A 57,671-nucleotide genomic window follows, 5' to 3' on the forward strand; every position below is an offset into this window, starting at 1 on the left:
GTTCATGACCGGGATACGAATGCAAGTATCAATATTCTGAAAAAAGGACTGCAGATGCAGTCTGCATAAAGATAAAAACTGTACCGTAGGGTATACGGGAACAGTATAAATATAGCTTGTGGACACTGTGTAAGACATTGCAGTACCGTAAGGCGTTTGCCAATGCAGTAGTGGGAGAAGCAAGAATCCCCCTGCTTTAGCTGCGGGGAGTGTCAAGGAATGAGAAGTAAGAAGAGAATTCAGGATGGGATCAAATATGGTCTGATCTATACAATTGTATTAATGATTCTGGGAATTGCAATCACAGAGATTTTCCCTAGGGCATTTGCAACGCTGTTTAATGCGGGACAGTCGAGAGAATATTTTATCGGAGCAATGAGAGTGATCTCTATAAGTTTCCTGTTCGCAGGAATCAATGTTGCTTATGTATAAGGATTGCCAGTAATCAATCTGGCAGATAACTGATAAAAATAGAATATTGTGAGCGAAGTAAGGCGTGAGTCATAAAATATGGCTTGCGTCTTTTTCTTTGTCTGAAAGGAAGTGATAAGTTTGAACAAGAAGTTTTTGAAGCATTATATGGAAACCAATCCAGAAGGGATAGCACAGACCTATATCTTTCTGGTGGACAATCAGGATATAGCGTTAAATATTGTAATGTCAGGTTATCAGGCACTTTGTCTGGTGCAGGAAGATGACGGGTATTATTTCAGTGCAGATTCTTTTATAGAGGAAATGAGAGCTATTCAGTTTACTGGCAGCTGTCAGTGCGCCTACTACCGACAAGTGGAAGCTGCTTGCGAAGAAGCAGGCAGAAACGCTGGAGAAAGTGACGGTGGAGAGGGACGAATTACAGGTGAGAAATCAGAAGATGAACGAGTTTATCCAGAAATTTCAGGAAAGGACACACAAGCTGAAAATGGAAAAACAGAAGCTATTCTTCGAGAATCACGAAATGCAAGACGAAATTCGGAAGTTAAACGACGAAATTCATCATTTGACAACCGAACTGTCCGAAACGCAGAAGCTGAATCAATCGCTTCAGAAGAACAACGACGATTTGAGGAACAGAAACGGATTGAAGAGCAGGAGAGAGCAAGAGCAGCTCGAAGAAGAAATAAAAGACGTTCAGGACCAGAACTCTAAATTGCAGATACAGGTGAATAAATCATCTGTGCAAGCTGTTGATGAGGCATATAGAAAACAAAAAGAAGCAGAAAAACAATTACGGTCATTAAAGCATCAGGCGGAACAGAATAGAAAGATAGCTGAGAAGGAAGTGCAAAAACTGAAAAAAAGAATAAAATTGCAATCAGAGAAAATAAACGAGATAAAATTTTTCTGTGGAATTGGATATATAGTGGCATTTGTACTTTCAGCTTGTCTTGTTAAGATGTGTTTCTTGTGATTTTAAATGCGATATTTCAGAATTGAATTATGATTTTTGATGGATTAGATTGTTTGAAACGCATTTCTATGATATGATGATAAATACCATGTGAACAGGTATTTCAAGCAAATAAGATTGAGGTGAAAAAATGGCAGTTAGTTACAAGAAATTGTGGAAATTGTTAATTGATAAAGAAATGATGAAGAAAGATTTGCGTGCAATGACAGGAGTTAGTACAACAACGATGTCTCGATTATCAAAAGATGAAAATGTAAGTACAGAGATTCTGTCAAAGATATGTTCTGCTTTGAATTGTGATGTGGGAGACATCATGGAATTTGTTCCTGATAAAAAAGAGGATCAGTAAGGAGGTACGGGAACATGGAGCATTCTTATCCTTATATTGCATCTTTAACCAGAGAGCCGTTCCTTTTCTACGAAATGCGTTCTACCGCAAAGCTAATAGTAGAAGGAATTTCCGATGATGCGATTGTAAAAGAAATTGTAGAGCAGAATCTCTTCCAGTACCCAACGGAAAAATCTATCACACGCATGGCGAAAGCCTGCATCAAACGGCTTCATGCACTGGAAGATGATTCACTGGTTGCTGCGATTGCGTCACAGCCAACGGATGTAGCAAAACAGATTTGTCTTTATGCCTTGATGAAGCAGAGCCGACTGGTTTGGGAATTTATGCTGACAGTCATTGGTGAGAAGTACAGATTAAGGGACATGTCTTTTGGTAAGCTTGATTTGAATACATTTTTTATGCGCTTGCAGGAGCAGAATGATACCGTGGCTTCCTGGAGCGATACTACAATAACAAAGTTAAAACAGATTATTGCCAGAGTGCTTGTTGAAACAGAATATCTCGACAACCGGGGGGCAGATCATTTGAATCCAGTATGGCTGCATCCTATTTTGGAGAATGCCATCAGAAGCAATGGCGACACGGCGGTACTGCCGGCGTTTAATTGCTTTGTGTAGGAGGTAACCAGATGAGTGAAATAAAAGAGCGCCTGGACAAAGTTCGGGCATTGATTCAGGAACCAGAGTTCCTGGAAGGCAAGGGACTCAGCAATGAGGTGAATATCAGAATCTTCTGTTATGAACCAGAGAACGAAATGGTTGTCCGCCATTTTGTGAATCAGCTGGAAACCGATCAGTCCTTAGATTGCCATTTGATCGTTTGTAATTTATATAAAACATTTCTCTCTATCTGCGATGATATGGACATCACAGATGCGATTCCCGATATGGAAGAAGCTGACGGAAGTGTTTATCTTCTGGAGCAGCTTAACTCCGCAATCGGCAATGGAGAGTTCATTGATAAAATCCAGTATGAGCCACACGAACCGGGTGATGTGCTGATGCTGATGGGGGTAGGTGAGGTATTTCCATTTATGAGAATCCATACATTACTGGAAGCCTTGCAACCGTATTTTTCGGATGTTCCGATTTTGGTGATGTATCCGGGTGAATTTGATGGTCGTCATGTAAAACTGTTCAATCGTCTGACATCAAATGATTATTACCGGGCGTTCAATGTCATAGATTAAGGGGGTATAAAGCTATGATGATTCGAGATATGTTTGCGGATGACATCAACCGCAAAATCAATGGTGTTATTAAAGTTGATCAGGCTGCTGATGATGTAATCGAGCAGGAGTTAAATGAATATGTCATCACCAGAGAATTGAAGAAACATTTCATTACGTTCTTTAATTATTACGGTGATGCTTTCGACCGGCCTACTGCGGATATGGGCGTTTGGATTTCGGGATTCTTTGGAAGTGGTAAATCACACTTCCTGAAAATGCTTTCCTACCTTCTGGAAAATAAAGAGGTAAAAGGCATCCGCAGTGTAGAGCGTTTCCGTAAAAAGTTTGAGGACGATCCGGCAACCTTTATGCTGATCGACCGTGCTACAAAGGGAACAACGGAGACAATTCTGTTCAATATTGATATTGAGGGATTCAGTAATAAAGACAAGACAGCTGTACTTCGTGTTTTTGCAAAGATGTTCTATAATCATCTGGGATATTATGGAGAAAATCTGAAAGTTGCCATGCTGGAGCGTTATATCGACCAGCAGGGAAAAACTGAGGAGTTCTGCAGAGTTTTTGAAGAAAAGAAAGGCAAGTCCTGGTTGGAAATGCGCCGTGCCTTTGCTTTCAATGGCAAGTTCATCATCCCGACACTGATGGAAGTTCTTGATATGAGTGAGGACGATGCCAAAGCATGGTTTAATGATAAAACTGCAACAGAAATTTCTATCGCACAGCTTGTGGAAGATATGAAAACTTATGTAAATACAAAGCCTGCGAACTTCCGTCTGCTGTTTATGATTGATGAGGTTGGACAGTACGTTGGTACAGATACCGATATGCTTTTGAATCTTCAGTCTCTGACTGAGAAAATCGGAAGTGAGTGCGAAGGAAAGATTTGGGTGATCTGCACCGGACAGGAAGCCATTGATGAAATCATCAAAGTTCGTGCCGATGAGTTCTCCCGTATTCAGGCTCGTTTTAAAACAAGACTGAGTTTATCTTCTTCCTCTGTGGATGAAGTTATCCAAAAACGTATTCTGAAAAAGAAACCAGAAGCAGCCAAAGATCTGGAAGGTGTTTATGAGCAGAATGATTCTGTTCTTCGTAACCTGTTCAGTTTCAGCAGTTCCATTCTGGATATTAAAGGTTATTCCGGCCCGAGGGAATTTACCGAGAACTTTCCGTTCGTGCCGTATCAGTTTATCATCATGCAGAAGGTATTTGCTGGAATCCGCAAGCACGGAAATTCCGGCAAGCACCTGTCTGGTGGTGAGCGTTCTATGCTGTCCGGCTTCCAGGAAGCTGCACAGAAAATTCAGGAGAAGGACGAGTATGCACTTGTGCCGTTCTTCCACTTTTATGATACCGTACATACTTTCCTGGATGGTTCGATCCGCCGTGTAATTGAGCGTTGCCAGAAAGCTGCCGACAACGGTGACGGCATCGAACAGCAGGATGTAGATGTACTGAAACTTCTGTACTTAATTCGATATATTGATGATATTCCTTCTAATTTGGACAATATCGTTATCCTTATGGCAGACGATATTCGTGTGGATAAGATTATCATGCGTGAAGCTGTCCGTGGATGCCTTGACCGCCTGATGAGCCAGAATTATATTGGCAGAACCGGCGATACTTATAATTTTCTGACCGATGAAGAACAGGACATTCAGCGTGAAATAAGAGATACCAATGTAGATACAGCGTCTATTGTGGCACATATTGCCCAGCTGATTTATAGCGACATTTTTAAAACCAGTAAGTTTCGTTATGGAAAATATGATTTTGCATTTGATAAGATGGTAGATGGAATTTCAGTGGGTGCATCAACTGGAGGTATGTGTTTACGATTCCTGACAGTGGCAACCGATGCTATTGAAAAAACAGATTATCGTCTGATGGCAGAATCAAAAGGCAATGAAGCAATTGTAGTTCTGGCTGATACGCCTTACTATGAATCTTTGGAATCAGCTATGAAGATTCGTAAGTATGTATTACAAAGAAATGTAAACTCATTACCAGATACAGTAAAGAAAATTATTGAAAATAAGCAGAGTGAAGCCACAAAATATGAAGAGAGTGCCATGACCGAATTGCAAGATGCTATTGAAGGGGCGCAGTTCTATGTAGACGGTGAGCATCTGGAAATCAAAGCTGGAAATGCCAAGAGTAAGATTGACCAGTCTCTTGAATATCTGGTTGCTCATGTATATAGCAAGCTCGATTTGATTACAGATCATGCAGGCAGTGATGCAGATATTATTGCGATTCTGACAGGTGCGGTAACGGCACTTCCGGGCATGGAGCCAAACCGTGATGCTGCTTCTGCTATGGAAGAATATCTGGAAATGCAGGATGCGAAAAAACTGCCGACATCTATGGCAGACGTGCAAAGCAAATATAGTGCAATTCCATATGGATGGAAAGAAATTGATATTGCTGCGGTTGCGGCACAGCTGATTTATTCCCAGAAAGTAATCATCAAGTATGCAGGCAATACCATTCAGCCAGATGACCCGAAATTGCCAGATATGCTCCGAAAAAAGAGTGAGATCGGCAAGACTTCCATCAGCAAGCGTAAAACCATTTCTGCTACGATGATGCGTGATGTAAAAGCGATGCTCCGAGAGTATTTCGACATCATGGATGTACCGGACGATGAAGATGGGCTGATTCGCTTTGTGACTGAGAAATTTGGTGAACAGCGTGATTACTATACTTCTCTGGATTCCCGTTATGACGGACATAAATACCCAGACCGTGCATTAGTTCAGGAAGCCATTCATCTGATGGATGATGTACTTTCTCAGAAGAAAGACAATATTGCTCTGATTGAGCGTGTGCTGAAAAAAGAGGATGCTCTTTTCGACAATAAAGAAGCCATGAGCAACGGCATTGAAAACTTCTTCAAAACCCAGGTAACAGTATTCGACCAGGCAGTGCAGTTTGAAAAATCTCTGCATGATGATCTTGACTGTATCGCAGAAAATGAGGAAGCACACAAGGCACTGAATACCATTCGTTTGATTATCATGGTTCAGACCGGAAGTAAGTTCAACTATAACCGGATTCGAGAACTGAATCCGCTGATGGATACGGTTCGTACAGCTCATGACAAGATGTTGGAAGAAAAACGTGTTGAGATTCTGGAAACGGTTCGTCAGTGTATGGAAGCAACCCACACTGCCGCAAACGGCGATTCCAAGGTATCCCATCTGATTGAGAAATCAGATCGGTATTTCAGCCAATGCAAGGAGAAAATCGCAGAATTAAAGAGCCTTGCCCTTCTGGATGCCATGTTTCTGCCAATGTGTCAGTACAAGGATGATACAGTCAGCAATATTGAATCTGTTTTGGAACCGCCTGCACCGAAGCCACAGGTACAGCCGACACAGCAAGGAAAAGAGCAAGCAACTGCAAAGAAAAAGGTTGTCCGAGCCTATAACCGTCAGGTTGTATTCCAGGCAAAGACCTTACAGACGGATGCGGACATTGATGATTATGTAGAGAAGATTCGTTCTCAGCTGAAACAGTTGCTGAAGAATTGCGACGAAATTAAGCTGAATTAAGGAGACAGGTATATAATGTTTATTAGTATGTTAGTATTTCAATTGTCGGGGGCATTACTATTGCTTTTAAATTGTATAAAAAGTGGAAAAGAATCGGTGATTAAAAATTGTTTTCCAGGAAGTAATGTAGTTGAACGTGATGAGAATAATAATTGCAAAATACCAAAAGAAAAGCTACAAGAAAGTGCACACAAAATATATTTGAATATTGTAGCATTTGTAGATTTAGTTATAGGTTATTTATTTGCAGCTTTTAGTCCAACTGCAGATGTTCAAATTGAGTTGGTATTAGCGAAAGTAATTGTGGCTACAGTTATATTACTTGTGTTGGAATATTATTTTAGTTATTTCTGTGCAAAAAGAATTTATGCAAAAGATATTAGCGTTCCATTCGATGAGTTAGAAGGAGTAGATACTACGGTTACAAAGCAAGAAATTGAAGACTTGTTTAAAAATATTTAAGGATGAGAATATATGGATAAGAATGCGATTAAAAAATTTGCTGTCTGGGCAAGAACAGAGTTGATTGCCCGTGTTTCCTTAAAAGGTGTGGAATACGGTATCACAGAGGACAACATTGAGGATGCCAATGCGGATAGCGTTGGCGGCAAAGTCCTCACCGCTGATGAAAAGAAGCAGCGTCAGGCTCTCATTGCTGAGATTAACGATAAAGGATATAAACAGGTCATGGAGGAGGTTGCCTACACTTGGTTCAATCGTTTCTCTGCTCTGCGATTCATGGAAGTCAACGGCTATCTTCCTTCCCATGTGCGTGTATTCACGGACGAGGAAAACGATTTTAGGCCGCAGATTATAACCGAAGCCATTCATCTGGATTTGGATGGACTCAATATGGAAAAAGTCTATGAGCTGAAAGATGCGGAAAAGACCGAAGAACTGTATAAATATCTGTTGATTGTGCAGTGCAACGCCCTGAATAAGGTTCTGCCGGGAATGTTCCAGAAGATAGCAGATTACACTGAGCTTCTTCTGCCAGACAATCTGCTCCGTGAAGGCAGTGTCATTCAGCAGATGATTGAGCTGATACCAGAGGATGATTGGAAGGATGCTGTCCAGATCATCGGCTGGCTGTATCAGTATTATAACAGCGAGAAAAAAGACGATGTTTTCGCAGCTCTGAAAAAGAATGTAAAAATCACAAAAGAAAACATCCCTGCAGCAACCCAGCTTTTCACACCGGACTGGATTGTTCGCTACATGGTAGAGAACAGTCTTGGTCGCCTGTGGCTGGAGGGACACCCGGATGTGAAAGAACAGCTTTTGCCGACAGAGGAAGAACAGTCTGCCTATGTTGCCGGAAACCGTGACCCGGAAGATACCAAATGGCACTACTATCTGGAAGAAGCCGAGCAGGAGCCGGAAGTACAGACACAGCTTGCCGAGATTCGCAAGGAATATGCCGCACTGACACCGGATCAGCTGAAAGTGATTGACCCATGCTCAGGTTCCGGTCATATTCTTGCGTATATGTTTGATGTGCTGATGAAGATTTATGAATCATACGGCTATACTACTCGTGAAGCAGTGGCAAGCATTGTGGAGAATAATATTTACGGATTGGATATTGATGACCGTGCGGCACAGTTGGCTTATTTTGCGGTAATGATGAAAGCCCGTCAGTATGATCGCCGCTTTTTCAGCCGTGGCATTCAGCCCCATGTATATGCTATTGTGGAGAGCAATCATGTGGATCAGTTTGCATTGGAGTATTTTTGTAATGGCAATATGAAGCTCACAGTCGCTATGGATACCATTATCAGCGAATTGCATGACGCAAAGGAATACGGTTCTATTCTGACAGTCACTCAGCAGGATTGGGTTGCCCTGTATAATCGCTTTGTAGAGATTACGGAAGATATAAATATGTCCCGTGAGACGGCATTGAGAGAATTACTGCCGTTGGTACAGGTGGCGGAAACACTGGCACAGAAGTATGATGTGGTTGTAACAAATCCGCCGTATATGGGGGCATCGGGTATGAGCACAAAGCTGTCGAATTATGTAAAAAAGAATTACCCTGACAGCAAAAGCGACCTGTTTGCTGTGTTTATCGAAAAATGCGAACAGATGCCGAAGAAGAACGGCTATCAGGCAATGATTACCCAGCACGCATGGATGTTCCTGTCCAGCTTTGAAAAACTGCGTGGAAAATTGCTGCATACCGATATTGTCAATATGGCGCATCTGGGCGCAAGAGCCTTTGAAGAAATCGGCGGTGAGGTGGTGCAGACCACATCGTTTGTTATGCGGAAAAGCCATATCGCAGACTATAAAGGTGAGTATTGCCGGCTGATCGAGCCGACTACACAGCAAGGCAAAGAAGATATGTTTCTTGCAGATGAAAACAGGTATACTGCTGATCAATCTAATTACTCAAAAATTCCTGGTAGTCCTGTGGCGTATTGGGTTGCATCAGCTATTTTTGAATTAATGGTTGGAGAAAAACTTGAGGAGAAATTTTTATCTGCTGGAAGGTTTAAATCTTGTAATGATGAGTTATATTTGAGGTTTTGGTGGGAACCAATAAATGTGGCATCAAATTGGCATTGCTATTGTAAAGGTGGAGATGGACGAAAATATGTTGGAAATGAAGTAAGACTTATTAATTGGACAGAGGATAGCCAGAAATATTATAAGAATAATGGCGGAGTTGGTAATAAAGCATATTGGGAAAAAGAAGGTATTACGTGGGCAACTATAACAACTTCTAAACCATCGTTTCGTATAAAGCAACAGACATACTTTTGGAGTTCATCTGCACCGACCATTTTTCATAAGCAAGGGATGAATTTAACAATATACTTGGCTTATTTAAATTCAAAGCCAGTAGAATATATTCTTGGAATATTAAATCCTACTGCAAGCCTTACTGTGGCTGATGTTTTAAAATTACCATATAAAGAATGTTGGAATACATCAATAAATAATGATTTAGGAAGTTCTAATGAAATGATATGTCGTCAAGATTGGGATTCCTTTGAAACTTCATGGGATTTCCAACGTCATCCACTGCTTCGCAAGGTTCCTACCATTTCCGAAGCCTTTGACCAGTGGCAGGCTGAATGTGATGACCGCTTCAACCAGTTGAAAGCTAATGAGGAAGAACTGAACCGTATCTTCATTGACATTTATGGTTTGCAGGATGAGCTGACACCAGAGGTTGAGGATAAGGATGTTACTGTCCGCAAGGCTGACCTTGGTAGAGATATTCGCTTTTTCATTTCCTATGCGGTTGGTTGTATGTTTGGTCGTTACTCTCTGGATGTGGACGGGCTTGCCTATGTAGGTGGCGAATGGGACAACAGCAAGTACGCTTCTTTCGCTGCGGATAAGGATAATATTATCCCGATTTGCGACGATGAATACTTTGAGGATGATATTGTCGGTCTGTTCGTGGAGTTTGTGAAAACCGTTTACGGTGCAGAAACCTTAGACGAAAACCTGAAATTCATTGCCGATGTACTGGGTGGTAAAGGTCAGCCGAAGGATGTAATTCGGAATTATTTCCTGAATGATTTTTATAAAGATCATTGTAAGATTTATCAAAAACGCCCGATTTACTGGTTATTTGACAGTGGTAAGAAGAACGGCTTTAAGGCTCTGATCTATATGCACCGCTACCAACCGGATACCATTGCCCGTATTCGTACTGACTATGTGCATGAACAGCAGGCTCGTTATCGCACTGCCATTGCCGATCTGGAACAGCGGATTGCCAATGCTTCCACTGGTGAGCGTGTGAAGTTGAATAAAAAGCTGACCACCTTGCAGGCACAGGATACTGAGATCAGAACCTACGAGGAAAAGATTCATCACCTTGCCGACCAGATGATTTCCATTGATCTGGACGATGGCGTGAAAAAGAATTATGCAATTTTCCAGGATGTTTTGGCTAAAATAAAGTAAGGAGGGATTGCGTATGATGACTGCAAACCCGATTTTACTTCAGAAAAAATATGCCCGTGTCATTGAGTGCTTTGCCAAACAGCAGGGACTTTTACTGGATGAGGCATTGGGATTATTTTATCATTCCGAAGTCTATCGGCTAATGCGAGATGGTGCTTCTGATATGCACTGTATGAGTGATCTGTATCTTGCAGAGAAATTAAGACGGGAATATACAGAGAAGTTTCTGGAAAATCACCAATAACTGAAATGTAAGTTTGGTATTTATTCGTGATGAGGTGCTACAAAATGATTGATTTTAACAATCCGAACACGTTTCCAAAAGAATTGAAAAATTGGGGAACTGAATTTGAAAAGATGATTTTAAGAAGAGTAAATACGGATAATATTGAGGAATGGTGGCAAATTGAACATCAGTTGCAAGATATTAGAATCGATGAATCGAAGTTGGTTACTGATTTTGTTAAAGATAATATGGATACAGAAATTGCAGTATGTCACTGTACACGTATTTTAGATGAGAATGAATATTGGAAACATGGTCTTGTGACTGCGGGAGGGGAAAATAGTGCTGGCGAGAAACGATTACGAAAACTCCTTGTGGATATAGGTTTAGATGATGACAAAATAGAAGAAGTTTTTTCGCATGTGTATTATTTATGGAATCGAGATAAACAATCCAGAACAAAGTCGGTACATTTTTTTGCCGATAAAAGTCAAGTATATAAAGACGATCAGTTAAATCATTTTGCTATCAATTTAGGGGGAGAAATTTTACGATGGTCTTTGGAGGCAATTGATCGGGAACTGTATAAAAAAGAACCTTATAAGCGTTTATGGATTATGGGAACTCCATCTGTAATAACATTCAAGGTAAAATTAAGCGATATTCATGAGATATATCGTAATAGTTTAATTGCTGAAATAGTCAAGTACAACATAACGAATGATCTATTTGGTTTTAATTATGAATTTGAATTTACAGGAATGACAGTTGGAGATGTTCCGCCGCAAAGTATTTTAAGTATCGAAGAAATAAAAGATTACATACAAATGCAAGAAAAATATTCCGATTATAAGGGATTCTATGATGAATTGAAAAGTGACTTTAAATAATCAGGTGGTGAATGCTACCAAAGAGAGCGAGGTGTTACAATGACTATAGAAGAAATTCTTGCAGGAGAATCGAAGAATGTGGAGTTCAAAGAGACCCTGCCAGAGAAAAGCATCAAATATATGAAGTCTGTGGTTGCCTTTGCAAATGGAACCGGAGGAAAAATCATTTTCGGAATTGCCGATAAAACCAGAGAGGTTGTCGGTTTTGACAAGGAAGAGGTATTCAAGAAAATGGATGCCATTGCCAATGCCGTATCAGACAGCTGTGAACCGGCAATCATCCCGGATATTACTTTACAGACGGTTGATGGTAAGACTGTCATCGTGGTAGAGGTTTCTGAGGGTAGACAACGTCCATATTATATCAAAGCTCTTGGTAGAGATGGTGGTGTATATGTCCGTGTTGCCGGAACTACCCGCCTTGCCGATGAGTATATGGTAAAGGAGCTGCTGTTTGAGGGCAGTAACCGCTACTACGATCAGGCTTTATGTACTGGGTTAAATGTTACAGATGAAGATATTGATGTCCTTTGTAAAGCTATGAAAGAACAGGCTGTTAAAAATGCCCGTACAGAGGAACAGAAAGCAGCGATTAAAGATGTCGGTAGACAGCAGCTGCGTTCCTGGGGTATTTTGATTGAGCGTGATGGAAAAGATTATCCGTCCAATGCGTTTGCTATTTTGACAGGTAATGGTGGACTTCATGTTGCAACGCAATGTGGCGTGTTCAAAGGGACAACGAAAGCGGTATTTGTTGATCGTAGAGAATATACCGGACCGCTTTGGAAACAGATAGACGAAGCATTTCAGTTTGTCTTGAGAAATATTCATCTGGGTGCTACTATTGTGGGAATTTATCGCCAGGATGTTTATGAGATTCCACCGGATGCCATTCGTGAGTTGATTATCAATGCTATGGTACATCGTAGTTATCTGGATCATGGTACGATACAGGTAGCGGTATATGACAACCGATTGGAAATTACTTCTCCAGGAAAGTTGCCAATGGGACAAACGATGGAGCGTATGAAAGAAGGCTATTCTAAAATCAGAAATGAAGCTCTTGCTCATGCGTTTGCTTACATGAATCTGATCGAGCATTGGGGAAGCGGCATTCCGAGAATTATAGACAAAGTAAAAGCTGCCGGGCTGCAGGAGCCGGAGTTTATTGGTGGCGAAGTTGATTTGCGTATTAATATTTATCGAGGTCAGGTTGCTACCAATAACGCCATGATTAACGCCAATGGCACTAAAAATGGCGCTAATGGCGTTAAAAGTGGCGCTGATGATGGCACTAATAGCGCTGAAGTGCCGCTTAATAAGGAACAGACGCAGATAGAAAAATTGTTGCAGATTATAGAGAAGAATCCGTCTGCAACACAGGCCTATTATGCAGAAAAAATGGGTGTATCGAAAAGAACGATTTCTCGAATGTTCGCTTCTTTACAGGAAAAAGGTAGATTGGTACAGGGCGGAACAAAACGAAAAGCAAATTGGAAAATTATAAGGTAGGAGGACAGCATGGATACAGATAAAATAATACAAGATTTAAATCGCAGGTTTGCTGCACCTCTGCCTGAGTTTTATCAGCGTCGTATCATTTTCTGGTACGATGAAGATAAGGAATTTGAGGATAAATTGGATGAAGTGGTTTTGGAAAATGCAAAGGTGATTGCACTGACTGGAAATAATGCGTTTTCTGTAAAAAAACTGCTTTCAGTAGATGATTTGAGCACAAATTATCTGGTTTACAGTCCGTGTGTCTATAACCGCCCTGATGATAACTGGCTTCTGGATGTGGAGCTTTACAGCGAAGAGTTTCGGGCGGATCTGATTTCTATCTGGATGGATGAGATGGGACTTATATCAAATCCAGCAATGAGGAAACAAGTTAAGAATTATCGTGCTTATTTCAATGCGAAAGACCGTCGTTTGAAAGTTAGCACGCAGAATAAAGTTCCGGAAACACCGGCACAGTTACACATGGCTGTCATGGCGGCAATCTGTGGATTGAAAGATGCACAGCCTAATATGATTCTTCGTAGTGTGTTCCAGGCGGGACTGGATTTGAATAATAATACGGTTTATCAGGATTTTGTAAAATATCATGCAGACGCAGCTTTTTGGGCGATGGTTCGTCAGGGAAGTGGATTTGTGGAGGAAGAACCAGATCTTGGGCAGTTGGCAATTCATCTGCTTTTAACCGCGGCGACCCGTACCATGCGGCAGGAATATCTTGCCGGACTGGACAGTTTTATTTCCATACCACATCAGGCATATTGCTATGATTTTATTTCTGAATGGCTTCATAGTGACAACATTCCGCAATTATATGATGTGGCACGTTATGTTGAGGATGAAGCCCGTCTGCATCAGCGCTTTGAAAAGCTGACGGTAGAGGATTTGGTAGGAACAGAGTGCTTTCCGTGTATTAATGAAGTGATTCTGACAAAGCTAATGACAGAGATCAGTGACCATATCATTGATGTGGATACCATTACGAATACCGTTGAAAAACGTAGAACTTGTGTATGGTATGAGCCATTTGAAAATTTTTATGACGGTATCTTACAAGTGGCGAATATGCAAAGTTTCTTTAAGGAACATTCTGCCGGATTCCATACCGCAGAAGCGAAAAGTATCTGGAAAGAATATACTGAGAGCTACTATCAGATGGACACTTATTACCGTTTGTTCCATCTTAGTTTTCAAAAGAGTTTGGAGACTTCCAATATTCTGCTGGATGATTTGTTCAAGCATGTTGTCGATAAGGTGGAAGGACTTTATACGCACTGGTTCTTAGGTGAGTTGGGCAACAACTGGTCGGATGTATGTGCGGATGAACTGGCAACTTACGGTAAAGTTCTGGAAGTACCGCAACAGGAGGATTTTTACCGTTCCCGTATCCAAACCTCGGATACGAAAGTATTTGTAATTATCTCAGATGCCATGCGTTATGAAGTGGCGGCTACGATGGCAGATCAGCTTCAGCGAGAAACGCGAAGTAAGGTTTCTATCAGCAGTATGCAGAGTATCTTTCCTTCTACTACAAAGTTTGGTATGGCAGCTTTGTTGCCGCACAAAGAATTGACAGTAGAGGTTCGGAACGATATTTTGACGGTTTTGGCAGATGGACAGTCTACGGCAAGTACTTATAGGGACAAGGTTCTGAAAACAGAAGAGCCGGCAAGCGTGGCCTTAAAGTATAATGACATCATTGCTATGAAACGAGCGGAAAGAAGTGCTTTGGTAAAAGGTATGGATGTGGTCTATATTTACCACGATACCATTGATGAAGCCAGCCACACTTCGGATACTGCTGTTTTTGCTGCGTGTGACAAGGCAATTTCAGAATTGAAGAATCTTGTGCGTATCATTGTAAATGAATTTGGTGGAACGAATATTTTAATTACGGCAGATCATGGATTTCTTTATACATACAGTCCTTTGAAGGAAGAGGACAAAGTAGATAAAAGAGGATTTTTTGATGTGGATGTAACAAACTCTGACATTACAAAAAAAGAAAGTATCAAGCGATGTGTGGAGTATGGCAGAAGATATGCAATTATGCAGAAGGGTGTGCAACCAGATTACTTGATGCCTGTAAAATTTCTGGGAGGAAATACAGAATTTGATGGATTTGCGCCGAGAGAAAGTATTCGTATCAAAATGAATGGTGGCGGTATGAATTTTGTGCATGGTGGTATTAGTTTGCAGGAAATGGTTGTTCCGGTGATTGAGTATCATTATCTCCGCAATGATTCTATGGAATATAAGCGAAATAAGCAGAAATATGATACCAAGCCGGTAACAGTCAATTTACTGTCCGCAAACCGTAAAATCAGCAATATGATTTTTTCATTGAACTTCTATCAAAAAGATGCGGTCAGTACAAACCGTGAAGCAGCAATCTATCAGGTTTACTTTACAGATGAGGACGGCAAGCAGATTAGTGATATTCAGAAGATTATTGCAGATAAGACCAGCGATAATGGTGCAGAAAGAACTTTCCGTTGTCAGTTTAATTTGAAATCTCTGAAATACAGCAATACAGCTACTTATTATCTGGTAATTGCAGATGAACAGGGATTACAGATGCCACAGCGGGAGCCATTCCAGATTGACATCGCCTTTGCGGTGGACGAGTTTGATTTTTTTAGTTAATGCCGTAGGAGGAGAGAAAGATGGAGCAATTTGCAGAGAGTGAAAGTACCCGTGAAGAAATAAAGAACAAGCTCCGTCAGAACTTTGACGGTAAGATTGTTCGGAAAGACCTGACAAAGAAAATTAAAGAAGGGGCGAATGTCCCAGTGTATGTTCTTGAGTTCTTGTTGGGACAGTATTGCAGTTCAGATGATGAGACGGTTATAGAGAAAGGCGTACAGAATGTGAAGCGTATTCTTGCTGACAACTTTGTACGCCCGGATGAATCACAGAAAATTCTGTCTCAGTTGCGTAAAAAAGGCAGTCACACAATCATTGATATGGTGACTGTTCGACTGGATATGAAAAAGGATTGCTTTTTTGCAGAGTTTTCTAATTTGGGCATTGGTAATGTACCGATTGCCGATGAATATCCAGAAAAATTTGATCGCCTGCTCTGCGGCGGTATCTGGTGTATTGTTCAGCTGGATTATGAGGTTGAAGGTGACAATAATTTTGGTATTGAGGACATTGATGGAAATCCGCTTCGTTCCAAACAGAAAAAGCAGAAAGATATTTCACCAATCAGTATCCGTAAGCTGACACCGATCCAGATGCCGCACATTGATATTGATGAACTAAAGCAGGGGCGAAAGGCTTTTACGAAAGATGAATGGCTGGATATTCTTCTTCGTTCTATCGGCATGGAGCCAGATGAATTTACATATCGTGAGAAATGGTTACTTTTGACCCGTATGATTCCATTAGTTGAAAATAACTTTAATCTTTGTGAGTTGGGACCGAGAAGTACCGGTAAATCTCATCTTTACAAAGAGATTTCACCGAACAGTATTTTAATTTCCGGTGGACAGACGACGGTTGCAAACCTGTTTTACAATATGGGACGCAAAACGGTCGGACTGGTCGGCTTATGGGATTGTGTAGCCTTTGATGAAGTGGCAGGTATCAAGTTTAAAGATAAAGATGGCATTCAGATCATGAAGGATTATATGGCATCCGGATCTTTTGCCCGTGGCAAAGAAGAAAAAGCTGCTACTGCGTCTATGGTATTTGTGGGAAATATCAATCAGAGTGTGGATGTGCTGTTGAAAACCTCCAGTCTGTTTGCACCTTTCCCGCAGGAAATGGGAACAGATACAGCATTTCTTGATCGTATGCACTGCTATCTTCCTGGATGGGAGATACCGAAGTTCAGACCGGAGCATTTTACCGATGATTACGGTTTTATCAGTGACTATTTAGCAGAGTTCATCCGAGAGCTTCGCAAGGAGCAGTATGGAGATGCACTTGATCATTACTTCCGCTTGGGGAGAAATCTGAATCAGCGTGATACAATTGCGGTTCGTCGTATGATAGACGGTTATCTGAAGTTGATGTACCCAAATGGTGAGTTTACCAAAGAAGAACTGGAAGAAATTATTCAGATTGCATTGGAAATGCGTCGCCGTGTCAAGGAGCAATTGAAGAAACTGGGCGGTATGGAATTTTATGATGTAAACTTCTCTTATATAGATTTAGAAGATATGTCAGAATATTATGTTTCCGTACCAGAACAGGGTGGCGGTAAGCTGATACCGGATGGAATGTGTAATCCGGGACAGGTTTATACCGTATCCAGAGGAAAAAGTGGCATGATTGGTGTATTCCGTTTGGAAAGTCAGATGCTTCCAGGCAATGGCAAAATTGAACGGACTGGCTTAGGCAGTGATTCTAAATGCAAGGAAGCGGTGAACACGGCATTTAATTATCTGAAAGCCAACGGCAATCGGATCAGTGGCTCTATCAGCACATCGACCAAAGACTACATCATCAATTATCAGGATTTGCAGGGTATCGGCATGACAGATAAACTGGCACTTCCAACGTTGATTGCACTTTGTTCGATTGCCCTTGGAAAGCCTGTTGTCAGCAACTTGGCAGTGTTGGGAGATATATCAATTAGTGGCACAATGATAAAGGTGGATGAACTTGCAAACACGCTTCAAGTGTGCCTGGATAGCGGTGCAAAGAAGGTGCTGATTCCGAGTACATCATTTGTAGATTTCGCAAGTGTTCCGGCTGATCTGATGAGTGCATTTCAGCTGATTCCGTACCAGAGTGCGGAAGATGCGGTGTTTAAGGCATTGGGGGTAGAATGATTGAAGAAAGACTTAATTAAACTTATAGATTCACGAAAAGAAATAGAAAAGATGTTTCATCCGTTTGGTGGCGGTATGGGAACATCCTTTGAACGGATCAGTGATGTGCCTGAATTTCAAAATTGGCTTCAAGAGATAAAATTGGAATTACAGGGAATTTATGATCGAACTCATGACACTTTTGTATGGGAAACTATCAATTTGTGTGGCAAGCGTCTGGATGGTTTTACGGAGAAAAAGTATTTTATTGAGCTTGTCGGAAAACTTCAGGCTATTAGAAAAAATATTGATAAATATTATCAGGACGAGGAGAAAGAGTCAGGATTGTCACATTCACAAGGAGGTGCTTCTGGTATGAAAAAGAAACCGCTTATATTTATAAGTCATTCTTCTAAGAATAAGGATCAAGTTGCAAAAATTGCGGATTTACTTCGTTCAATCAATTTAAGTCCTCGCAGAGATATTTTTTGCAGCTCCCTCCCAGGATATGGAATACCAAATGGAGCCAATATTTTTGACTTTTTAAGGGAACGGTTCCTTAATTATGACTTGCATATTATTTTCGTACATTCGCCAGAATATTACGAAAGCCCAGTCAGCTTAAATGAAATGGGCGCAGCATGGGTACTAAGAGCCAATGCAACTTCACTTCTTCTTCCTGGTTTTGATTTTTCTGGAATGAAAGGTGTAATTGGAAGTGACTGCATTGCTATTAAGTTAGATGGTGATCGTTCAGAAGTAAAAGATCGCCTGAATCAGTTGAGACGGGAATTAGAATCAGAATTTGATATTTCAGATAATGAAGATATTATTTGGGAAGAAGCAAGGGACAAGTTCGTCAGTGAAATAAATGGCGATGTATCAATCAAAAATGAGAATATCAGTGCTATACCTGCCTTAATTACAGAGGAAATGAAGCAACTCCTTAAAAAAGTGGCAGATGCACCGGGAGGGCAGATTCTGATAACTTCAGATTTGGAATCAGGTACATATATTCAGATTGGCAGCGAAGTAGTTGCTAAGGAGTATCCAGATAGACGTGAATATGCTGTTTGGGAAGAGGCACTTAATGCTTGTTTGAAAGAAAAATATATTGAAAGAAAAAGCGAAGAGATTTGTGTAATCACAAATGCTGGTTATAAAGTAGTTGAGTGATGAAAAATACATATAGTAGAAGAGCATTAGATTAAAAAAAGAATAGTAGCTCCCCATTATTGGAATATTCCAGTTTTGGGGAGCATTGTATTTGCTATATTCGCCATTGTTTCTTAGGCTCATATTTTCCACATCCATCACAAGTCTGTGGCCAGTTGATTTTCCACTCAAAATACTCATCTCTGGTAATCACACCGGATTTTAGTTCATCCATTCGAACTACCCATTCTTTCAGAAAATCATTCAGAACTCCATAGTCAAACCACATACAGACAGGAGCATGGGCAGGCCAGCTATCGTTGTCATGGTAGTAAACGGAAGTGTCTGCTACTTCATTGCATTTTTCACCAGGAAATTTCCGAGGAAGAAACAGATGCAGGGCAGATGGATTAAATTCATCCAGCCAGAAAAGGAGTTCCATCATTTCGGAAGCGTCACGTCCAGCGGTATCATAGAGGGTATAAGGATTAACATCAAGAGCCTGTGCCATTTTATCGACCAGATCTTTTTTCGGAACACGAACGCCTTTTTCATATTGTACAATTCGGGCGAAATTCTTTACAAATAATTAGCACTCACCTCTTGACAGTGCTAATAAATGGTGTTATAGTTCTCCTAGAACAAGAAAAAAGCACAGCATTTCCGGTATGCGAATATTGGAAATGCTTTTCATAGAATAGGAGGAAAGCCTATGAATATCAGTAAATTTACACAGAAATCCGTACAGGCTGTCCAGGATCTTGAAAAGATTGCTTATGAATATGGCAATCAGGAGATCGAAGAGGAACACCTTCTGTATGCCTTGCTGACACAGGAGGACAGCCTGATCCTCAAGCTGATCGAGAAGATGGAAATCCAGAAGGAATATTTTGTTGACACAGTTAAGAAGGCACTGGATGCCAGAGTTAAGGTTTCCGGTGGAGAGCTTCGATTTGGTCAGTATCTGAACAAGGCGCTGGTCAGTGCAGAGGACGAAGCGAAGGCTATGGGAGATGAGTATGTATCGGTTGAGCATCTGTTTCTTTCCATGCTGAAGAATCCAAGCCCGAGCATGAAGAAGCTATTCAATGAATTCGGAATCACCAGAGAGCGTTTTCTTCAGGCATTATCTACAGTCAGGGGAAACCAGAGAGTTGTCAGTGACAACCCGGAGGCAACCTATGATACCCTGAATAAATACGGTGAGGATCTTGTGGAGAAGGCGAAGAACCAGAAGCTTGATCCGGTGATCGGTCGTGATATGGAGATCCGGAATATTATCCGTATCCTTTCCCGTAAGACCAAGAACAACCCGGTTCTCATCGGTGAGCCTGGCGTTGGTAAAACAGCAGCCATCGAGGGACTGGCACAGCGTATTGTGGCAGGAGATGTACCGGAAGGTCTTAAGAATAAGAAGATTTTTGCCCTGGATATGGGTGCGCTGGTTGCAGGTGCCAAGTATCGTGGTGAGTTTGAGGAACGTCTGAAAGCGGTACTTGAGGAAGTGAAGAAGAGCGAAGGACAGATCATTCTGTTTATCGATGAGCTTCATCTGATCGTGGGTGCAGGTAAGACAGACGGCGCCATGGATGCAGGAAACATGCTGAAGCCTATGCTTGCCAGAGGTGAGCTGCACTGTATCGGTGCAACAACTCTGGATGAGTACCGACAGTACATTGAGAAGGATGCTGCACTTGCCCGTCGTTTCCAGCCGGTTATGGTAAATGAGCCGACAGTGGAAGATACCATTTCCATTCTCCGTGGCCTGAAGGAACGATATGAGGTATTCCACGGTGTTAAGATCACAGACAGTGCTCTGGTTGCAGCTGCCACACTTTCACACAGATACATTACAGACCGTTTTCTCCCGGATAAGGCAATCGACCTTGTTGATGAAGCCTGTGCGCTGATCAAGACGGAGTTGGATTCCATGCCGACAGAGCTGGATGAGCAGAGACGTAAGATCATGCAGCTGGAGATTGAAGAGTCTGCCCTGAAAAAAGAAACTGACAACTTAAGTAAAGAGCGTCTGGCTGATCTGCAGAAAGAACTTGCAGAGCTGAGAGATACTTTTAATACCCAGAAAGCTCAGTGGGATAATGAGAAGCATTCCGTAGAGAAGCTTCAGAAATTACGTGAGCAGATCGAGGATATCAATAAACAGATCCAGAAAGCAAAACAGAATTACGATCTGGAGAAAGCAGCAGAGCTGCAGTACGGCGAGCTGCCGAAGCTTCAGCAGCAGCTGGAGGTTGAGGAGAAGCAGGTTAAAGAGAGTGACAGAAGCCTGGTACATGAGGCTGTCACAGATGATGAGATTGCTCGTATCATTTCCAGATGGACCGGTATTCCGGTAACCAAGCTGACAGAAGGTGAGAGAACCAAGCTGCTGGGCCTTGAGGATGAGCTGCACAAACGTGTAGTAGGACAGGATGAGGGTGTTCGTCTTGTAACAGATGCGATCCTTCGTTCCAAAGCCGGAATCAAGGATCCCACAAAGCCGATCGGTTCCTTCCTGTTCCTCGGACCAACCGGTGTTGGTAAAACAGAGCTTGCCAAGACTCTGGCTGCCACACTGTTTGACGATGAACAGAATATGGTCCGTATCGATATGAGTGAATACATGGAGAAATATTCCGTGTCCCGTCTGATCGGAGCGCCTCCAGGATATGTCGGATATGAGGAAGGCGGACAGCTGACAGAGGCCGTTCGAAGAAAACCGTACAGTGTTGTTCTTTTTGATGAGATCGAGAAGGCTCACCCGGATGTATTCAATGTACTTCTGCAGGTACTGGACGATGGACGTATCACGGATTCACAGGGACGTACGGTTGATTTTAAGAATACGATCCTGATCATGACTTCCAACATTGGTTCTCCGTACCTTCTTGACGGTATCGACGAGAAGGGAGATATCAAACCGGAGGCACAGGAACAGGTTATGAATGATCTTCGTGGTCACTTCCGTCCGGAATTTCTGAACCGTCTGGATGAGATCATCATGTTCAAGCCGCTGACCAAGGATAATGTAGGTAAGATCGTAGATCTTATGGTCAAAGAGCTCAGCGACCGTCTGGCTGACCAGGAGCTTTCTCTGGAGCTTACAGATGCTGCCAAACAGATGGTAGTGGATAACGGTTATGATCCTGTTTACGGTGCACGTCCTCTGAAGCGTTATCTCCAGAATTATGTGGAGACACTGACAGCCAAGAAGATCCTTTCCGGTGATGTACATGCGGGAGATACCATTGTGCTGGATGTGAAGGACGGAGCGTTTACCGTCAGCACGAAGTAAAAAATAACTCCATAAAGTTATGATAGATTGACAAGGAAAAGAACTGTCGGTTCTGATAGAAATCCATTTCAGGATGAAAATCGGAACCAGGCAGTTCTTTTTTGGGACAAGGAATGGAATATTTTTATCAGATACTGAAGAAATAAAAAATCCTGAAAAATTTTTTTACTGGCTCTTGACAAAAAATAAAATTGGTAAGATAGTAAATCTGATATTTCAGATCAGACAGCTATACAGCAGCATCTGGGATATTGGATAAATATCAGATAAAAGGATGGAAACAGATTATGATACCAAAGGACCCGGTAATGCTTTTAAGCTATGTGAACACGCAGCTGAGGGATTTTTACAGTTCCCTGAATGCTTTCTGCGAGGACAGAGGACTTGACAGGAAAGAACTGGAGGATAAGCTTGACATGATCGATTATGCTTATGATCCGGCTGTGAATCAGTTTGTATAAGAAAATCAGGAACAGAAAGAAGTACCCGTTTCGAATAAAAAAACGAAGCGGGTATTTTTTTGTGAAAAAATAGGAAAAACAGCAGAAAATAAATTAGTTTAACAAATTAATTAATAGATTTCAGGTGGAAATTAAAGAAGCTGTAAATCTTAAAAAAGTGTAAAATTCACAAAAATCGATTGCATTTTTTGTGCAGATGTATATTATATATAGTTAGCCGACTAATTAAAAAAGAAGATCACTGCTTCGTATATCATTAACAAAGAGCAGGTGTCTGATCGGATGAGAGAGGAGTGACAGCGTGTTTTGTAAGGAGGAAGATGAGAAAGAAAGGCAGAGCAGTTTTTTATCTCTGTTTATGAAGGTAGACCGTCATTTTATGATGAAATGCTTTGGTCAGATGCAGGAGCTGGGGATTTATCCGGGACAGATCCCGGTTCTGGGGCTCGTGTCCGGAAGGGATGGCCTGAGTCAGCGGGAAATTGCAAAGATCCTGCATATCAAGCCGCCTACGGTAAATGTATCGATACAGAGACTGGAGAAAGCAGGCTTTCTTTATAAGAAACCGGATGAAAAGGACCAGCGTGTGACCAGGATCTACATGACAGAAAAGGGAAAGGAAATCAAGGCAAAAGCACTGGAACGGATCCATAAAAATGAGGCCGTGATGATGGAAGGCTTCAGTGAGGCGGAACAGTGCCTGCTTCGGAGATTTCTGGAGCAGATCCTTGTAAATATCGAAAAGATCCAGCCGGAGGAAGCCATAGAAAAGCTTCATCCAGATGAAATGACAGAAAGGAAGGAACAGAAACGTGATTAAACTGATGAAATATCTGAAACGATCTGCAGGTTACATCGTACTCATCATTGCGCTTCTTTTTCTTCAGGCATACTGTGATCTGTCTCTGCCGAATTACACATCAAATATCATTAATGTGGGAATTCAGCAGAACGGTATTGAAGACAGTGTTCCTGAGAAGATCAGAAAGACGTCCATGGACGGTCTGAAGCTGTTTATGGAAGAGGATGATGTGAAAACTGTGGATGGATTTTATGAGGAAGAGGGAGATGATCTGGTATTAAAGGATAAAATCTCCAAAGAAGACAGAGAAGAACTCAACGATATCTTCGGCAAACCAATGGTGATCGTTTCTACTCTGACGTCCGACAGTGAGGAATCAAAGGCAGCTCTTGCAAAAATGGGAATCCCGGAAGGGACTGATCCACTGGCGGCTCTTTCTCAGATGCCTGCAGAGGCTCTGGCTGCTGTGAAGGAGCAGGTCGGAGAAAAGATCGACAAGATGCAGGAATCCATCATCACACAGGCAGGTGTTTCCTATGTTCGTGCAGAATATGAAGCTATGGGTGAAGATGTGGATGCCATACAGATGGATTACATGAAAGCAACAGGTATCCGCATGGTGCTGATGGCACTGGTCACCATGATGGCTGCAGTATGTGTGGTATTTCTTTCATCCAGAGTTGCTGCATCTATGGGACATGATCTCCGTGGGCTGGTTTATAACAAAGTCATAGGTTTTTCCAGCAGAGAGTATCATAAGTTTTCAACAGCATCCCTGATCACACGATGCACGAACGATATCCAGCAGATCCAGCAGGTAATGGCTATGATGTTCCGTATCGTGCTTTACGCGCCGATCCTTGGAATCGGTGGTGTGATCCGCGTGCTTCAGAGAGATTCCTCCATGACATGGATCCTTGGGGTAGCCATTGTACTGATCATGGCATTTATGGCAATGCTGTTCAGGATCGCAATGCCGAAATTTACAGCCCTGCAGACCATGGTAGATAAGCTGAACCTGGTAACAAGAGAAATCCTTACCGGTATTCCGGTTATCCGTGCATTCAGCCGGGAAAAACACGAGGAGGAGCGTTTTGAGGATGCAAATATCACTCTGACGAAGACAAACCTCTTTGTAAACCGTTGTATGACATTTATGATGCCGGTGATGATGCTGATCATGAACGCAGTTTCCGTACTGACCATCTACAGCGGTTCTTATGCGGTAGACAGCGGAAGCATGCAGGTTGGTGATGTTATGGCGTTTATCCAGTATGCAATGCAGATCATCATGTCATTTTTGATGATCACAGCAATGTCTATCATGCTGCCGAGAGCAAATGTATCTGCACGCCGTATCAACGAGGTACTTGAGACAGAAGTCAGTGTCCAGGATCCGGAGGATCCGGTACAGCCTTCCCAGGATGTGAAGGGTACTGTAGAATTTGATCATGTAAGCTTCGCATATCCGGAGGCAGGAGAGAATGTTATCACAGATATTTCCTTCAAGGCAGAAAAAGGTGAGACAGTAGCGATCATCGGAAGTACAGGAAGCGGTAAGAGTACACTGATCAATCTGATCCCGCGTTTCTATGATGCAACAGAAGGATCTGTGAAAGTGGATGGTGTGGATGTCCGGGAAATGACACAGAAGGATGTCCGTGACAGGATCGGTTACGTTCCGCAGAAGGGTATACTTTTCTCAGGAACCATTGATTCCAATATCCGTTACGGAAAGACAGAGATTTCGGAAGATGCAGTGAAAAAAGCAGCAGAGGTTGCACAGGCTACGGAGTTTATCGACACCAAGCCGGAGCAATATAAGACTCCGATCGCACAGGGAGGAAGCAATGTTTCCGGTGGACAGAAGCAGAGGCTTTCCATCGCCAGAGCTATCGCAAAAGATCCGGAGATCTTTATCTTTGATGACAGCTTTTCCGCACTGGATTTCAAAACAGACAGTACACTTCGGAAAGCTCTGAAAGAACATACAAAAGAAGCAACAACCATTATCGTGGCACAGCGTATCAGTACGATCTTAAATGCAGATAAGATCCTTGTACTGGACGATGGACATATGGCAGGGATCGGAAGCCATAAGGAGCTGATGAAATCCTGCGAGGTATATCGCCAGATTGCCATGAGTCAGTTATCAGAGGAGGAATTGGCATGAGTCAGCAGAGAAGAAGAGGCCCGATGGGCGGACACGGAATGCAGCCAACAGAGAAGGCCAAGGACTTCAAAGGCTCCATGAAAAAGCTCTTTGGCTATATGGGCAGATATAAATTCCGTTTTATCCTGATGTTTATCTTTGCAGTGGCAGGTACAGCGTTTAATATTGCAGGCCCGAAGATCCTTGGAAAAGCTACCACAGAGCTGTTCAATGGTCTGGTTGCCAAGGTAAACGGTACAGGCGGTATTGATTTCAGTAAGATCGGAATGATCCTTCTGTGGACTTTGGGACTGTATGTGGCAAGTGCATGCTTTTCCCTGATCCAGGGATTTGTCATGACGGGGATCTCCAATGATGTTACATACAATCTCCGAAAGGATATTTCAAAGAAGATCAACCGTCTGCCAATGAATTATTTCGAGAGCAGAACAAACGGTGAGATCCTTTCCAGGGTGACAAATGATGTGGATACCCTGCAGATGAGCATCAACCAGAGCATGACACAGCTGATCACATCCGTAACAACACTGATCGGTGTATTTATCATGATGCTTTCCATCAACGTGTGGATGACACTGGCAGCAGTGCTGATCCTGCCGGTTTCCATGCTTATCATTAATAAAGTAATGAAACACTCCCAGAAATATTTCCAGGCACAGCAGGAGTACCTGGGAAAAGTAAATGGTCAGGTTGAGGAAAATTTCGGCGGCCATGATGTGGTAAGAGTATTCAACAAAGAGCAGGATGTGCTGAAGGAATTTGAGCATGACAACCAGAAGCTTTATGAGTCTGCATGGAAGTCACAGTTCTTTTCCGGAATGATGATGCCGATCATGCAGTTTGTGGGAAATCTGGGATATGTGATGGTGGCACTTCTCGGAGGGCTTTTTGCCATCAAAGGAACTATCGAGGTTGGAGATATCCAGTCCTTCTTCCAGTATATCCGTAACTTTACACAGCCGATCCAGCAGATCGCCCAGGTTACAAACCTTCTGCAGTCCTCGGCGGCAGCTTCTGAGCGGGTATTTGAATTTCTTGAGGAGCCGGAGGAAGAGCTTCAGCCGGAGAACCCGGATTTCATTGAGGGACTGGAAGGAAATGTACAGTTTGAGCATGTGAAATTCGGTTATAATCCGGATAAGATCATTGTAAATGATTTTTCCGCAGATGTGCATGACGGTCAGAAGATCGCCATTGTAGGACCTACAGGTGCAGGAAAAACGACGATCGTAAAGCTGCTGATGCGTTTTTATGATGTAAATGGCGGAAGCATCAAGGTTGACGGACATGATATCCGGAACTTCAACCGCAGCAATCTCCGTGAGATGTTCGGAATGGTGCTGCAGGACACCTGGCTGTTTTCCGGAACCATTATGGAAAATATCCGCTACGGAAGACTGGACGCAACGGATGAAGAGGTGATCGCAGCAGCAAAAGCGGCCCATATCCACAACTTTATCATGCAGCAGCCCGGCGGCTATCAGATGGTCCTGGATGAGGAGACCAGTAATGTTTCTCAGGGGCAGAAGCAGCTGCTTACCATTGCAAGAGCGATCCTGGCAGACAATAAGATCCTGATCCTGGATGAGGCCACATCTTCCGTTGATACAAGAACAGAAATGCAGATCCAGAAGGCTATGGATAACCTGATGAAGGGAAGGACCAGCTTTGTTATCGCCCACAGACTTTCTACCATTAAGGATGCAGATCTGATTCTTGTCATGAAGGACGGAGATATCATTGAGCAGGGAGATCATGAAGAGCTGCTGGCACGGAAGGGCTTCTATGCGGATCTGTATAACAGTCAGTTCGAGAAAAAAGAGGCTCAGGCGTGAGACTGAGATCGATCGTTATTATTTAAAAGGTGCGAAGCGGATTTCGAATGTCCGCTTCGCTTTTTTACTCTATACATCTGTTCCGCTTTCGGGTATAATTCTGTAATAAACACTCCGGAGCATGTTTTCGGAAATAATCCTGGAGTGTCCATGAAAAATGACAGAAACGGGAGGATTTTACCATGATCATAACGACAACACCATCGGTAGAGGGAAGAGCAATCCGTGAATATAAAGGAATCGTATTTGGAGAGGTGATCTCAGGAGTAAATTTTATGAAAGATCTTGGCGCGGGTCTTCGGAATTTCTTTGGCGGCAGAAGTGCCGGTTATGAGGAAGAGCTTCAGAAGGCAAGGGAAGAGGCACTGAAAGAACTGGAACAGCGCGCAGGTGTAATGGGAGCTAATGCAGTGATCGGCGTGGATATTGATTACGAAGTGCTTGGCGCGGATAATGGCATGCTGATGGTTACAGCAAGCGGAACAGCGGTAGTGGTGGATTAAGGCGTATGGCAGCAGTAAAAAACGGACGGGAATATCTTGCACATATAACAGGAACTCTGCGGCACCGGATCACACAGCTGGATGATTCCATAGAGGCCGGTCAGAAAGAAATCGAAGGAATGCACGAGTATTACTGGGAAAACTACACAGAGATGGACCAGTATGGCTACGAAAATTTCGATAACCAGCAGGCACTTCTCCATGAGATCAATGCCAGCAATGAAAAGATCGAGCTGCGCCGCAGATTCCGTAAGATGATGGATTCACCATTCTTTGGCAGAGTGGATTTCTGCTATGAAGGTGATGATGAGCCGGAGATCTTTTATATAGGTATCGCAAACCTTGCGGAGGAAAACGGTGGTCTGCCTCTGATCTATGACTGGAGGGCACCGGTGTCCGGATTGTTCTATGATTTTGACAAAGGACCGGCCTCCTATCAGGCCCCGCTGGGTGAGATCCATGGAGATATTGCGGCAAAGTGGCAGTATAAGATCCGTGGCGGAAAAATGATCTACGAGTTCGAGAGCGATGTGAAAATTGATGATGAGATCCTGAAGGCAGAGCTTGGAAGCAACGGAGATGTACAGCTGAAAAACATTATCCGAACCATTCAGAAGGAGCAGAATGCTATTATCCGAAACACCTCGGACAGGATCATGGTGATCCAGGGGGCTGCAGGAAGCGGAAAGACTTCCATTGCCCTGCACAGGATCGCATATCTCCTTTATCATGACAGAAAGAATCTGAAATCCTCTTCTGTGCTGGTACTTTCGCCCAACGGAGTATTTTCGGATTATATTTCCCATATCCTGCCGGAGCTTGGTGAGGAGAACATCCGGGAGATGAGCTTTGATCTTTTTGCCTATAAGAGACTGAAAAATACAGTGTCTGACTGCGAGGACCGCTATGATCTGATAGAGCGGCAGATCGCAGGCTTATGTGATGAGGAGCTTCTGAAGGAAAAACAGTCCCGGGATTTTCTGGACCGTATGGAAGGGTATCTGGCAGAACTGGAAGACAGTCTTATGAATTTCCGGGATATAGAACATCGTGGCGTAGTAAAAAAAGAACAGGAAATTATTGAACTGTTTTATTTTAAATTTATGGATATCCCGCTGCTTTCCAGAATGGATGCAGTGGCAGAGTATTTCATTGATGAGGTGGAAACGCTGAAGGGTTTTGACCTTCCGGAGGAAGAAAGGGATGTTGTGAAGAGTCGTTTTTACCGGATGTATGAGACAAGAGATCTTTATGTGTTATACAATCGTTTCCTGAGGCAGGAGGGATTTCCGGCGCTTCCACAGGTACAGTACGAAAAAAGAAAGCTTCGTTATGAGGATGTGTATCCGGTTCTGTATCTGAAATACCGTCTGGAGACCCAGCAGGAAGACAGCGGTGTCCGTCACCTGATCGTGGATGAGATGCAGGATTATTCCATGATCCAGTATCTCATCATCCAGAGGCTTTTTAAATGCAAAATGACGATCCTGGGAGATCGGGAGCAGACCATGGATGGGGACCAGCAGGATGTGCTTACATTCCTTCCGAAGATCTTTGGCAAGGATATCAGAAGGATCGTGATGAATAAGAGTTACCGTAATACCATTGAGATTGCTTCCTATGCGAATAAGCTTGCGGGGATCACAGAGGTGGAGCTTTTTGAACGCCATGGAAAACCGGTGGAAGAGAAAGAATTTACGGGGCTTACCGAGGCACTGGAGCGTGTGGTAAAGGAACTGAGACTGGAGAAGCAGACAGTGGCGGAAGCCGACGAAGACATGCCGGAAAATGCGGCTTCGGAGACAGATGGGACTGAGACCGGGGAGGAGCTTTCTTACGAAACAGCAGCGGTGATCACCAGAACTGCAGATGAAGCGAGAGAGGCATATTATATTCTTCAGAAAAAACTGGAAGCAGAGGGCTTTGACACAAAGGAAAGGCTGTCACTGCTTCACAGGGACAGCACAAATTTCAAAAAAGGTCTTACTGTTACCACGTTTTATATGGCAAAGGGACTGGAATTTGATCAGGTATTTTCTGTATTTCCGGGGACTGACAGAAGTCCGATCGTGCAGAGAGCCAGATATATTGCGGCAACCAGGGCGCTTCATGAATTGTATATGTATGAAATAACAGAATAAATAACATTACAAAACGCTGTAAATGGAAATGTGAGCTGTCTCTTCATCTTACCGGCTATACCGGCAAAATGGAGAAACAGCAGTGATAAATTTCCTTTTACAGCGTTTTTTTGTCTATTTCATATTTTCGCAGAAGATTTCTTCCATGGATCCGGTAAGAGGAACGCCAAGCTTCTGCAGGGTTCCGTCCAGAGCATGGAAAACTTCACGTACATTGTAGAAAGTTGCATTATTTCCCATGTGACCGATGCGGATAACCTTTCCGGCAAGGACATCGAAGGAGCCTGCCAGCATGATGTTATAGTCTTTTCTGACTCCGTCCAGGATCGCAGCGGCAGTGGTGCCTTCCGGGACTTCAAAAACAGTTACCGTGTTGGAATAGCCGCTGTGGAGATACAGTTTAAGTCCGGCTCCTGTAATGGCCTTTCGGGAGGCTTCAGCGATTCTGGCATGGCGTGTAAGGATCCCGGGATCATCGGCAATGTTGTCAATAGCAGCCCGCAGGCCATAGATATCGCTGATCGGCATGGTATATGGAAACCATTTTTCTTCATAATAATGTGCAAAGGTTGTGAGATTTGCGTAGAAAGAAGCAATGGGTGTCTTTCTTTCAGTCATTGCCTTCTTTGCATCGCTGCTGACTACAACAAAGGTAAGTCCCGGAGGTGCAGATACCACCTTCTGTGATCCGCCGCACATGATATCGATCTGGCATGCATCAATGTTCAGAGGCTCGCCGAAGGAAGCGGAGACAGAATCTACAACGGTAAGGATCCCGTATTTTTTAAGAAGCGGGCAGATGGCAGCTACATCGTTAAGCATGCCACTTGGAGTATCGCCGTGTACTACGGTTGCATATTTGTAGTCATGGTTATCCGCAAGGAAGGCTTCCAGTTCCTTTACATCGAGAGTGTTCTGATAATCTCTGGTATAAAGCTCCGGTCTGCCTCCGTACATGGAAACAAAATCGGCAAAGCCTTTTCCGTAGATACCATTGTCCAGAACAAGAACCTTATCTCCGGGCTCAGTCATGGAAGCAATGGCAGCCTCCAGTCCAAGGATACCCTCACCGCTTAAGATGAGAGTTTCGTTGGAGGTATGGAGAAGAGCGCTGATCTTCTCGCAGGTTTCTTTATAAAATTCGACAAAATCTTCGTCCAGATCCGGATTTGTGCATTCCATGCTTCTTGCCAGACGGACATTTTCTGCGACCTGTGTAGGTCCCGGTGTCATGATCTTATACATAAGCTCACCTCTTGATCTTTATATTATTTCCGCAAATTACGGCAGCTGTTACAGCTATTTTTTTAATCCGGTTTTTCTTCCTGCAAGGTTTAATGGTGTGATCACTACGAGAACGATGACAGCTGCAACACCGATCTGGACCAGGTTTCCCGGGATGGAAGATACCGGTGCCAGTGGATTTCCATAGATGATAACCTCTGCAATGTAGTATCCTGCAACCTTGATCACGCAGGCTGCGGCAATGGCGATCACATACTATTTCATGTTCTGGTGCCGGGGATCCTCTGTGAGCTTACCTACTGTGAAGCCCATGATTCCTACAATAATAAGAGTAAATGGTGCCCACAGGGTCCAGCCGGAGAGAAGGTCAAAGAGACCCATTCCGATCCCACCGGCAATGGCTCCGGTTTTCTTTCCAAATAAAATGGCACCGATGAATAACGGCACATTTCCAAGGTGGATCAGTCCGCCGTTGGCAGCGATCGGAAGCTTAACATTAATAAATGCGGTGAAGATATAAGTCAGTGCAACAAATGCGGCTGTAATGGTGAGAAACTGAACAGATGAAAGCTCCTGGTCAGTTCTCTGAGATGTCTGAACTGCTTTTTCCATAGTGATAGATCCTTTCCCGAAAACATCAATGTATGGATGTCCCCTTTTCATATATTTTTGGTTGGGTATACTTTACAACATGAGTGTACATGAATAAAGACACAATTATAGAAAAAAAAGAGGGGACAGATTCAGGGAGATATTTGTCATTAAAACAGGAGGCTTACTTGGTGGGGAATAAATCAGAACTCTCGTAATGAAGGCGTAAAACGGGAAATACAGGATCAGCATAAGAAGAGAATAAGATAGGTATATCTGGGAAAATTATAATGTTAGAAAAATCCTGTACGGAGCAGGATATCTGCTTACAGGATATTCATAAAGTACAGGGAGAAATCAATTGACAAAGCTGTAATAAAATCGTAAACTATAGCAAAGAGTGTGTTCAGGAGTGAATATTCCGGACACACTTTGTGACTGATGACGATTATGAGGAGGATACTATGAAGAATAAAAAATTTATTGCACTTTTAGCTATGACTGTTGCTCTTTCTGGTGTCATGACGGCATGTAGTTTCGGAGGAGGAAAAGAGGACAGCGTGGTTGTGGAGTCTACTCCTACTCCGACACCGGCGAAAAAAGCGAAGGTTACACCGACTGTTGCAGCAGACGCACAGAATACAACCTATACATCCAAGGATAAATCCGTAGCGATCAAGCTTCCAGATGCAACCTGGGCCAACAAGTCCGATGAGACAGATATGGTAAGCTTCGAATCTCCGGACCAGGGCAGGATCCTGATCCTTCACGGCTCCGGTGCGGATCTGGAATCTGCAGTGATCCCGAACTCCCAGGATATGGCAGTTTCCATGACACAGGCAGAGAACATGGTAAATGGAACCGATTTTGAGATCCAGGATTACAAGGCAGATCAGAAAGACGGAATCAACATTTATTCCTATACTGTGAAATATAAGGATACGACCAAGAGTGACGGTTATGTATATGCTATCAATAAATACTTTGTAAATGACAGTGAGTATTACAGCCTTGTGGCATCTGTTAAAAAAGAGGATGCTCTGAAAAAGGTTCAGGAGTCTGTCGACAGCTTTGCAATCCTTGGTGATTCCACTCTGAAGAGTGCGGCAAATGGTTCCGCAGCCAAGACTGCCGGTAAAGATAATGCAGCAGCTTCCTCTGACGAAAGTGCATCTGCAGATGGTAATGCAGCAGCTTCTTCTGACGGAACAGCAGCAGATGGAACTACAGCTGCCGACGGAAGCACATCTACAGACGGAAGTGCAGCATCTGACGGAACATCTACAGACGGAAGCAGTACATCTGATGGTTCTTCCAATGGAACTGCATCCACTGACAGCAGCTCCTCCGGTGCTATCGTAAATGGCGGATTTACAGATGAGCAGCTTGGCAACACAGATGAGACAAGAACTATTTACAGAAACTCCGATGGTAAACCACGTGTTATCGTTCCGGACGGAAACGGTGCATGGATGGATAACGAAGGAAACCGTTTCACCTTCTCTTCTCAGTATGACTGTGATGTATATGAAGAGGATGGAACAAGCTTCTACTGGCACGGTGAGGCTGCAGACGTATACTATATGCCTGTACAGTAAAGCCTGGAGTAGCAGGAGATTCGGTTAGATAAGAATTCCGGGATCACAGCTTTTGTGGCTGCGGTCCCGGATTTTTTGTGTCATATTATGTCAGAGGCGTATACTTATACAGGAAGACATGGTATAATGTGAACGCTGCGGGCGATGGAACGCCCGGAAAATATTTGGAGGTTTTTATGGAAGCATACAGTGATTTCGCCAGAGTTTATGACATTTTCATGGACAATGTGGAATATGAAAAATGGGCGGAATATCTTATAGGAAGTCTTAAAGAATACGGAATTGAAGACGGGATCGTGCTGGAACTTGGCTGTGGGACCGGAGTGATGACAGAGCTTCTGGCTGAGTCCGGTTATGATATGATCGGTGTGGATAACTCTGAGGAAATGCTTGGTGAAGCCATGGAAAAACGTGCAGAATCCGGTCATGAGATCCTTTATCTGGAACAGGATATGCGGGAGTTTGAACTTTATGGAACGGTACGTGCTGTCGTCAGCGTCTGTGACTGTATGAATTACATCACAGAGGAGGATGATCTGCTTACTGTATTTAAACTGGTGAACAATTATCTTGATCCGGATGGAATTTTCATATTTGATATGAACACCCCGTATAAATACCGGGAAATGCTTGGAAATACGACTATTGCAGAGAATCGGGAAGAGGGAAGCTTTATCTGGGAAAATGAATTTGATAAGGAGACCGGGATCAATGTGTATGATCTGACTCTGTTTCTTCCGAGAGAAGATGGTCTTTATGAGAGAGACGAGGAAATTCATTACCAGAAGGCCTATGATCCGGAGAAAGTAAGGGAACTTCTTGAAAAGGCAGGCCTGATCCCGCTGGCGGTTTATGACGCATACACCAAGGATGCACCGAAGCCGGACAGCGGAAGACTGACTTTTGTGGCCAGAGAACATGGAAAGGAAATTCCGTCAGACGAGAAATAAAGGAGGAAATTTTTTATATGAGTGATTATATTGTAAGAGCAACAGCGGCAAACAGCCAGATTCGTGCATTTGCGGCTGTTACAACCGATATGGTGGAGACAGCGAGAAAGAATCATAACACCAGTCCGGTGGCAACAGCGGCACTGGGACGTCTCCTTACCGGCGGTGCCATGATGGGAGCTATGATGAAAGGGGAAAAGGATCTCCTTACACTTCGGATCCATGCAGGCGGACCACTGCAGGGAATCACAGTAACTGCAGATTCTCACGGAAATGTAAAGGGCTATGTGGGGAATCCGGATGTATGTATCCCAGCAAACAGCAAAGGCAAGCTGGATGTTGCGGGAGCTGTCGGCGTAGGCTTTATGGATGTGATCAAGGATATGGGACTGAAAGAGCCATATGTGGGACAGGTTGCTCTTCAGACCAGCGAGATCGCAGAAGATCTCACCTATTATTTTGCAACCAGCGAGCAGGTTCCGTCTGCGGTAGGACTGGGTGTGCTGATGAATAAGGATAATACAGTCCGTCAGGCGGGAGGCTTTATTGTACAGCTGATGCCTTTTGCAGAGGAAGAGGTGATCGCAAAGCTTGAGGAAAACGTATCAAAGATCGATTCTGTTACCAATCTTCTGGAGCAGGGACACACACCGGAAAGTCTTCTTGAAAAAGTACTGGAAGGCTTTGACATAGAGATCAATGATACACTGCCCACACAGTTCCATTGCAACTGCTGCAGAGAGCGTGTGGAAAAAGCGCTGATCAGCATCGGAAGAAAAGAACTTAACGAGATGATCCAGGAAGGCAAGGACATTGAGATGAACTGCCATTTCTGCAATAAGAATTATAATTTTACCGTGGAAGATCTTAAGAGAATCATAAGAGAGTGCAAGCGATAAAACTCGGGAGGAAGAAAAAATGAAGCATGGTTTTATCAAGGTGGCAGCGGCAACGCCGAGAGTTACCGTTGCAGACTGCAAGGCAAACGGAGAGGAAATCCTGAAGGCCATTCATGAAATGGAAAAGGAACATGTCAAGCTGATGGTATTTCCGGAATTTTGTATCACAGGATATACCTGTCACGATCTTTTTCTCCAGAGATGTCTTCTGGACAGTGCGTGGGATGAGCTTCTGCATATTGCAGAGGAGACAAGGGAGACGGACGCCCTGATCTTTGTGGGACTCCCGCTGCGTCACAGAGGCAAGCTCTATAATGTGGCAGCAGCTCTGAATCATGGCCGTATCGTGGGATTTGTGCCGAAGACGCATATTCCGAATTATAATGAGTTTTATGAGCAGCGACAGTTTGCAGGTGCAGAGGAAGAAGATGTGGAATTTGTGGACTTCCTGAAGTGCGAGAAAAATGAGGAGGATGAGTTCTGGGATGAAATTCCTTTTGGAACAGAGCTGATCTTTGAATGTAAGGAATTTCCGGAATTCACCGTTGCAGCAGAGCTTTGCGAGGATCTCTGGGTCCCTGCGCCGCCAAGTATCCGTCATGCCGTCAACGGTGCGCATATCATCGTTAATCTTTCTGCCAGTGATGAGATGGTAGGTAAGGATTCCTACCGGAGAACTCTGATAAGCGGGCAGTCAGCACGACTGATCTGCGGATATATTTATGCCAGTGCAGGGGAAGGGGAGTCTACCCAGGATCTCGTGTTTGGCGGACAGAATATGATCGCAGAGAACGGTTCCATGCTTGCGGAAAGCAGACGCTTTGAGAACGGCATCATTTACAGTGAAATCGATGTGCAGAGACTGGCTGATGAGAGAAGAAGAATGTCCACGTATCCGGCAGTTTCTACCTGCAGTCATACAAGAGTTGATTTTTCCGTAGCAGAGGAGGAAACAAGACTTACCAGAAAATATCCACAGTATCCCTTCGTTCCGTCTGTGAAGGAAGAGCGTGATGAGCGCTGCGAGGAGATCCTGAACATCCAGGCTATGGGACTTAAGAAACGTATGGAGCATATCCACAGCAGGAGTGCGGTGGTAGGACTTTCCGGAGGACTGGATTCTACCCTGGCGCTTCTTGTAATGGCACGTGCCTTTGACCGGATGGGAATGCCGAGAGAACAGATCCACTGTGTGACCATGCCATGCTTTGGAACCACAGACAGAACCTATCAGAATGCCTGCAAGTTAAGCCGCTGCCTTGGTGCAAGGCTTACCGAGGTAAATATTAAAGAGGCGGTAAATATCCATTTCCGGGATATCGGACATGATCCGGAGATCCACGATGTGACGTATGAGAACAGCCAGGCACGTGAGCGTACTCAGATCCTGATGGATACGGCAAACAAGGAAGGAGGCGTTCTTGTGGGAACCGGAGATCTTTCCGAGCTGGCTCTTGGCTGGGCAACCTATAATGGCGATCACATGTCCATGTATGGTGTAAATGCTTCTGTCCCGAAGACACTGGTACGTCATCTGGTACGTTATTATGCGGATACTTGCGGAGATGAGGAACTGAAGGAAGTTCTTCTGGATATCCTGGATACTCCGGTAAGCCCGGAGCTTCTTCCTCCTAAGGATGGCAAGATCGCCCAGAAGACGGAGGATCTGGTAGGACCTTATGAGCTTCATGATTTTTATCTGTATTACATGCTGCGTGCAGGATTTACACCAGATAAGATCTACAGGCTTGCCTGCCTGACCTTTGAGGGGATTTATGATAAAGAGACGATCCTGAAATGGCTGAAAACCTTCTATCGGAGATTTTTTGCCCAGCAGTTCAAGCGTTCCTGTCTGCCGGATGGCCCGAAGGTAGGTAGTGTGGCACTTTCTCCAAGAGGAGATCTCAGAATGCCGAGTGATGCAAGTGCAAGGATCTGGCAGGATGTGCTGGAGAAGATTGAAATCTGAACGTAGATCAAAAAGAGGAATGTGAATGCTGTTACAGGATCAAATATATCTGATATGAGAAAAAAGCGGAGAGCTTAAGTGTTCTCCGCTTTTTTTACTGCATCCGTGATAGCTGAAAGGAGTACCTGGGAGGTATATTTCCGGTCTCCTGCATACTGAATGTCTTCCAGGGACTGACTGGAATAGATCTGACTTGCCAAAGAATCCAGAACCGGTTCCATAAGAGGATAGGAAGCTTTTGTGGCTTCATTTAAATTCACCAGACGGATGGCCTTGATCCTGTCAGCATTTACAGTAACTTCCACATCGAAGGTATTCTCGTTCAGGGTGATGGAAGAGGTATAGACGCCCGGCTTATAGCGGGATTTTTCGCTGGCTGTATGACTGGCATTTTTTCCGGGACCGAACATGAAGAAAAGAACGACAGCCAGAACAACAGCGAGAGCCAGAAAGACAGCTGTGTAAATGATCTCTTTCATATGTAGGACGATGATCCTGGTTTTGGAACTCATGGCGCACGCCTCCCAAAGCTTTTTATATAGTTTATTATCGGGAGGGAGGATTTATGCCACAGCTGTGCGCAGGTTATTCGATACTGTGCCTGGAAAAATAAGGAAAAGAGCAGGCAGATATTTCAGAATATAGAGAACGACCGTTCTATAGGAGCAGAATTTGTGGTATGATAGGAATACTTCAGGCGCAGGATGGCGCCGGAATGACTGAAAATCTGCAAGTGATCGGGAGGATGAAGATGTCATTACAGTTTATCATAGGAAGTTCCGGAAGCGGAAAATCCTGTTATGCTTATCAGAATATCATAGAACAGGCGGGGCTGCATCCTGAGAAGCTTTTTTATGTGATCGTGCCGGAGCAGTTTACCATGCAGACTCAGAAGACACTGGTGGAGATGAGTCCGGGCAGGGGAATCCTGAATATTGATATCCTGAGCTTTGAGCGTCTTGCATACCGTGTTCTGGAGGAAGTTGGAGGAGACAGCCGCATCCTTCTGGAAGAAACCGGTAAGAGTATGGTGTTGCAGAAGATGGTACAGCAGCATGGAAAGGAGCTTTCCTATCTGGGAGGTCAGATGCGTAAAGCGGGATACCTGGATGAAGTGAAGTCTATCCTGTCGGAGTTTATGCAGTACGATATCCGGGACAGTGAGATCCAGGAGATGATCGAGGATTCCGGTGACAGAGCGTTACTTCAGATGAAGCTGAAAGACGTAGCTGTTCTTTACCAGGCATTTACCGGATATCTGAAGGATCATTATATGACAGGAGAAGAAGTAATGGATGCGCTGGAAAAAGCTCTTCCGTTTTCTGAAAAAATGAAAAACAGTGTACTCCTTCTGGATGGTTACACCGGTTTTACGCCTATTCAGATGCGTGTTGTGGGAGAACTTCTTGCTGTCTGTGAGAAGGTGATGGTAACGGTGACCATGGATGCGGATGAGAATCTGAGCATGAGGGGAAAACCTTATCAGCTTTTTTATATGAGCCGTCAGATGATCCACGGGCTTTCGGAGCTGACCAGGGAGATCGAGACACCGGTTCTTTTGAAGGATGTGGGAAAATCCCGCTTTTCCCAGGCACCTGCCCTTCATTTCCTTGAAAAAAATATCTTCCGTTACCGAAAAAATATATATAAAAAAGCGCAGGATGAGATCTGCATGTTTTCGGCAGTGAACCCGCAGAAGGAAATGGAAGAAGCTGCCCGCCGGATCGCCAGACTTGTAAGGGAAAAGGGCTGCCGTTACGGTGAGATCGCCGTGATCACAGGTAATCTGGAGGAGTATGGAAATCTTGCAAAGCAGGTATTTACAGCAGCAGGGATCCCGTATTTCATTGATGAGAAGCACACGGTCCTGATGAATCCGTTTGTAGAATATTTCCGGGCAGCACTTGAGATGGCAGTGCAGGATTTTTCCTATGAGAGTGTATTCCGGTATCTCCGGTGCGGAATGTCCTGTGTGACCAGGGAGGAAGCAGACCTTCTGGAGAATTATGTGCTGGCTCTTGGTATCCGTGGATTTAAGAAATGGGATGAAGTGTGGGTGCGTATTTACCGGGGAATGCCGCCGGAAAGCATTCAGAGGCTTAATGAGATCCGGCAGCGGTTCGCAGATGAGACCAGAGAGCTTGCGCTAAGCTTTAAAGGTGGGAAAAAGACGGTGCGGGAATACTGTACTTTTCTCTACGAGTTTGCAGTGCGGAGCCAGGTGCAGCAGAAACTGAAGCATCAGGAACTGAAATTCAAGGAACAGGGCGACAAGGCCATGGAAAAGGAATATGCCCAGATCTACGGAATTGTTATGGAACTTCTGGATAATATGGTGGAGATCCTTGGAGAGGAAACCGTGAACCGCCAGGATTTCCGTCAGCTTCTGGAAACAGGACTGAACCAGGCCAAGGTGGCTCTGATCCCGCCAAGTATGGACCAGGTACTTGTGGGAGATATGGAGAGAACCAGGCTGAAGGATATCCGTGCACTGTTTTTTGTGGGAGTAAATGAAGGGAATATTCCGAAGAATACATCCGGTGGAGGAATGCTTACGGAGATTGACAGAGAATTTTTTAAAGATCAGGGGATCCAGCTTGCACCGGGGCCCAAGGAACTGATGAACATGCAGCGATTTTATCTGTATCTGAACATGACCAAGCCAAGAGAACTGCTCTGTCTGTCCTTCTGTCAGTCTGACAGCCAGGGAAAAGCCCTGAGTCCGGCCTTTCTTGTCAGTAATATCCGGGAGATGTTTCCGGAAATGGAGATCCGGCAGTGCGGAGATATGCAGGAACCTATGGAATTACTGGAGCTTCCGGGAATCAGCCTGGATTATTTCCTGAGAGGGCTTGCAGGAGAAGCTTACCAGGATAATGCGGTCTTCCAGGAACTGTACAGCTGGTATCTTCAGAGCCCGGAATACCGGATCCTTGTAAAAAAACTTACAGAGGCATCTTTTTCAGAACGACCGTCAGACAAGATCGGAAAAACAGTGGCAAAGATCCTCTATGGAGAAATTTCCCCGTACAGTGCTACCCGGCTGGAGCGTTTTGCGGCCTGTGCATTTGCACATTTTCTGCAGTATGGCCTGAAGGTTACAGAACGTGCAGAGTATGAGTTCCGGGCTATGGATATGGGAAATGTCATGCATATGGCACTGGAAAAATTTGCAGCGGAAGTCCGAAAAGAGGGACTGGACTGGGCAGAGCTTACGGAGGAAGAGCGAAACCGTATCATAGACAGCTGTCTGGATCAGGTTTCCGCAGATTACGGAAATACGATCCTTAAAAGCAGTGCGAGAAATGAATATATGATCGAACGGACCAGACGTATTTTGCGGCGTACCGTATGGGCTTTGCAGGAACAGCTGAAGCATGGAGCATTCCGGCCGGAAGGATTTGAGGTGAGGTTTCAGGGCGGAAGGATCGACCGTGTGGATATCATGGAAGAGCCGGAGAACAACCGGGTCTATGTGAAGGTGATCGATTATAAAACCGGAAATACTTCGTTTGATCTGCTGGCGTTGTATCATGGCCTTCAGCTTCAGCTGATGGTCTATCTGGATGGAGCATTACAGGTGGAAAAACGGAAGTATCCGGATCGCGAGATCGTTCCGGCCGGTGTGTTTTATTATAATGTGAAGGATCCTATGATACAGGAGAAGATCCATGCGGATATGGAAAGCATCAATGAGCAGATGCTGAAGAAAATGAAAATGAACGGGCTTGTACAGGCAGATGATAATATGAGTACCAAAATCGACAGCACTATGGCCTCCATACCGGTATCCCTGAACCGGGACGGAAGCTTCAGCAAAAGATCTTCTGTTGCCTCAAGGAAGCAGTTTGATGCTCTGGGAGCGTATGTGCGGAGAAAGATCTGTGACATCAGGGAATCGATCCTGGATGGAAATGCGGCAGTGGAACCCTATGAACTTGGAAAAAAGAATGCCTGCACATATTGTCCGTATCTTACTGTGTGCGGCTTCGACAGGAAGATACCGGGATATGAGTTTCACAGGCTGTCGTCCATAGAAGAAGATGCACTGTGGAAAAAAATCATGAAGGGAGAGGAAGAGAATGGCAGTGAAATGGACTGAAGAGCAGAAAAAGGTCATCACGCTCCGGGACCGGAATATTCTGGTCAGCGCAGCAGCCGGTTCTGGTAAAACTGCAGTGCTGGTGCAGAGAATCTTAAGTAAGATCATGAATCCTTTGAAACCGGTGGACATTGACCGCCTTCTGATCATGACATTTACAAGGGCGGCAGCGGGAGAGATGCGGGAACGTATCGAACGTGGACTGGATCAGGCACTGGCTGAAGATCCGGATAATGAGCATCTGCAGAGACAGATGACGTTGATCCATACGGCACAGATCACTACCATTGACGGCTTTTGCGCCTATGTGATCCGAAATTATTTTCATCTGATCGGACTGGATCCGGGTTACCGGACTGCAGATGAGGGTGAACTGAAACTTTTGCAGGAAGATGTGCTGAAGGAGCTTTTTGAAGATCATTATGCAGAAAGAAAGGCAGATTTTACTGCATTTGTGGAATGCTATGCGCCAGGAAAAACGGATGAAGGACTGAAAGAACATGTGCTAGAGCTTTATAATGCTGCGATGAGTAATCCATGGCCCGAAAAATGGCTGGACAGCTGTGTGGAGAATTATCATCTGGATCCGGAAAAAGGTCTTGAGGGAACGCGATGGTTCCGATATCTGTGGGAGGCTGCAGATTGTGCACTGAAAGAAGCGGAAGAGCTTACAGAAACCGCAATGAAGACCTGTCAGCTCCAGGATGGACCGGAGCTTTATCTGGAGGCTCTGGAAAAAGATATGATACTGATCCGGCAGTTAAAACAACTGTCCGTTAAAAGGGATTATGATGAGATAGCGCAGAATCTCCGGAATCTGAAGTTTGCAAGACTTTCCTCAAAAAAAATGGAGGGAGTATCGGAGCAGCTGAAAAATCTGGTAAAAGCTCTTCGCGAAGATGCAAAAGATAATCTGAAGGAACTGGGAATCCGATATTTTTACGGAAATCTGGCTGAGCTGACGGAACTGACAGAAGCATCTGCACCACCGCTGGAGATGCTGGTAAAGCTGACAAAGGATTTTGCAGAACGTTTCCAGGCAAAGAAGCGTGAAAAAAATGTTCTGGATTTTTCAGATATGGAACATTTTGCCCTGGACATCCTTCTGAAAAAGGAAGGAGAAACCTATGTGCCCAGCCAGGCGGCAAGAGAGCTTTCTGAAAAATATGATGAGGTCCTGCTGGATGAGTATCAGGACAGTAATCTGGTCCAGGAGATCCTGATGCAGACAGTTTCCGGCTGGGTCAATGAACGCAAAAATATCTTTATGGTAGGAGATGTAAAGCAGAGCATCTACCGTTTTCGTCTGGCCCGTCCGGAACTGTTCATGGAAAAATATAAGAGATATTCACTGGAAGACAGTCCGGAACAGCGGATCGACCTGCACAAAAATTTCCGAAGCAGACCGGAAGTCCTTGAAAGTGTCAACTTTATTTTCCGGCAGATCATGGGGGAAGATCTGGGAGGGATTGCTTACGACGAGGCGGCAGCTCTGTATCCCGGAGCTTCTTTTCCGGAAGGCCAGGATCAGGAATTTGTAAAAACAGAGATCCTTCTTGTGGATAAATACAGTCCGCTGCTGGAAGAGGAGGATGAAGAAGTAACGGAGAATGAGAGAGAGCTGGAGGCCCTTGCCATTGCAGGAAGGATCCGATCTATGGTAGGGCATGAACGGGTGCTGGATAAGGAAACGGGAGAGTATCGACCTCTTCAATATGGAGATATCGTGATCCTGCTCCGATCTGCTTCAGGCTGGGCTGAAACCTTCGGGGAGGTTTTGAGTGCAAGAGGGATACCGGTATATACGGCCTCCAGAACCGGATATTTTTCTGCAACAGAGGTTGTGACACTGCTGAATTATCTCCGGATCCTGGATAATCCGCTGCAGGATATTCCCATGACCGGCGTACTTCGTTCACCGATCGTTGGATGTACTACAGAAGAGCTGGCTGAGCTTCGGATCGCATATCCGGAAGGAATGATCTATGAATGTGTGTGCAGGTTTGTGGAGGACTACAGAAAGCATGGGAGCTTTGAGGAAAACAAAAAAATCCTTGGAGAGAAGCTGTCCTGTTTTATGGACACCATGAATACACTTCGTGATAAAGCGGCTTACACGCCGGTCCATCAGCTGATCCTGGAGGTACTTGCACGTACCGGATATGGAGACCATGCAAAGGCAATGCCAAATGGTGAACAGAGGAATGCAAACCTGAACATGCTTGTGGAAAAGGCAATGGAATATGAGAAGACAAGCTATCGAGGCCTTTTTAATTTTGTAAGATATATCCAGAAGCTTCAGCAGTATCAGGTGGATTATGGGGAGGTAAATCTTTCCGGAACCGGGGAAAGTGCAGTACAGATCATGACGATCCATAAGAGCAAGGGACTGGAGTTTCCGGTAGTGTTTGCAGCAGGAATGGGAAAACGCTTTAATTTCCGGGATATGAACGCAAGTATCCTGATCCATCCGGAGCTGGGAATCGGTGCGGATGCGATCCTGCCGGAGAAGAGGATCATCGCTCCATCCCTTTGCAGGCAGATCATACGGAGAGCGCTCCTGATGGAAAGCCTCGGAGAGGAGCTGAGGGTACTTTATGTAGCGCTTACACGTGCAAAGGAAAAACTGATCCTCAGTGGAACCATTGGAGCCCTGCATCCGGAATTGGGGGAATTGTCCGCATTAAGGGACAGTGAGGAACCATTGCTTTCTCTGGGAAGAAGGCTTGGCGGGAAGACTTACTGGGATTATGTGCTTCCGGCACTGGCAAGGCATCGCTGCATGGCACCATTATTTCATGAATATGGCATCTTTATGAATACCGCAAATCCTCTGTACAATGATCCGGCAGAATTCAAAGTTACACGGGTCACAGCACGGGAACTGACAGAAAGTGAGGTTATGGAACAGGCAGAGCGGGAAATGAAGAAGGAAACACTGGAGAACTGGAATCCGGGCAGAGTTTTTGACAGTGAGATCCGGGAGGAGATCCAGAGACGTTTTTCCTTTGTATATCCCTATCAATATCTGGAAGATCTTCCTGTGAAGGTGAGTGTATCAGAACTGAAAAAGCGAAGCTACCACAGTGAGCAGGATCTGGAAGAAACGGTGGATTATGAGACGGAAGAAGAGATCCAGCCGCTGGTTCCCCGATTTATCGAGGAGAAGAAAGAGGAAGGGTATACAGGGGCACTTCGTGGAACGGCTTATCATCGTGTAATGGAATGCCTGGACTATCAGAAGACAGCAAACAGGGATGAGATCCGCAGACAGCTGAGAGAATGGGTTGACGCCAGGAAGATGGAAAGAAAAGAGGCTGAGTCGGTCCGGGTAAAGGATATCTGGAATTTTGTGGAAACACATCTCGGACAGCGGATGAAAGCAGCTTCAGAGAAGAGACTTCTGTTCCGGGAGCAGCCTTTTGTGATCGCAAGAAAAGCTTCGGAGCTCGATCCGCAGTGGCAGTGTGAGGAAAATGTTCTGGTACAGGGAATCATTGATGCGTATTTTATAGAGGATGAAGAAATCGTTCTGGTGGATTATAAAACGGACTTTGTGAGACGTGGAGAAGAACAGAAGCTGATCGACCGTTATCATGTACAGCTGGAGGATTACGCCCAGGCGCTGGAACGGATGACAGGCCGGAAGGTGAAGGAACGGTATATTTATTCGTTTACTCTTGGAGAAGCGTTCAGTCTCTGATCTGAAAATGAAATGATATGTTAATGTGGGCAGATATCCTGCGGCGGAGAGATTACACTCTCCAGCCAGCAGGATATTTGTTTTTCAGGATCCCGTTTACAAGCTTTCCGAAGCCGAGAGGATAACCGTCCACACAGAGAAGGTGCCAGCCTTTTTTGTGAGCGGCCTCTTCCGGCTCGATCATAAGAGTTTCGCCTTTCAGATAACGGGTAAGCCGCTCATCAGAAACCGGCAGAGAGATAACTGCTTCCACATCTCCTTTGTGAAGCGCCAGCGCCAGAGGCTGAGACGGCTCAAAACGGTTTTTCTTCAGATCACCCAGGTAGAGGCCGTTTCGAAGAAAGGAGATTCCGCGGAGATCCAGTGGGAAGGGCAGCTGATAGTATACTTTATCTTTGCGGACTTCCACACGGTTCCAGTCAAATTCCTGACCGCCAATGGTTTTCAGGCCGATCTCAGAGAAAAATTCCTCCAGCCATTTCCGGGTATTTTTGTCCGGTCCTTTTGCGGAAAAGCGGAAAATGGGTGGAAGAGAGTCACCTTTTTTGCGGAACAGGGCGAGAAAATGACCTTCGCCATCCATTTTGTGTGGAAAGATTCGGACGCATTTTTGAAGTTCTTCCGGATTAAATGCATTTAAGCTTAACGCGATTTCGGAATCGGAAGTGTCTGCTGTGCCGGCATATTCCGGGCGGCCGCTGGAGAAGCCTTCATATCCTGGCATTTCCATAAGTTCCATATCCGGGCGTTGTCTGAGAAGATAGGCTACCACTTCTTCGTCTTCACATGGGGAAAAAGTGCAGGTGGAATAAAGCAGCATTCCGCCCGGACGGAGCATATCGGCAGCTTTTAAGACCAGGTCTTTCTGGATATCAGAAAGCTCTGCGGATTTTTCCGGTGTCCAGTCGTGGGCAAGGGCTTCCTCTTTTCGGAACATGCCTTCCCCGGAGCATGGAGCGTCCAGAAGGATCTTATTGAAGAAAGCAGGAAAACGCTGGGCAAGTTTGGCGGGCTTTTCGTCGGTGACGAGCATATTTTTCATGCCAAAAAGCTCCAGATTCCTAAGAAGGGCTCTGGCTCTGGAAGTACTGATATCGTTGGCAAGGAGAAATCCGGTGTCATTTAAGGCTGCACCAAGGGCGGTGGCTTTTCCTCCGGGAGCTGCGCAGAGGTCCAGGACAAAATCTCCAGGTTCGATGGGAAGCCTGGAAGCCGGTGTCATGGCACTTGGTTCCTGGAGATAATAAAGACCCGCCTGGTAGTAAGGACATCGTGCAGGGCGGCTTTCCTCCTCGTAGAAGTATCCGGTATTGATCCACGGGATCGGCCGGATAGGGAAAGGGGAAAGCGCCTGAAAATCCTGGCAGGAGAGCTTGGCGGTGTTTACACGTAGACCGTAGGTGCGGGGATTTTTGTAGCTTTTCAGGAAAGCATCATAATCATCTCCCAGCATTTCTTTCATACGCTCCAGAAAAGGAAGCGGTAATGTCTGTATTTTATCTGAATCTGTCATAATTTCCTCCATAATATAAACTTGACTCTTTCGGATATTGTGTGAAAAGAGTGGTTTCCGAAAAATATTATAAAGTATAGAGGGATTTTTCTAAATACTATTGACAAAACTATATTATACGATATATAGTATTATTCACAGAACAATATTACATGACTTATCATGTGAGCGTTGGATCGTGAAGTGATCGCGTTCATCAGCATGTAGTAAGACGGAATGTGAATGTCCGTTTTACAGGTCATAGAGAGGTGAGCAGATGGTATTTAATACAGGAGCAGCCCTCCTGGATGCGATCGTCCTGGCTGTTATTTCCAGAGAGAAGGACGGTACCTACGGGTACAAGATCACCCAGGATGTGCGAAGTGTTCTGGAGGTTTCAGAATCTACGCTGTATCCGGTCCTTCGCAGGCTTCAGAAGGATGAATGTCTGGAAGCCTACAATATGGAATATGCAGGCAGAAACCGGAAATATTATAAGCTGACAGATAAGGGCGCAGCGCAGCTGAATCTTTACAGAAGTGAATGGGAGATCTATTCATCCAAGATCACCAGGATGTTTGAGGAGGGAGTTTGATTATGAACAGAAAGCAGTTTATGGAACAGCTTGAACGGCTGCTTTCCGATATTTCAGAGGCAGAGAGACAGGAAGCACTGGAATATTATGAAGGATATTTTGATGATGCAGGTCCTGAGAATGAAGGAGAAGTGATCCGGGAACTGGGAAATCCGGGGAAGGTTGCTGCGATCATTAAGGCAGATCTTCAGGAGAACAGTGAAGATTACGGGGAATACACAGAGAACGGATATCAGGATACTCGTGTGAAAGAGAACGGGGAAATGCCGGACCATTATACAGAAGTAACCGTATACGGAAATGGACAGGGAGAGGCCCATCGTGATACGGGAAATACAGAAAATTTCGAAGACCGCAGGAAAAGACGTGCCCAGCGCGGCTATCACGCAGAGAAAAAGCAGAATAAGGCAGGAATCATTCTTGCGCTGATCGTTCTTGTTTTTGCGGCTCCTCTGATAAAAGGATTATTTGGCGGAGTACTGGGGATTTTGGTGACACTGGCATTGCTGCCTTTCCTGCTGACATTTTTTGCAGGAGCGGGATCGATCATCCTTGTGATCGGTGCAGCTGCGTGCATTGTTGTTGGGATTGCCATGACGGTGTCTCTTCCGCCGGCCGGGATCCTGACTATCGGTATCGGATGCCTGATGATGGCATTTGGACTTTTGTTACTGTTACTGACGGTGTGGTTTACAGGTAAGATATTGCCTGCGATCCTGCGGAAATTTACGGTATTCTGCAGCAATCTCCTGAATGGAAGAAAGGAGGAAAAAGTATGAAACGTTTTCTGAAGGTAATTCTGATCCTTGCAGCAGTATTCGGTGTGGCAGGCCTGGGACTTACTGCCGGCGGAGCTGCCATGGGAGCGACTATGGGAGATGTGAGTGTTCTGGATCATGGAATCACGCAGGTGCTTCGTGTTCTGGATCATGAAGACAGCTGGGAAGTGGAAGATTCCGAGGAAGATATGGATGAGCAGGAGGACGATTTTCAGGCAGCTGCAGAGAGCGCGGTAACTGAGAAGGGCGTTCTGGCAGACAGTGCAGACAGTTCCGCATATACGAAAGTATATGAGGCCTCGGCTGTGTCAGACCTTTTCTGTGATCTGAGATACGAAGAACTGGTTTTGAAAACATGGAATGAGGATAAAGTCCAGGTGAAAGTTTCAGGGAAGGATCACAATCGCATTCAGATCAGCAATAACAACGGTAGTCTGAGAATTGCAAGCAATCAAAAAGTGAGAAACCGTTCCATAGAAATTTTTTGCCCGGAAAACTTAAGCTTTCAGAAGATAAAACTTCAGATGGGAGCCGGAACCATCGAACTGGATGGTGATTTTAAAGCGGAGCAGATGGAAGTAAATGTGGGGGCCGGAACCATTGAAAATTCCGGCAGCCTGGATATAAAGGAAGCAGATTTTACAGTCGGAGTGGGAACTGCTGACATCAGTGAACTTCAGGTGGAGAATTTAAAAGGAAGCTGTGGTATGGGAGATATGGAGCTTACACTTACAGGAAAAGCTGCTGAGTATAATTATGAGCTGAAATGTGGTCTTGGAAATCTGGAGGTGGATGATTCTCTGGAAACATCCATTACTTCCGGAAATAAACAGATCACAAATGAAGGTGCCACGAAAAATATAAAACTGGATTGCGGAATGGGAAACGTTCAGGTTGAATTTGAAGAAGACTAAAGGAGGAAGCATTATGAGTAACAAAAAACTATACAAATCATCAGTAAACCGTATGTTATGTGGTGTCTGCGGCGGAATTGCGGAATACTTTAATATCGATCCGACTCTTGTCCGACTGGTATGGGTGATCATCACGCTGATGGGCGGAGCCGGAATCCTGGCGTATATCATTGCGGCGATCATTATCCCGGATTAAAAATGACAGTACCCATAAAGGACGGACATATTTTTCAGAATGCATAATTTATCCGGAAATTGTCCATACTCCATAAAAAAGATGAGGAGTGTGGAAGATGAACAGGGAGAAAGAAGTAAAAGCATATCTTGAGGGAAAGCTTTCCCAGGCGGAAAAACTGAAATACGAGATTGCCGATGAGATGGGAGTTCTGGATAAAGTGATCAAAGACGGGTGGAAAAGCCTTTCTGCAAAAGAAACCGGACGGATCGGTGGTCTTATGACAAAAAAGAAGAAACATAAAAAGTAAAATACAGCCTGAAGGAACAAGGCGAAATGACGCCGGAAAAGTCCTTCGGGCTGTATTGAATTATAAGAATATTTTTCTGGAAAAAAGAAATTTTTTTGACGGTTCAGGGTGGACTGACCAGTGGAAAAGAGCTATACTGTTGGAATAACAGAGGAGGTATGAAGGAACATGGGTGAAAAAATCAACAACATTCTAAAGGGTGAGATCATCTCCTCAGTATTTTATATACTGCTGGGACTTTGCCTGATCCTGATCCCCACGCAGACGGTGGACGTGATCTGCAAAGTAGTATTCGGGCTGATCCTCATCGGAGCTGGCATTTATCATATCTATATTTACATACGTGGAAAAGCGAAAGCTACGATCATGGATCTTCTAAGTGGTGTGGTTGTTTTTGTGCTGGGGGTGTTTCTTTTTATGACACCGTCCATCGTGATCAAACTGCTTCCATGGATGCTCAGCGCATTTGTACTGGTTGATAGTCTGTGGAAGTTTAAAGGAGCCTTCCTTCTGAAAAAAGGAGGAAACGGCGCATGGAGCGTGCTTCTGATCGGAAGTCTTGTTTTCATTGCACTTGGAATCGTGATGCTGTTTGGAAGATTTCCGAAGATCATGACTCTGCTGATCTTTTCCGGCTGGGTGCTGGTGTGTGACGGAGCTGCGGATATCGTATTCTATATTATTATGAAGCTGGGGCTTCGAAAGATCGCAAAAAAGGCGGAGACAGAGAAGGAAGATTCTGGTGCAGACAGTTCAGATGCTGTAAATGAAACGGCAGATATGGATGTGCCAAATGATACAAGAACCCAGGATGAAAATGCGCCGAGTGAGCAGCAGAGTGGGAAGGAAACAGAATATCCAACAGAAACTACAGCAGAGACTACAGCGGCTATGCTGGCGCAGGATGCAGACGGATATTCTGCGGACAGAAAAGAGACAGAAGAATCCACAGAACCGGAAGAAGAGCAAAAGCAGAAGAATTCCCGATGGGAAAAAGAACCGGAGAATGTGGAGATGAAGCTCTGGGCTGTAGGCAAAGACCAGGCGGAAACCGGCAGCCTGAAGGATCTTCTGGACGGTTCCGATGAAGAACTGGAAGAGTGGAAGGACTGACCCTTCTCTTGCATCATCTGCCATTCCGTGGTAAGATGTGCACATGAAAAATACAGATAAAAATATAAAGATACTGATGATGGATTTTTCCGGAATATATGAGGATCAGCAGTTCTGGAGGGGAAAAGAAGTATCCCGGGTGGAGGCCAGGGACATTCCCGGAACCAACTGCTACTGTGATGAGGATGCGATGAATGCCATTCGCAGCCGTATTGCCCCTTATTCTTCCGGAGGAATCCATTTTATTGATTCCGGAAACTATCACTATATGACAAGGATCTGGCTGGAAAAGATATCGGAGCCTTTCTCGCTTCTTGTATTTGACAATCACACGGATATGCAGCCGCCGGCATTCGGAGGTCTGCTTTCCTGCGGAGGATGGATCTACGATTCTGTTATGGAACTTCCATTGCTTAAAAGGGTGATCCTGATCGGCCCGGATGAGGAAGCTTTTTCCAGAGTGGAATCGGAGATTCAGGAAAAGGTGGAATTCTTGAGCAGAGAGAAGCTTCTGGAAATGGAAGAGGCGCAGGTGTGTGCGTTTGTAAGCAAGCATGTGGGAAAGCTGCCGCTGTACATTTCTGTGGATAAAGATGTTCTCTGCAAGGATGATGCGGACACGAACTGGAGCCAGGGGGATATGCGCCTGGATACGATGCTGGAATGTCTGAAGAGAGTCAGAGAAATATGTGCAGAGGGAATCCTGGGCGTGGATATCTGTGGTGAATGTGATGTAGCAGAATCTGGAAACAGCGCCTTGAATGACCGGGCCAATGCTACATTGCTGGAGTGTTTTCTGTCCGCATACGGGAGCGAAGATCATGACGGAAATAAGAATGAGATAACAGGAGGAAACCGATGAAAAATGAACTTCTTACCATCGGGCCATTTACGGTATACGGTTATGGTCTGATGATCGCCATTGGAATTTTGGCAGGCTGCCTGACTGCAGAATACAGAGCCGGAAAACAGAAGCTTGACAGTGAACAGATCTTTCCAATGATCCTGTGGTGCCTGGTGGGTGGATTTTTCTGTGCAAAGCTTCTCTTCTGGATCACAGAGTGGAAATCAATTGTTCAGGATCCGGGATTTATAATGGAAACTTTAAGCTCCGGTTTTGTGGTGTTTGGCGGTATCATCGGCGGGATACTGACGGGGCTTCTGTATTGCAGGATCAGAAAGCTTGTATTTTTTAAATACGCGGATGTGATCCTGCCATCTGTGGCACTGGCCCAGGGATTTGGACGGATCGGATGTTTCCTGGCGGGCTGCTGTTATGGAAAAGAGACAGAGAGTGTTTTTTCTGTGATATTTCAGAATTCCGAATATGCGCCCAATCACGTGGCGCTGATCCCGACGCAGTTGTATTCCGGCGGACTGGATTTTCTGCATTTTCTTCTGTTGTTGCTGATCGCACGGAACAAAAAAGAAGATGGTCAGGTCACTGCCTGTTATCTGATCTTTTATAGCATTGGGCGGTTTGTGATCGAGTTTTTCCGTGGGGATATTATCCGTGGAAGTGTGGGGATTTTGTCGACTTCCCAGTTTATCAGTATTTTTACAGGGATTGCGGGGATCGTGCTGCTGATACTGATCAGGAAAAAAAGAGACAGCAAGAGCAGTGTTTAAACGGATCAGGGAAGTCTCATGTATCAGGAAAAAGTTGGACAATAGTGGTATAAGGACAGGTTTTCGCTGCATACATCTATGAAAAAGGCGAAAGCAGGCATGTCATGCTCAGAAAAGAAGATTTTGAACCAAATATGAAAACAGAGGATAAGATCCCCGGAGCGCAGACGGAAAATCCGGCACAGAGTCAGCGCTTCGGGGATTTTATCGTGAAATATATGCAGAATGTCCGGGATACTATGGAACTTTTTCCGGGGACATCTTTTCGGGCGATCAATGAAATTTTCGGGGTTCTTTATGTTCCGCTGGAAAGTATGGGAGAGATCGAGGTCACGGGAACCTCCTATAATTCGATCCCGAAATGCTATACCTACATGGATATGGAGGCAGCAGGGGAATCAGGAATCAACAGGCTGCACGATCACCCCTATCTGAAGCTGCGTGGAAAAGGTACTGCGGTGGCGGTGATCGATTCGGGGATTGATTATCAGAATGAAGTGTTTCGAAATGCAGGCGGCTCCAGAATCGCTTATTTATGGGATCAGTCCATAGAAGAGGAAGAACAAAATCAGTCTGGGAGGGAGTTGGAAGCTGAAAATGGAGATGCAGATAATTTGCCGGAAGAGGGGGATGATATAGCAGATACAGAAGTTCCATATGGCAAATTATTCCGGAAAAAGGATATCGACCGGGCACTGGCTTCCGAGGAGCCGTTTGCCATCGTGCCATCCAGAGATACCAACGGCCATGGCACGGCACTGGCGGGTATTGCTGCCGGAAATATGGTACCCGGAGAAAATTTTACCGGAGCAGCGCCGGAGGCAACCCTGATCATCATCAAGGTAAAGCCGGCAAAACAATATCTCCGGAATTTTTATCTTTATCCTCCGGAGGCAGAAGCTTTTCAGGAAAATGATGTGATGATGGCCATTGCTTTTGCGATTTCCCAGGCCAAAAAGCTGAAGATGCCACTTTCTATCTGCCTGGGGATCGGAAGCAGCCAGGGCGCGCATCTGGGGACCAATGCGTTAAGCCAGTATGTGGACTATGTGGCAAATTTTTCCCAGGTATCCGTATCTGTGGCAGCAGGAAACGAAGGAAATACAAGAAACCACAGTACGGGGATTTTTTCTCAGGGAAGGGAGCAGATCGTGACAGAACTCCGTGTAGCGGAAAGAGAGCAGGGCTTTACCATGGAATTCTGGGGAGAACCGCCGGAAATCTATGGGCTTTCCATCCAGTCACCAACCGGTGAGATACTGGAAGTCAGCAGTTCCATCGGTTCCAGAACCCAGGAGCTGTCATTTGTTTTTGTGGAAACAAAGGTGTATGTGAATTATATCCTGATCGAGCGTCAGACCGGATATTCCCTGGTGTATATCCGATTTTTCCATCCGGCGTCCGGTATCTGGAAAATTTTTACCCAGGCAAGAAAACAACAGAACGTACAGTTCTATATATGGCTTCCTGTGGAAGGGCTGATCTCACAAGATACCTATTTTCTGGAACCATCCCCCTATACCACGGTGACAGCGCCGGGAGACGCCAGGAACAGCATTACGGCAACTGCCTACCAGCATCGTGACGGAAGCATCTACATTGCAGCAGGCAGAGGCTATACGCCAGATGGCATGATCACTCCACATCTGGCAGCTCCTGGCGTTAACGTAAAAGTGCCGCTGGTACGAGGCGGCTTTGGAACCCGCTCCGGAACCAGTATATCCGCCGCACAGACCGCCGGCATCGCGGCACTTCTGTTTGAATGGGCGATCATACGGGATAACCAGCCGTTTTTTACCGGGAGCAGCGTGAAATATTATCTGCAGAGAGGCGCAAGAAGAGAAGAAAACATGCAGTACCCTAACCCAGAGTGGGGGTACGGGAAGGTGGATCTGTATCATACCTTTGAACTGCTGACGTGAGATGATGAGAATTGGAAAAATATGAAAAGCAGAAACAGATCATTTCCTTTGGAAAGAGTAGATGCACAAGATGCATAGATATTTCATTTGGAAAAATAAAAAAAGGATACGAAAGTACTAATTTTGGAAAAAATATTCATATAGATAATTCACTTTGTATCGTGTACTATAAATATATGGAAAAATCATATAATGACACAACAGGGAGGAATTTTACTTATGGAGCTTTCAACTTTGGTAAAAATGTCAAACACCTACGGAAGCAATCCGGCCTATGTTCTGGCAGGAGGCGGTAATACTTCTGTAAAAGACGATACAACATTGTATGTAAAGGGATCCGGTACACAGCTTGCTACCATTAAGGCAGAGGAATTTGTCAAAATGGACAGAGCCCGTCTGAATGAGATCATGAAAACGGAATATCCGGCGGATGATGTGAAGCGTGAGTCTGCATATCTTGCAGATGTAATGGCGGCAGTGACCGATGAGGATAAAACCAAACGTCCCAGCGTGGAAGCACTGCTCCACAATCTGTTTGCTTATACGTATGTCCTGCATGTTCATCCGACACTTATCAATGGACTGACCTGCGGAAAGGGCGCAAAGGCTCTTTGCGAAGAACTTCTTGGAAAAGATGTACTCTGGATCGATATCTGCAAACCGGGATACACACTTGCCCGTATCTGCTTCGAGAAAATGAATGCCTATAAAGAAGAAACAGGAAAAGACGTGCAGGTTCTTCTGCTTCAGAATCACGGAATTTTTGTTGCGGCTGATACTGTAGAGGAGATTGGCGTTTTATTCGATGGTGTGATCGGAAAGCTGGAAAAGCAGGTAAAGAGAACTGCGGATGTAAGTGATGCAGTTACACCTGAAAAAGAGCAGGCAGCACAGAAGCTTTCCAGTCTGTTCGGACATGCGGTGGAAGTCGTACCGGCTGCGGAGGTGGATAATTTTGTAAAAGATAAAACTGCTGCGGCACCTCTTCTGAAGCCGTTTACTCCGGATCATATTGTATATTGTGGACCTTATCCGTTATTTGTAGAAAATATTGATGAGGCGAAAAATGCGCTGGATGCATTTATGACAGAGCATGATAAAGAGCCAAGACTGATCCTGGTACAGGGCGTTGGCGCATTTATCATGGAAGATGACAAAGGAAAGGCAGCAAAGGCACAGCTTCTGGTAAAGGATGCGATCAAGCTTGCAGTGTATGCAGAGAGCTTTGGCGGTCCGCTGCAGATGACTGATGAGATCACATATTTTATCACACACTGGGAAGCAGAAGCATACCGCAGTAAGAAATAAAAAAGAAAAAAATATATATAGAAATAAAGAAAATGCATCGGGAACTATTAGGAAATTCCCGGTGCATTTTTTATCGAATGACGGATAAACAGTTACTCAGGACAGAGTTACGCAGCAAATGTGGATATTTTTATCCGCATTACCACAAATCTTATTTCCGATACACGAACGCCGGCAGTCCATCCTCACCAACCGGAACATTTACAGTTCCCTGGATCAGCGGGCGGGCATAGCGGATAAAGTCTTCGGTGACATCGGAGCCGTCTTCTGTGATCCATTCCACAGGGACCGTCTTTTCTTCGTTGCAGATAACGTTGACATCCTCCAGTGTACATTTGATGGAGTACGGAGAATCACTCTGACGTTTAAATGCGATCATCTTTCCGGTTTCGCCGTTCAGGGCAGCCTGTACACCAAATTCACCGGCGAGGATGCCTTCTTGCTGGTCTGTTCCGGCGAGCATAGCTGCAGAGCAGCGCTGGCTTACATTGAGCTCTACGGAGCGGGCTTTGACACCAAGACGGCTGCGTACAAGATTCTCAAGATATTTACCGCAGCCAGCAAGCATCTTGTGACCGAAGGCGTCGGTTCCGGCAGCGCTATCGTATTCGCAGATGAAAGTGCCGTCTTTATCATGGATTCCCTCAGATACACAGACTACGACGTTGCAGTTTTTCTCGAAGGCAGCATGAACTTTCTGGAGAAATTCTTCTACATCGAAATCGGTTTCCGGAAGATAAATGAGAAGCGGATTGTCTCCAACATATTTCCGGGCAAGGGCAGCAGCTCCGGTGAGCCAGCCTGCGTGACGTCCCATGATCTCGATGATAGTGACGGATTTTTTCTCATAGACACAGGCGTCCAGGGTGATCTCACGGACGGTGGAGGCTACGTAGCGGGCAGCACTTCCGAATCCGGGAGTATGGTCGGTGTTTACAAGGTCGTTATCAATGGTCTTCGGCTCACCGAGGATACGGATGTCGCTGCCGATCTTTTCAGCATAGCGGGAAAGCTTGCTGACGGTATCCATGGAATCGTTGCCGCCGATATAAAAGAACCAGCCGATGTTCATCTCCTCGAATTTCTGAAAAAGCTTCGGATAAACCGGATCCTCCAGGGATTCCGGAAGCTTGTAACGGCAGGAGCCGAGATAGGCGCCGGGTGTCCAGGTAAGAGCGAGAAGCTGCTCTCCCGGAAGTGCTTCCTGGAAATCAAGGACTGTTCCTTTTAAAAATCCCTCAATGCCGTTGACCATACCATAAACGTGGTCGATCTCCTCTGTATGTTTAAGTGCTTCAGATACCACACCGTAAAGACTGCTGTTGATAGCTGCGGTTGGTCCGCCGGATTGTCCTGCGATAAGGTTCTTTTTTGACATTCTGATACCTCCTGGGTGTTGTTTTTTATATTGTAACAGAAATAGAAGAAGATAACATCTAAAAAAATCACCTTTTTTATAAAAAAATTACTCTATACAAATGGTTATATCATAGTAATATAATAGTATATACAGAGAAAAGAGGTGAAAAAACGATGACAGTAAGAAAAGTACAGTTTGAGAGCATGGATGAAGTGAACCGTTTTCTTGATGTGACAGAGCATTTTCCGTTTGCAGTGGATCTGAAAAGGGGAAGCAGAACAGTAAATGGCAAATCCATTCTTGGAGTTGCATCCATTGGCCTTGGCAGAGAGATGGACTTTTGTGCACATGTGCCGGAGCTTGCGCCGGAGATCACATCCAGTCTTGGTTTTTGCATGAGGTAGGTTTAAGAGGGGAAAAAATAAATAATGGTTGATCGATGGTGAATGAGGATATCGTAAGGTCGCAGAGGCGATGATCGGTATCCTCATTTTTTTATAGATGACAAATGTAAGTATTTAGAAAAAAATCTAAATACTTATTGACTGGGAAATCCGAAAATGCTATACTCTATTTAGAAATATTTCTAAATACTATCCGAAAGGAGGAAGACATACACGATGGCGTTTGCGGAAACCTTCAAGGCACTTTCGGATCCTGTGCGGAGAGAAATCCTGCAGCTTCTGAAAAACGGGAAAATGTCAGCCGGTGAGATCGGAGGACATTTTGACATGACAGGTGCAACCATATCCTATCATCTGAAAATTTTGAAGAAAGCAGATCTTGTGTGGGAGACGAAGGTAAAGAATTTCGTGT

44 protein-coding genes and 2 pseudogenes (1 of these 46 running past the window's edge) are annotated in these 57,671 nt (G+C 44.6%); 40 read left to right on the forward strand and 6 right to left on the reverse strand.

The genetic code is table 11. The features are described from left to right. Positions 1-216: 216 nt before the first annotated feature. The 15 genes and pseudogenes from ACTNDQ_RS07305 to ACTNDQ_RS07375 all read left to right on the forward strand — a co-directional run. Positions 217-426 (forward strand): annotated as a pseudogene (locus ACTNDQ_RS07305) (MATE family efflux transporter); the annotation flags it as partial. 126 nt (positions 427-552) lie between these two features. Beyond that, positions 553-1,146, forward strand: a complete 594-nt coding sequence (locus ACTNDQ_RS07310; RefSeq protein ID WP_288787024.1) for a hypothetical protein — start codon at positions 553-555, stop codon at positions 1,144-1,146. A gap of 13 nt (positions 1,147-1,159) precedes the next feature. Beyond that, positions 1,160-1,408: a hypothetical protein gene (locus tag ACTNDQ_RS07315; protein ID WP_288787022.1), complete on the forward strand. Its 249-nt coding sequence runs from the start codon at positions 1,160-1,162 to the stop codon at positions 1,406-1,408. A gap of 130 nt (positions 1,409-1,538) precedes the next feature. After that, complete coding sequence (locus tag ACTNDQ_RS07320) at positions 1,539-1,757, forward strand: helix-turn-helix domain-containing protein (protein WP_441064313.1); 219 nt, start codon at positions 1,539-1,541, stop codon at positions 1,755-1,757. Between the two features lie 14 nt (positions 1,758-1,771). Beyond that, entirely contained in the window at positions 1,772-2,377 is a 606-nt protein-coding gene (locus tag ACTNDQ_RS07325; RefSeq protein WP_441064314.1) for a DUF1819 family protein, read from the forward strand. 11 nt (positions 2,378-2,388) lie between these two features. Beyond that, complete coding sequence (locus ACTNDQ_RS07330) at positions 2,389-2,949, forward strand: DUF1788 domain-containing protein (protein WP_441064315.1); 561 nt, start codon at positions 2,389-2,391, stop codon at positions 2,947-2,949. 14 nt (positions 2,950-2,963) lie between these two features. Then, a complete protein-coding gene (gene brxC / locus ACTNDQ_RS07335) occupies positions 2,964-6,512 on the forward strand; it encodes a BREX system P-loop protein BrxC (RefSeq protein WP_441064316.1) in 3,549 nt (1,182 codons plus the stop codon). A gap of 15 nt (positions 6,513-6,527) precedes the next feature. Then, positions 6,528-6,974 carry a hypothetical protein gene (locus ACTNDQ_RS07340; protein WP_390427277.1) on the forward strand — a complete coding sequence of 149 codons (447 nt, stop codon included), beginning with the start codon at positions 6,528-6,530 and terminating at the stop codon, positions 6,972-6,974. A 12-nt stretch (positions 6,975-6,986) separates the two neighbouring features. Further along, positions 6,987-10,439: a BREX-1 system adenine-specific DNA-methyltransferase PglX gene (pglX, locus tag ACTNDQ_RS07345; protein WP_441064317.1), complete on the forward strand. Its 3,453-nt coding sequence runs from the start codon at positions 6,987-6,989 to the stop codon at positions 10,437-10,439. A gap of 16 nt (positions 10,440-10,455) precedes the next feature. After that, on the forward strand, positions 10,456-10,683 hold the full coding sequence (locus ACTNDQ_RS07350; protein WP_441064339.1) for a DUF3791 domain-containing protein: 228 nt from the start codon (positions 10,456-10,458) through the stop codon (positions 10,681-10,683). Positions 10,684-10,727: 44 nt separating this feature from the next. Beyond that, positions 10,728-11,555 carry a hypothetical protein gene (locus ACTNDQ_RS07355; RefSeq protein WP_441064318.1) on the forward strand — a complete coding sequence of 276 codons (828 nt, stop codon included), beginning with the start codon at positions 10,728-10,730 and terminating at the stop codon, positions 11,553-11,555. Between the two features lie 39 nt (positions 11,556-11,594). Next, the gene (locus tag ACTNDQ_RS07360) at positions 11,595-13,067 is read left to right on the forward strand and encodes an RNA-binding domain-containing protein (protein WP_441064319.1); all 1,473 of its coding nucleotides are present in this window, start codon (positions 11,595-11,597) and stop codon (positions 13,065-13,067) included. A 9-nt stretch (positions 13,068-13,076) separates the two neighbouring features. Then, positions 13,077-15,719, forward strand: a complete 2,643-nt coding sequence (pglZ, locus tag ACTNDQ_RS07365) for a BREX-1 system phosphatase PglZ type A (protein WP_441064320.1) — start codon at positions 13,077-13,079, stop codon at positions 15,717-15,719. A gap of 20 nt (positions 15,720-15,739) precedes the next feature. Further along, complete coding sequence (gene brxL, locus ACTNDQ_RS07370) at positions 15,740-17,857, forward strand: protease Lon-related BREX system protein BrxL (RefSeq protein WP_256171765.1); 2,118 nt, start codon at positions 15,740-15,742, stop codon at positions 17,855-17,857. After that, positions 17,858-19,012 (forward strand): toll/interleukin-1 receptor domain-containing protein, encoded by a 1,155-nt coding sequence (locus ACTNDQ_RS07375; protein ID WP_278795552.1) that lies wholly within the window; start codon positions 17,858-17,860, stop codon positions 19,010-19,012. It abuts the gene before it with no gap. Positions 19,013-19,106: 94 nt separating this feature from the next. On the opposite strand, the gene ACTNDQ_RS07380 is transcribed toward ACTNDQ_RS07375, so the two are convergent. Further along, positions 19,107-19,502 carry a helix-turn-helix domain-containing protein gene (locus ACTNDQ_RS07380; RefSeq protein WP_441064321.1) on the reverse strand — a complete coding sequence of 132 codons (396 nt, stop codon included), beginning with the start codon at positions 19,500-19,502 and terminating at the stop codon, positions 19,107-19,109. Between the two features lie 201 nt (positions 19,503-19,703). Between ACTNDQ_RS07380 and clpB the strand changes: the two genes are divergently transcribed. The 7 genes from clpB (at position 19,704) to ACTNDQ_RS07415 (ending at position 30,201) form a co-directional block, all read left to right on the forward strand. Beyond that, entirely contained in the window at positions 19,704-22,286 is a 2,583-nt protein-coding gene (gene clpB, locus ACTNDQ_RS07385; protein ID WP_288787000.1) for an ATP-dependent chaperone ClpB, read from the forward strand. Positions 22,287-22,573: 287 nt separating this feature from the next. Beyond that, positions 22,574-22,747 carry a DUF4250 domain-containing protein gene (locus ACTNDQ_RS07390; protein WP_110925881.1) on the forward strand — a complete coding sequence of 58 codons (174 nt, stop codon included), beginning with the start codon at positions 22,574-22,576 and terminating at the stop codon, positions 22,745-22,747. Positions 22,748-23,048: 301 nt separating this feature from the next. Beyond that, on the forward strand, positions 23,049-23,567 hold the full coding sequence (locus tag ACTNDQ_RS07395; RefSeq protein WP_278795551.1) for a MarR family winged helix-turn-helix transcriptional regulator: 519 nt from the start codon (positions 23,049-23,051) through the stop codon (positions 23,565-23,567). Further along, entirely contained in the window at positions 23,560-25,722 is a 2,163-nt protein-coding gene (locus tag ACTNDQ_RS07400; protein ID WP_279201016.1) for an ABC transporter ATP-binding protein, read from the forward strand. The genes ACTNDQ_RS07395 and ACTNDQ_RS07400 overlap by 8 nt, the downstream gene beginning before the upstream one ends. After that, on the forward strand, positions 25,719-27,557 hold the full coding sequence (locus ACTNDQ_RS07405) for an ABC transporter ATP-binding protein (RefSeq protein ID WP_288786993.1): 1,839 nt from the start codon (positions 25,719-25,721) through the stop codon (positions 27,555-27,557). The genes ACTNDQ_RS07400 and ACTNDQ_RS07405 overlap by 4 nt, the downstream gene beginning before the upstream one ends. A 182-nt stretch (positions 27,558-27,739) precedes the next feature. Further along, positions 27,740-28,060 carry a putative heavy metal-binding protein gene (locus tag ACTNDQ_RS07410; RefSeq protein WP_441064322.1) on the forward strand — a complete coding sequence of 107 codons (321 nt, stop codon included), beginning with the start codon at positions 27,740-27,742 and terminating at the stop codon, positions 28,058-28,060. A 5-nt stretch (positions 28,061-28,065) separates the two neighbouring features. Further along, positions 28,066-30,201: a HelD family protein gene (locus tag ACTNDQ_RS07415; protein ID WP_441064323.1), complete on the forward strand. Its 2,136-nt coding sequence runs from the start codon at positions 28,066-28,068 to the stop codon at positions 30,199-30,201. 114 nt (positions 30,202-30,315) lie between these two features. Here ACTNDQ_RS07415 and ACTNDQ_RS07420 read toward each other — a convergent pair whose 3' ends face one another. After that, complete coding sequence (locus ACTNDQ_RS07420) at positions 30,316-31,446, reverse strand: pyridoxal-phosphate-dependent aminotransferase family protein (protein WP_441064324.1); 1,131 nt, start codon at positions 31,444-31,446, stop codon at positions 30,316-30,318. Between the two features lie 54 nt (positions 31,447-31,500). After that, positions 31,501-32,058, reverse strand: a pseudogene (locus ACTNDQ_RS07425) (ECF transporter S component). A 443-nt stretch (positions 32,059-32,501) separates the two neighbouring features. On the opposite strand from ACTNDQ_RS07425, the gene ACTNDQ_RS07430 reads away from it, so the two are divergent. From ACTNDQ_RS07430 to ACTNDQ_RS07445, 4 genes are all read left to right on the forward strand, one after another. Beyond that, positions 32,502-33,635 carry a hypothetical protein gene (locus ACTNDQ_RS07430; RefSeq protein ID WP_441064325.1) on the forward strand — a complete coding sequence of 378 codons (1,134 nt, stop codon included), beginning with the start codon at positions 32,502-32,504 and terminating at the stop codon, positions 33,633-33,635. A 176-nt stretch (positions 33,636-33,811) separates the two neighbouring features. Further along, positions 33,812-34,585 carry a class I SAM-dependent DNA methyltransferase gene (locus ACTNDQ_RS07435; RefSeq protein ID WP_278795545.1) on the forward strand — a complete coding sequence of 258 codons (774 nt, stop codon included), beginning with the start codon at positions 33,812-33,814 and terminating at the stop codon, positions 34,583-34,585. A 17-nt stretch (positions 34,586-34,602) separates the two neighbouring features. Continuing rightward, a complete protein-coding gene (gene hslO / locus ACTNDQ_RS07440) occupies positions 34,603-35,484 on the forward strand; it encodes an Hsp33 family molecular chaperone HslO (RefSeq protein ID WP_015527218.1) in 882 nt (293 codons plus the stop codon). Positions 35,485-35,503: 19 nt separating this feature from the next. After that, entirely contained in the window at positions 35,504-37,453 is a 1,950-nt protein-coding gene (locus ACTNDQ_RS07445; RefSeq protein ID WP_092068377.1) for an NAD(+) synthase, read from the forward strand. A 74-nt stretch (positions 37,454-37,527) separates the two neighbouring features. On the opposite strand, the gene ACTNDQ_RS07450 is transcribed toward ACTNDQ_RS07445, so the two are convergent. Further along, positions 37,528-37,965 carry a hypothetical protein gene (locus ACTNDQ_RS07450; RefSeq protein ID WP_022426589.1) on the reverse strand — a complete coding sequence of 146 codons (438 nt, stop codon included), beginning with the start codon at positions 37,963-37,965 and terminating at the stop codon, positions 37,528-37,530. Positions 37,966-38,204: 239 nt separating this feature from the next. Between ACTNDQ_RS07450 and addB the strand changes: the two genes are divergently transcribed. Both addB and addA read left to right on the forward strand, forming a co-directional pair. After that, positions 38,205-41,555 (forward strand): helicase-exonuclease AddAB subunit AddB, encoded by a 3,351-nt coding sequence (gene addB, locus ACTNDQ_RS07455; protein WP_022426590.1) that lies wholly within the window; start codon positions 38,205-38,207, stop codon positions 41,553-41,555. After that, on the forward strand, positions 41,536-45,258 hold the full coding sequence (gene addA, locus ACTNDQ_RS07460; protein ID WP_278795542.1) for a helicase-exonuclease AddAB subunit AddA: 3,723 nt from the start codon (positions 41,536-41,538) through the stop codon (positions 45,256-45,258). The genes addB and addA overlap by 20 nt, the downstream gene beginning before the upstream one ends. A 52-nt stretch (positions 45,259-45,310) precedes the next feature. Here addA and ACTNDQ_RS07465 read toward each other — a convergent pair whose 3' ends face one another. Beyond that, the gene (locus ACTNDQ_RS07465; RefSeq protein ID WP_441064326.1) at positions 45,311-46,771 is read right to left on the reverse strand and encodes an RsmF rRNA methyltransferase first C-terminal domain-containing protein; all 1,461 of its coding nucleotides are present in this window, start codon (positions 46,769-46,771) and stop codon (positions 45,311-45,313) included. Positions 46,772-47,027: 256 nt separating this feature from the next. Between ACTNDQ_RS07465 and ACTNDQ_RS07470 the strand changes: the two genes are divergently transcribed. The 10 genes from ACTNDQ_RS07470 (at position 47,028) to ACTNDQ_RS07515 (ending at position 55,495) form a co-directional block, all read left to right on the forward strand. Beyond that, positions 47,028-47,345, forward strand: a complete 318-nt coding sequence (locus ACTNDQ_RS07470; protein ID WP_015527209.1) for a PadR family transcriptional regulator — start codon at positions 47,028-47,030, stop codon at positions 47,343-47,345. Between the two features lie 2 nt (positions 47,346-47,347). Further along, a complete protein-coding gene (locus ACTNDQ_RS07475) occupies positions 47,348-48,124 on the forward strand; it encodes a DUF1700 domain-containing protein (protein ID WP_441064327.1) in 777 nt (258 codons plus the stop codon). Further along, a complete protein-coding gene (locus tag ACTNDQ_RS07480; RefSeq protein ID WP_278795540.1) occupies positions 48,121-49,038 on the forward strand; it encodes a DUF4097 family beta strand repeat-containing protein in 918 nt (305 codons plus the stop codon). Before ACTNDQ_RS07475 ends, ACTNDQ_RS07480 begins: the two co-directional genes overlap by 4 nt. Before the next feature lie 13 nt (positions 49,039-49,051). Beyond that, on the forward strand, positions 49,052-49,234 hold the full coding sequence (locus ACTNDQ_RS07485) for a PspC domain-containing protein (RefSeq protein ID WP_015527206.1): 183 nt from the start codon (positions 49,052-49,054) through the stop codon (positions 49,232-49,234). A gap of 97 nt (positions 49,235-49,331) precedes the next feature. After that, on the forward strand, positions 49,332-49,523 hold the full coding sequence (locus tag ACTNDQ_RS07490) for a small, acid-soluble spore protein, alpha/beta type (RefSeq protein ID WP_015527205.1): 192 nt from the start codon (positions 49,332-49,334) through the stop codon (positions 49,521-49,523). Between the two features lie 168 nt (positions 49,524-49,691). Beyond that, positions 49,692-50,636 carry a DUF308 domain-containing protein gene (locus tag ACTNDQ_RS07495; protein ID WP_215638213.1) on the forward strand — a complete coding sequence of 315 codons (945 nt, stop codon included), beginning with the start codon at positions 49,692-49,694 and terminating at the stop codon, positions 50,634-50,636. Positions 50,637-50,679: 43 nt separating this feature from the next. After that, positions 50,680-51,498, forward strand: coding sequence for an arginase family protein (locus ACTNDQ_RS07500; protein ID WP_015527203.1), 819 nt, complete (start codon positions 50,680-50,682; stop codon positions 51,496-51,498). Continuing rightward, complete coding sequence (locus tag ACTNDQ_RS07505; protein ID WP_278795538.1) at positions 51,495-52,265, forward strand: prolipoprotein diacylglyceryl transferase; 771 nt, start codon at positions 51,495-51,497, stop codon at positions 52,263-52,265. Before ACTNDQ_RS07500 ends, ACTNDQ_RS07505 begins: the two co-directional genes overlap by 4 nt. A gap of 104 nt (positions 52,266-52,369) precedes the next feature. Then, complete coding sequence (locus ACTNDQ_RS07510) at positions 52,370-54,187, forward strand: S8 family peptidase (RefSeq protein WP_278795537.1); 1,818 nt, start codon at positions 52,370-52,372, stop codon at positions 54,185-54,187. A gap of 219 nt (positions 54,188-54,406) precedes the next feature. Next, complete coding sequence (locus ACTNDQ_RS07515) at positions 54,407-55,495, forward strand: class II aldolase/adducin family protein (protein WP_279198820.1); 1,089 nt, start codon at positions 54,407-54,409, stop codon at positions 55,493-55,495. Between the two features lie 151 nt (positions 55,496-55,646). On the opposite strand, the gene ACTNDQ_RS07520 is transcribed toward ACTNDQ_RS07515, so the two are convergent. Beyond that, the gene (locus ACTNDQ_RS07520; protein WP_278795535.1) at positions 55,647-56,873 is read right to left on the reverse strand and encodes a 6-phosphofructokinase; all 1,227 of its coding nucleotides are present in this window, start codon (positions 56,871-56,873) and stop codon (positions 55,647-55,649) included. A gap of 155 nt (positions 56,874-57,028) precedes the next feature. Between ACTNDQ_RS07520 and ACTNDQ_RS07525 the strand changes: the two genes are divergently transcribed. Together ACTNDQ_RS07525 and ACTNDQ_RS07530 are read left to right on the forward strand one after the other, a co-directional pair. Continuing rightward, a complete protein-coding gene (locus tag ACTNDQ_RS07525; RefSeq protein WP_110103223.1) occupies positions 57,029-57,259 on the forward strand; it encodes an HPr family phosphocarrier protein in 231 nt (76 codons plus the stop codon). A 216-nt stretch (positions 57,260-57,475) separates the two neighbouring features. Beyond that, positions 57,476-57,671: the 5' portion of an autorepressor SdpR family transcription factor gene (locus tag ACTNDQ_RS07530; protein WP_015527197.1), read on the forward strand. The gene runs 83 nt beyond the window's last position; the window shows 196 of its 279 coding nt (coding positions 1-196); the start codon lies at positions 57,476-57,478; the stop codon falls past the right edge of the window.

The sequence above is a fragment of the Blautia massiliensis (ex Liu et al. 2021) genome, from assembly GCF_052064225.1.
In the GTDB taxonomy this organism is placed as follows: domain Bacteria; phylum Bacillota; class Clostridia; order Lachnospirales; family Lachnospiraceae; genus Blautia_A; species Blautia_A fusiformis.

Bases quoted from the DNA above. Each gene is read 5' to 3' on its own strand.
- ACTNDQ_RS07320 (WP_441064313.1), top strand. From the start codon at position 1,539: ATGGCAGTTAGTTACAAGAAATTGTGGAAATTGTTAATTGATAAAGAA.
- ACTNDQ_RS07325 (WP_441064314.1), top strand. From the start codon at position 1,772: ATGGAGCATTCTTATCCTTATATTGCATCTTTAACCAGAGAGCCGTTC.
- ACTNDQ_RS07330 (WP_441064315.1), top strand. From the start codon at position 2,389: ATGAGTGAAATAAAAGAGCGCCTGGACAAAGTTCGGGCATTGATTCAG.
- brxC (WP_441064316.1), top strand. From the start codon at position 2,964: ATGATGATTCGAGATATGTTTGCGGATGACATCAACCGCAAAATCAAT.
- ACTNDQ_RS07340 (WP_390427277.1), top strand. From the start codon at position 6,528: ATGTTTATTAGTATGTTAGTATTTCAATTGTCGGGGGCATTACTATTG.
- pglX (WP_441064317.1), top strand. From the start codon at position 6,987: ATGGATAAGAATGCGATTAAAAAATTTGCTGTCTGGGCAAGAACAGAG.
- ACTNDQ_RS07350 (WP_441064339.1), top strand. From the start codon at position 10,456: ATGACTGCAAACCCGATTTTACTTCAGAAAAAATATGCCCGTGTCATT.
- ACTNDQ_RS07355 (WP_441064318.1), top strand. From the start codon at position 10,728: ATGATTGATTTTAACAATCCGAACACGTTTCCAAAAGAATTGAAAAAT.
- ACTNDQ_RS07360 (WP_441064319.1), top strand. From the start codon at position 11,595: ATGACTATAGAAGAAATTCTTGCAGGAGAATCGAAGAATGTGGAGTTC.
- pglZ (WP_441064320.1), top strand. From the start codon at position 13,077: ATGGATACAGATAAAATAATACAAGATTTAAATCGCAGGTTTGCTGCA.
- brxL (WP_256171765.1), top strand. From the start codon at position 15,740: ATGGAGCAATTTGCAGAGAGTGAAAGTACCCGTGAAGAAATAAAGAAC.
- ACTNDQ_RS07380 (WP_441064321.1), bottom strand. From the start codon at position 19,502: ATGGCACAGGCTCTTGATGTTAATCCTTATACCCTCTATGATACCGCT.
- clpB (WP_288787000.1), top strand. From the start codon at position 19,704: ATGAATATCAGTAAATTTACACAGAAATCCGTACAGGCTGTCCAGGAT.
- ACTNDQ_RS07390 (WP_110925881.1), top strand. From the start codon at position 22,574: ATGATACCAAAGGACCCGGTAATGCTTTTAAGCTATGTGAACACGCAG.
- ACTNDQ_RS07405 (WP_288786993.1), top strand. From the start codon at position 25,719: ATGAGTCAGCAGAGAAGAAGAGGCCCGATGGGCGGACACGGAATGCAG.
- ACTNDQ_RS07410 (WP_441064322.1), top strand. From the start codon at position 27,740: ATGATCATAACGACAACACCATCGGTAGAGGGAAGAGCAATCCGTGAA.
- ACTNDQ_RS07415 (WP_441064323.1), top strand. From the start codon at position 28,066: ATGGCAGCAGTAAAAAACGGACGGGAATATCTTGCACATATAACAGGA.
- ACTNDQ_RS07420 (WP_441064324.1), bottom strand. From the start codon at position 31,446: ATGTATAAGATCATGACACCGGGACCTACACAGGTCGCAGAAAATGTC.
- ACTNDQ_RS07430 (WP_441064325.1), top strand. From the start codon at position 32,502: ATGAAGAATAAAAAATTTATTGCACTTTTAGCTATGACTGTTGCTCTT.
- ACTNDQ_RS07435 (WP_278795545.1), top strand. From the start codon at position 33,812: ATGGAAGCATACAGTGATTTCGCCAGAGTTTATGACATTTTCATGGAC.
- hslO (WP_015527218.1), top strand. From the start codon at position 34,603: ATGAGTGATTATATTGTAAGAGCAACAGCGGCAAACAGCCAGATTCGT.
- ACTNDQ_RS07445 (WP_092068377.1), top strand. From the start codon at position 35,504: ATGAAGCATGGTTTTATCAAGGTGGCAGCGGCAACGCCGAGAGTTACC.
- ACTNDQ_RS07450 (WP_022426589.1), bottom strand. From the start codon at position 37,965: ATGAGTTCCAAAACCAGGATCATCGTCCTACATATGAAAGAGATCATT.
- addB (WP_022426590.1), top strand. From the start codon at position 38,205: ATGTCATTACAGTTTATCATAGGAAGTTCCGGAAGCGGAAAATCCTGT.
- addA (WP_278795542.1), top strand. From the start codon at position 41,536: ATGGCAGTGAAATGGACTGAAGAGCAGAAAAAGGTCATCACGCTCCGG.
- ACTNDQ_RS07465 (WP_441064326.1), bottom strand. From the start codon at position 46,771: ATGACAGATTCAGATAAAATACAGACATTACCGCTTCCTTTTCTGGAG.
- ACTNDQ_RS07470 (WP_015527209.1), top strand. From the start codon at position 47,028: ATGGTATTTAATACAGGAGCAGCCCTCCTGGATGCGATCGTCCTGGCT.
- ACTNDQ_RS07475 (WP_441064327.1), top strand. From the start codon at position 47,348: ATGAACAGAAAGCAGTTTATGGAACAGCTTGAACGGCTGCTTTCCGAT.
- ACTNDQ_RS07480 (WP_278795540.1), top strand. From the start codon at position 48,121: ATGAAACGTTTTCTGAAGGTAATTCTGATCCTTGCAGCAGTATTCGGT.
- ACTNDQ_RS07485 (WP_015527206.1), top strand. From the start codon at position 49,052: ATGAGTAACAAAAAACTATACAAATCATCAGTAAACCGTATGTTATGT.
- ACTNDQ_RS07490 (WP_015527205.1), top strand. From the start codon at position 49,332: ATGAACAGGGAGAAAGAAGTAAAAGCATATCTTGAGGGAAAGCTTTCC.
- ACTNDQ_RS07495 (WP_215638213.1), top strand. From the start codon at position 49,692: ATGGGTGAAAAAATCAACAACATTCTAAAGGGTGAGATCATCTCCTCA.
- ACTNDQ_RS07500 (WP_015527203.1), top strand. From the start codon at position 50,680: ATGAAAAATACAGATAAAAATATAAAGATACTGATGATGGATTTTTCC.
- ACTNDQ_RS07505 (WP_278795538.1), top strand. From the start codon at position 51,495: ATGAAAAATGAACTTCTTACCATCGGGCCATTTACGGTATACGGTTAT.
- ACTNDQ_RS07510 (WP_278795537.1), top strand. From the start codon at position 52,370: ATGCTCAGAAAAGAAGATTTTGAACCAAATATGAAAACAGAGGATAAG.
- ACTNDQ_RS07515 (WP_279198820.1), top strand. From the start codon at position 54,407: ATGGAGCTTTCAACTTTGGTAAAAATGTCAAACACCTACGGAAGCAAT.
- ACTNDQ_RS07520 (WP_278795535.1), bottom strand. From the start codon at position 56,873: ATGTCAAAAAAGAACCTTATCGCAGGACAATCCGGCGGACCAACCGCA.
- ACTNDQ_RS07525 (WP_110103223.1), top strand. From the start codon at position 57,029: ATGACAGTAAGAAAAGTACAGTTTGAGAGCATGGATGAAGTGAACCGT.